56 protein-coding genes and 2 riboswitches (2 of these 58 running past the window's edge) are annotated in these 57,671 nt (G+C 36.5%); of the genes, 35 read left to right on the top strand and 21 right to left on the bottom strand.

Going from position 1 to position 57,671, the window contains the following annotated elements; all coding sequences use genetic code 11:
- The 8 genes from MOK21_RS12930 to MOK21_RS12895 all read left to right on the top strand — a co-directional run.
- Window positions 1–474, top strand: partial view of a helix-turn-helix domain-containing protein gene (locus tag MOK21_RS12930; protein ID WP_249074404.1) — the final stretch only. The gene continues 1,023 nt to the left of window position 1, outside the view; the window shows 474 of its 1,497 coding nt (coding positions 1,024–1,497); its start codon lies beyond the left edge, outside the window; the stop codon is at window positions 472–474.
- A 148-nt stretch (window positions 475–622) separates the two neighbouring features.
- A complete protein-coding gene (locus MOK21_RS12925; RefSeq protein WP_249074403.1) occupies window positions 623–1,813 on the top strand; it encodes a globin-coupled sensor protein in 1,191 nt (396 codons plus the stop codon).
- 22 nt (window positions 1,814–1,835) lie between these two features.
- Window positions 1,836–2,792 carry an HD domain-containing phosphohydrolase gene (locus MOK21_RS12920; protein ID WP_249074402.1) on the top strand — a complete coding sequence of 319 codons (957 nt, stop codon included), beginning with the start codon at window positions 1,836–1,838 and terminating at the stop codon, window positions 2,790–2,792.
- A gap of 440 nt (window positions 2,793–3,232) precedes the next feature.
- Window positions 3,233–3,427, top strand: a complete 195-nt coding sequence (locus tag MOK21_RS12915; protein ID WP_374110158.1) for a DUF6440 family protein — start codon at window positions 3,233–3,235, stop codon at window positions 3,425–3,427.
- Between the two features lie 340 nt (window positions 3,428–3,767).
- Window positions 3,768–4,070, top strand: coding sequence for a hypothetical protein (locus tag MOK21_RS12910; RefSeq protein ID WP_249074401.1), 303 nt, complete (start codon window positions 3,768–3,770; stop codon window positions 4,068–4,070).
- 293 nt (window positions 4,071–4,363) lie between these two features.
- Window positions 4,364–6,064 (top strand): methyl-accepting chemotaxis protein, encoded by a 1,701-nt coding sequence (locus tag MOK21_RS12905; protein WP_249074400.1) that lies wholly within the window; start codon window positions 4,364–4,366, stop codon window positions 6,062–6,064.
- A 152-nt stretch (window positions 6,065–6,216) separates the two neighbouring features.
- Complete coding sequence (locus MOK21_RS12900; RefSeq protein WP_249074399.1) at window positions 6,217–8,163, top strand: methyl-accepting chemotaxis protein; 1,947 nt, start codon at window positions 6,217–6,219, stop codon at window positions 8,161–8,163.
- A 324-nt stretch (window positions 8,164–8,487) separates the two neighbouring features.
- Window positions 8,488–9,186: a polysaccharide deacetylase family protein gene (locus tag MOK21_RS12895; RefSeq protein WP_249074398.1), complete on the top strand. Its 699-nt coding sequence runs from the start codon at window positions 8,488–8,490 to the stop codon at window positions 9,184–9,186.
- Between the two features lie 512 nt (window positions 9,187–9,698).
- On the opposite strand, the gene MOK21_RS12890 is transcribed toward MOK21_RS12895, so the two are convergent.
- Complete coding sequence (locus MOK21_RS12890; RefSeq protein ID WP_249074397.1) at window positions 9,699–10,550, bottom strand: alpha/beta fold hydrolase; 852 nt, start codon at window positions 10,548–10,550, stop codon at window positions 9,699–9,701.
- A gap of 254 nt (window positions 10,551–10,804) precedes the next feature.
- Between MOK21_RS12890 and MOK21_RS12885 the strand changes: the two genes are divergently transcribed.
- From MOK21_RS12885 to MOK21_RS12850, 8 genes are all read left to right on the top strand, one after another.
- Window positions 10,805–11,017: a helix-turn-helix transcriptional regulator gene (locus tag MOK21_RS12885; protein ID WP_249074396.1), complete on the top strand. Its 213-nt coding sequence runs from the start codon at window positions 10,805–10,807 to the stop codon at window positions 11,015–11,017.
- A gap of 1 nt (window position 11,018) precedes the next feature.
- A complete protein-coding gene (locus MOK21_RS12880) occupies window positions 11,019–11,417 on the top strand; it encodes a hypothetical protein (RefSeq protein ID WP_249074395.1) in 399 nt (132 codons plus the stop codon).
- 403 nt (window positions 11,418–11,820) lie between these two features.
- Window positions 11,821–12,005: riboswitch (Lysine riboswitch) on the top strand.
- 153 nt (window positions 12,006–12,158) lie between these two features.
- A complete protein-coding gene (locus MOK21_RS12875) occupies window positions 12,159–12,875 on the top strand; it encodes a cysteine hydrolase family protein (protein WP_249074394.1) in 717 nt (238 codons plus the stop codon).
- 13 nt (window positions 12,876–12,888) lie between these two features.
- Window positions 12,889–14,232: an APC family permease gene (locus MOK21_RS12870; RefSeq protein ID WP_249074393.1), complete on the top strand. Its 1,344-nt coding sequence runs from the start codon at window positions 12,889–12,891 to the stop codon at window positions 14,230–14,232.
- 397 nt (window positions 14,233–14,629) lie between these two features.
- Entirely contained in the window at window positions 14,630–15,058 is a 429-nt protein-coding gene (locus MOK21_RS12865; RefSeq protein ID WP_249074392.1) for a hypothetical protein, read from the top strand.
- A 206-nt stretch (window positions 15,059–15,264) separates the two neighbouring features.
- Window positions 15,265–15,624, top strand: coding sequence for a hypothetical protein (locus tag MOK21_RS12860; RefSeq protein WP_249074391.1), 360 nt, complete (start codon window positions 15,265–15,267; stop codon window positions 15,622–15,624).
- A 151-nt stretch (window positions 15,625–15,775) separates the two neighbouring features.
- Complete coding sequence (locus MOK21_RS12855) at window positions 15,776–16,711, top strand: IS30 family transposase (RefSeq protein ID WP_249074390.1); 936 nt, start codon at window positions 15,776–15,778, stop codon at window positions 16,709–16,711.
- Between the two features lie 41 nt (window positions 16,712–16,752).
- Window positions 16,753–17,229: a hypothetical protein gene (locus MOK21_RS12850; RefSeq protein ID WP_249074389.1), complete on the top strand. Its 477-nt coding sequence runs from the start codon at window positions 16,753–16,755 to the stop codon at window positions 17,227–17,229.
- Window positions 17,230–17,667: 438 nt separating this feature from the next.
- Here MOK21_RS12850 and MOK21_RS12845 read toward each other — a convergent pair whose 3' ends face one another.
- Window positions 17,668–18,258 carry a hypothetical protein gene (locus MOK21_RS12845; RefSeq protein WP_249074388.1) on the bottom strand — a complete coding sequence of 197 codons (591 nt, stop codon included), beginning with the start codon at window positions 18,256–18,258 and terminating at the stop codon, window positions 17,668–17,670.
- A gap of 542 nt (window positions 18,259–18,800) precedes the next feature.
- On the opposite strand from MOK21_RS12845, the gene MOK21_RS12840 reads away from it, so the two are divergent.
- The 8 genes from MOK21_RS12840 to MOK21_RS12805 all read left to right on the top strand — a co-directional run bounded on the left by MOK21_RS12840 (window position 18,801) and on the right by MOK21_RS12805 (window position 25,889).
- Window positions 18,801–19,514, top strand: a complete 714-nt coding sequence (locus tag MOK21_RS12840) for an MraY family glycosyltransferase (RefSeq protein ID WP_249074387.1) — start codon at window positions 18,801–18,803, stop codon at window positions 19,512–19,514.
- A 143-nt stretch (window positions 19,515–19,657) separates the two neighbouring features.
- Complete coding sequence (locus tag MOK21_RS12835; RefSeq protein ID WP_249074386.1) at window positions 19,658–20,158, top strand: DUF4275 family protein; 501 nt, start codon at window positions 19,658–19,660, stop codon at window positions 20,156–20,158.
- A gap of 94 nt (window positions 20,159–20,252) precedes the next feature.
- The gene (locus MOK21_RS12830; RefSeq protein WP_249074384.1) at window positions 20,253–20,594 is read left to right on the top strand and encodes a hypothetical protein; all 342 of its coding nucleotides are present in this window, start codon (window positions 20,253–20,255) and stop codon (window positions 20,592–20,594) included.
- 57 nt (window positions 20,595–20,651) lie between these two features.
- Window positions 20,652–21,470 carry a CPBP family intramembrane glutamic endopeptidase gene (locus MOK21_RS12825; RefSeq protein ID WP_249074383.1) on the top strand — a complete coding sequence of 273 codons (819 nt, stop codon included), beginning with the start codon at window positions 20,652–20,654 and terminating at the stop codon, window positions 21,468–21,470.
- A 464-nt stretch (window positions 21,471–21,934) separates the two neighbouring features.
- Window positions 21,935–22,111: a hypothetical protein gene (locus tag MOK21_RS12820; protein WP_249074382.1), complete on the top strand. Its 177-nt coding sequence runs from the start codon at window positions 21,935–21,937 to the stop codon at window positions 22,109–22,111.
- Between the two features lie 668 nt (window positions 22,112–22,779).
- Window positions 22,780–22,965, top strand: a complete 186-nt coding sequence (locus MOK21_RS12815) for a hypothetical protein (protein WP_249074381.1) — start codon at window positions 22,780–22,782, stop codon at window positions 22,963–22,965.
- A 34-nt stretch (window positions 22,966–22,999) separates the two neighbouring features.
- Window positions 23,000–23,197, top strand: a complete 198-nt coding sequence (locus tag MOK21_RS12810; protein WP_249074380.1) for a hypothetical protein — start codon at window positions 23,000–23,002, stop codon at window positions 23,195–23,197.
- A gap of 346 nt (window positions 23,198–23,543) precedes the next feature.
- The gene (locus tag MOK21_RS12805) at window positions 23,544–25,889 is read left to right on the top strand and encodes a putative sodium/potassium/calcium exchanger (RefSeq protein WP_249074379.1); all 2,346 of its coding nucleotides are present in this window, start codon (window positions 23,544–23,546) and stop codon (window positions 25,887–25,889) included.
- A 322-nt stretch (window positions 25,890–26,211) separates the two neighbouring features.
- On the opposite strand, the gene MOK21_RS12800 is transcribed toward MOK21_RS12805, so the two are convergent.
- The 8 genes from MOK21_RS12800 to MOK21_RS12765 all read right to left on the bottom strand — a co-directional run bounded on the left by MOK21_RS12800 (window position 26,212) and on the right by MOK21_RS12765 (window position 35,865).
- Entirely contained in the window at window positions 26,212–27,276 is a 1,065-nt protein-coding gene (locus MOK21_RS12800; protein ID WP_249074378.1) for a hypothetical protein, read from the bottom strand.
- 574 nt (window positions 27,277–27,850) lie between these two features.
- Window positions 27,851–29,188, bottom strand: coding sequence for an RNA polymerase factor sigma-54 (gene rpoN / locus MOK21_RS12795; protein ID WP_249074377.1), 1,338 nt, complete (start codon window positions 29,186–29,188; stop codon window positions 27,851–27,853).
- 224 nt (window positions 29,189–29,412) lie between these two features.
- Entirely contained in the window at window positions 29,413–30,933 is a 1,521-nt protein-coding gene (locus MOK21_RS12790; RefSeq protein ID WP_249074376.1) for a BCCT family transporter, read from the bottom strand.
- 43 nt (window positions 30,934–30,976) lie between these two features.
- Entirely contained in the window at window positions 30,977–32,047 is a 1,071-nt protein-coding gene (locus MOK21_RS12785; protein WP_249074375.1) for a tartrate dehydrogenase, read from the bottom strand.
- Window positions 32,048–32,072: 25 nt separating this feature from the next.
- Window positions 32,073–33,497, bottom strand: a complete 1,425-nt coding sequence (locus MOK21_RS12780; RefSeq protein WP_249074373.1) for an aldehyde dehydrogenase family protein — start codon at window positions 33,495–33,497, stop codon at window positions 32,073–32,075.
- 1 nt (window position 33,498) lies between these two features.
- Window positions 33,499–34,587 carry an aromatic ring-hydroxylating oxygenase subunit alpha gene (locus tag MOK21_RS12775; protein WP_249074371.1) on the bottom strand — a complete coding sequence of 363 codons (1,089 nt, stop codon included), beginning with the start codon at window positions 34,585–34,587 and terminating at the stop codon, window positions 33,499–33,501.
- Between the two features lie 42 nt (window positions 34,588–34,629).
- Window positions 34,630–34,857 (bottom strand): ferredoxin, encoded by a 228-nt coding sequence (locus MOK21_RS12770; protein WP_249074370.1) that lies wholly within the window; start codon window positions 34,855–34,857, stop codon window positions 34,630–34,632.
- Window positions 34,858–35,865, bottom strand: coding sequence for an NAD(P)/FAD-dependent oxidoreductase (locus tag MOK21_RS12765; RefSeq protein ID WP_249074449.1), 1,008 nt, complete (start codon window positions 35,863–35,865; stop codon window positions 34,858–34,860).
- A 264-nt stretch (window positions 35,866–36,129) separates the two neighbouring features.
- Here MOK21_RS12765 and MOK21_RS12760 point away from each other — a divergent pair, with 264 nt between their 5' ends.
- The 3 genes from MOK21_RS12760 (at window position 36,130) to MOK21_RS12750 (ending at window position 39,514) form a co-directional block, all read left to right on the top strand.
- Window positions 36,130–37,479 carry a sigma-54 interaction domain-containing protein gene (locus tag MOK21_RS12760; RefSeq protein ID WP_249074369.1) on the top strand — a complete coding sequence of 450 codons (1,350 nt, stop codon included), beginning with the start codon at window positions 36,130–36,132 and terminating at the stop codon, window positions 37,477–37,479.
- A gap of 141 nt (window positions 37,480–37,620) precedes the next feature.
- On the top strand, window positions 37,621–38,496 hold the full coding sequence (locus tag MOK21_RS12755; protein ID WP_249074368.1) for a DMT family transporter: 876 nt from the start codon (window positions 37,621–37,623) through the stop codon (window positions 38,494–38,496).
- 157 nt (window positions 38,497–38,653) lie between these two features.
- The gene (locus MOK21_RS12750; RefSeq protein ID WP_249074366.1) at window positions 38,654–39,514 is read left to right on the top strand and encodes an alpha/beta hydrolase; all 861 of its coding nucleotides are present in this window, start codon (window positions 38,654–38,656) and stop codon (window positions 39,512–39,514) included.
- 300 nt (window positions 39,515–39,814) lie between these two features.
- Here the strand turns inward: MOK21_RS12750 and MOK21_RS12745 are convergent, their stop codons facing one another.
- Window positions 39,815–40,258, bottom strand: a complete 444-nt coding sequence (locus tag MOK21_RS12745) for an aminoacyl-tRNA deacylase (protein ID WP_249074364.1) — start codon at window positions 40,256–40,258, stop codon at window positions 39,815–39,817.
- A gap of 434 nt (window positions 40,259–40,692) precedes the next feature.
- Between MOK21_RS12745 and MOK21_RS12740 the strand changes: the two genes are divergently transcribed.
- Window positions 40,693–41,052 (top strand): winged helix-turn-helix transcriptional regulator, encoded by a 360-nt coding sequence (locus MOK21_RS12740; protein WP_249074362.1) that lies wholly within the window; start codon window positions 40,693–40,695, stop codon window positions 41,050–41,052.
- 97 nt (window positions 41,053–41,149) lie between these two features.
- Entirely contained in the window at window positions 41,150–41,566 is a 417-nt protein-coding gene (locus tag MOK21_RS12735) for a pyridoxamine 5'-phosphate oxidase family protein (protein WP_249074360.1), read from the top strand.
- Window positions 41,567–41,862: 296 nt separating this feature from the next.
- On the opposite strand, the gene speG is transcribed toward MOK21_RS12735, so the two are convergent.
- Window positions 41,863–42,399 carry a spermidine N1-acetyltransferase gene (gene speG / locus MOK21_RS12730; RefSeq protein ID WP_249074358.1) on the bottom strand — a complete coding sequence of 179 codons (537 nt, stop codon included), beginning with the start codon at window positions 42,397–42,399 and terminating at the stop codon, window positions 41,863–41,865.
- 298 nt (window positions 42,400–42,697) lie between these two features.
- Window positions 42,698–42,794, top strand: a riboswitch (guanidine-I (ykkC/yxkD leader).
- 479 nt (window positions 42,795–43,273) lie between these two features.
- On the opposite strand from speG, the gene MOK21_RS12725 reads away from it, so the two are divergent.
- Window positions 43,274–43,615: a DMT family transporter gene (locus MOK21_RS12725; protein ID WP_249074356.1), complete on the top strand. Its 342-nt coding sequence runs from the start codon at window positions 43,274–43,276 to the stop codon at window positions 43,613–43,615.
- Window positions 43,615–43,929: a DMT family transporter gene (locus MOK21_RS12720; RefSeq protein ID WP_249074353.1), complete on the top strand. Its 315-nt coding sequence runs from the start codon at window positions 43,615–43,617 to the stop codon at window positions 43,927–43,929. The genes MOK21_RS12725 and MOK21_RS12720 overlap by 1 nt, the downstream gene beginning before the upstream one ends.
- Before the next feature lie 1,054 nt (window positions 43,930–44,983).
- On the opposite strand, the gene MOK21_RS12715 is transcribed toward MOK21_RS12720, so the two are convergent.
- From MOK21_RS12715 to MOK21_RS12700, 4 genes are all read right to left on the bottom strand, one after another.
- The gene (locus MOK21_RS12715) at window positions 44,984–45,859 is read right to left on the bottom strand and encodes a glycine betaine ABC transporter substrate-binding protein (RefSeq protein ID WP_249074351.1); all 876 of its coding nucleotides are present in this window, start codon (window positions 45,857–45,859) and stop codon (window positions 44,984–44,986) included.
- A 69-nt stretch (window positions 45,860–45,928) separates the two neighbouring features.
- A complete protein-coding gene (locus tag MOK21_RS12710) occupies window positions 45,929–46,783 on the bottom strand; it encodes an ABC transporter permease (protein WP_249074350.1) in 855 nt (284 codons plus the stop codon).
- The gene (locus MOK21_RS12705) at window positions 46,776–47,975 is read right to left on the bottom strand and encodes a quaternary amine ABC transporter ATP-binding protein (RefSeq protein WP_249074349.1); all 1,200 of its coding nucleotides are present in this window, start codon (window positions 47,973–47,975) and stop codon (window positions 46,776–46,778) included. Before MOK21_RS12705 ends, MOK21_RS12710 begins: the two co-directional genes overlap by 8 nt.
- 282 nt (window positions 47,976–48,257) lie before the next feature.
- A complete protein-coding gene (locus tag MOK21_RS12700; RefSeq protein ID WP_249074348.1) occupies window positions 48,258–48,893 on the bottom strand; it encodes a GntR family transcriptional regulator in 636 nt (211 codons plus the stop codon).
- Window positions 48,894–49,166: 273 nt separating this feature from the next.
- Between MOK21_RS12700 and MOK21_RS12695 the strand changes: the two genes are divergently transcribed.
- The 4 genes from MOK21_RS12695 to MOK21_RS12680 are packed head-to-tail and all read left to right on the top strand — an operon-like array spanning window position 49,167 to window position 52,685.
- Window positions 49,167–49,898 carry a GTP cyclohydrolase II gene (locus tag MOK21_RS12695; protein ID WP_249074347.1) on the top strand — a complete coding sequence of 244 codons (732 nt, stop codon included), beginning with the start codon at window positions 49,167–49,169 and terminating at the stop codon, window positions 49,896–49,898.
- A 14-nt stretch (window positions 49,899–49,912) separates the two neighbouring features.
- A complete protein-coding gene (gene ribD / locus MOK21_RS12690) occupies window positions 49,913–51,022 on the top strand; it encodes a bifunctional diaminohydroxyphosphoribosylaminopyrimidine deaminase/5-amino-6-(5-phosphoribosylamino)uracil reductase RibD (protein WP_249074346.1) in 1,110 nt (369 codons plus the stop codon).
- Window positions 51,019–52,104 carry an FAD-dependent monooxygenase gene (locus MOK21_RS12685; RefSeq protein WP_249074345.1) on the top strand — a complete coding sequence of 362 codons (1,086 nt, stop codon included), beginning with the start codon at window positions 51,019–51,021 and terminating at the stop codon, window positions 52,102–52,104. Before ribD ends, MOK21_RS12685 begins: the two co-directional genes overlap by 4 nt.
- Window positions 52,101–52,685, top strand: a complete 585-nt coding sequence (locus tag MOK21_RS12680) for a 5' nucleotidase, NT5C type (RefSeq protein WP_283164688.1) — start codon at window positions 52,101–52,103, stop codon at window positions 52,683–52,685. Before MOK21_RS12685 ends, MOK21_RS12680 begins: the two co-directional genes overlap by 4 nt.
- A gap of 393 nt (window positions 52,686–53,078) precedes the next feature.
- Here the strand turns inward: MOK21_RS12680 and MOK21_RS12675 are convergent, their stop codons facing one another.
- The 5 genes from MOK21_RS12675 to MOK21_RS12655 form a co-directional block, all read right to left on the bottom strand.
- Window positions 53,079–53,846, bottom strand: a complete 768-nt coding sequence (locus MOK21_RS12675; RefSeq protein WP_249074343.1) for an IclR family transcriptional regulator — start codon at window positions 53,844–53,846, stop codon at window positions 53,079–53,081.
- A gap of 87 nt (window positions 53,847–53,933) precedes the next feature.
- On the bottom strand, window positions 53,934–55,076 hold the full coding sequence (locus MOK21_RS12670) for a CaiB/BaiF CoA transferase family protein (protein WP_249074342.1): 1,143 nt from the start codon (window positions 55,074–55,076) through the stop codon (window positions 53,934–53,936).
- A gap of 20 nt (window positions 55,077–55,096) precedes the next feature.
- Window positions 55,097–55,903, bottom strand: a complete 807-nt coding sequence (locus tag MOK21_RS12665; RefSeq protein ID WP_249074341.1) for an enoyl-CoA hydratase/isomerase family protein — start codon at window positions 55,901–55,903, stop codon at window positions 55,097–55,099.
- A 47-nt stretch (window positions 55,904–55,950) separates the two neighbouring features.
- Window positions 55,951–57,027 carry an acyl-CoA dehydrogenase family protein gene (locus tag MOK21_RS12660; protein WP_249074340.1) on the bottom strand — a complete coding sequence of 359 codons (1,077 nt, stop codon included), beginning with the start codon at window positions 57,025–57,027 and terminating at the stop codon, window positions 55,951–55,953.
- Window positions 57,024–57,671, bottom strand: partial view of an acyl-CoA dehydrogenase family protein gene (locus MOK21_RS12655; protein ID WP_249074339.1) — the 3' portion only. The gene runs 507 nt beyond the window's last position; only the last 648 of its 1,155 coding nucleotides appear in the window; its start codon lies beyond the right edge, outside the window; its stop codon occupies window positions 57,024–57,026. The genes MOK21_RS12660 and MOK21_RS12655 overlap by 4 nt, the downstream gene beginning before the upstream one ends.

Raw genomic sequence — 57,671 nt, 5'->3', positions numbered from 1 at the left:
GAGGACCTTTATAAAAAGAGATTTGATAATCAAGGTACTATTCAAATAGAAATTATGAATCAATTTTATGATTATCTCTTAGAGAATGAAACTTATTATGAAGTATTTAAACATAGAGAACTTCTGATTGGGAGATATCATAGATTATTAAAACAATCAATTGATGTCATGAAAAGAAACACAATAAAAATAAAAATATACTCTGTCATAAAAGATGGTCCCAATTTATTTGATCAGATAAAACGTGCTTTTTTACATGTTGAAAGCTGTACAAAAGATGAAGAGGCAGAGTTGATCATTACTGATCGTCTATACTTAAGAATTACTAAAGAAAAAAAGGATATATTTGTATGGGGGGATATACCTACTAGAGAAGATTTTGATAGATTGAGCAAAAGGCTTCAAGAAATTTATTTTACGAAGGAACAAAAACCAGAACAATTACTTTTAAAAACTTTATTAAGTCAATCATAGGCATAGCATTGATTTTAATTAAAAAGATAAATATGAAGGGGGAATTTTTATTTTTTGGATTAAAAGGGATGCGGAGATCAGAAATTTTGCTACCCCAAATCCTAACATACAACTGAATGTTAGCAGTGGGAGCGACATACAGAATCAAATGAAAATGATTGATTTCTCTATTGAGGATTTACAAGTTATTAATAGATTACAACCAATTATTGAAGAGAATATAGATGATATTGTGAATCGTTTTTACAAGAATCTTGAAAATGAGGAATCACTGCTAAGACTAGTCCATCATAATAGTTCAGTTGAGGCGCTAAAAATAACATTGAAAGCACATATTCTAGAGATGTTTTGTGGCGTCATTGATGATCATTATTTTTTGAAAAGAAAGAAAATTGCGCGAATTCATATGGAAGTAGGATTGCAAACAAAATGGTATTTGAGTGCTTTTCAAGATTTATTTTCTTCCATTGTAAAAATTGTCGAAAGAGAATTTGATGACAGACATTATGCTTCTTATGTTCTAGCACTTTCAAAATTATTTAATTTAGAACAGCAAGTTGTCCTTGAATCATATGATCAAGAAACAGAGAAAATGAAAGAGCAATCGGAAAAACAAAAAGAAATAACAAGAGCACAAATGATCAACGCATCTGGAAATCTTGTGGCCATTTCAGAGCAAACGAATGCAGCTTACCAACAATTACATGCATATTGCGAGGAAATATTAGAAACGGTTAATACCAGAACTAGCTTGTCAGCTCATGCAAAAGAAAAAGCTGAAAATGGGAAAACTCAAATAAAAAAACAAAATAATAATATCGCAAAAATATATAAGGAAATCAATGTTATTTCTAGTGATGTACTAAAGTTATCAACAATCACAAATAGGATGCAAAGCATTATCGATATCGTCACGAAAATAACAGAGCAAACGAGCTTATTATCGTTGAATGCTTCAATTGAAGCAGCCAGAGCTGGAGGCCATGGAAAAGGTTTTGCTGTAGTTGCCAATGAAGTAAAAAAACTATCAGAGGTCACGAAGAATTCAGCCACAGATATTGCTCAACTAATTTTAACAACCGTAGCGAATGTTGAGAGGCTTACAGATTCTCTTAAAGACATTAAAACTTCTATTCAATATGGAAATCATTTAATGGAAGAAACAGATCGAGATTTTGAACTTATTTTGAATACGATGGGAGAGACTCAAGAAAATAATACGCAAAATCAACATGAACTTACTGCCTTCGTACGTATTGTCAATGAACTAAGAAAAGCTTTTGAAGAAGTTGCATTATCTGCTGATCAACTGGCAAATTTTGCTCATGATCTAAACTAAAGAAAAATGAAAGGTGTTAAAAATGCAGATTCCAGAAGAGTTAACATATTATTTGAAATTAGGTGATGCTGTAGCAATTGTTGATGAAAATCGTTTAATCATAGATGTGAATACGAAGTATGAAGAAATTACAGGTAGTAAAAGAGAGTCATTAATTGGTTTGTATGCAGAGTATTTAAATTCGAATATAGTCCCTATTAATAGGAACAGATCATTAAGTAATGGCGAACCATGGTCAGGGATCATTCCAAATTTATATAAATCAACAGAACGTAAATATTACAGTGTTACAATTACACCCATAAAAATAAATGAAGAGGTGTATTATATCGTAGTGATGCGAAGCGAAGAACAACCAGCTTTAGACCAAGATAACCTAAAGGAGTTGTACAAAGTAATAGCTTTATCGAGTGAAATACGTGATAGAGGAATTGCAGAACATCTTAAAGAAGTACAAAGTCTAACAGAAAGATTCTTGTTAGTTCTTAAAGAAGAGAAAAAGTACAATCTATCTGTGGGATATATTAGTAAAATTATTGACTGTAGTATACTACATGATATTGGAAAATCAGGTATTCCAGAATCGATATTGTATAAACCAGGGCCGCTTACATTTTATGAGAGAAAAATAATGGAGATGCATCCTCTTATTGGGGTTGATGTATTGCTGGATATTTCAAATGGGATGAATATTAGACTTGTAGATGATCTGGATATAGCAAGTAATATTATTAAGTTTCACCATGAAAAATGGGATGGTACAGGTTACCCACTAGGACTAAAGGGAGCACAAATACCACTAGAAGCTAGGGTTATAGCCATTGTAGACGTATATGATGCTTTAACTAGTAAAAGACCTTATAAAGAAGCTTGGCCGCAAGAGAAGGCAACAGCCTATTTAAAGAGCCAGAAAGGCATTCAATTTGATCCTTACTTGATCGATATATTTATTGATAAAGTTGTCAAAATAAATCAATAAAACCGAGTTTACACATTTGTTTAATGTGCATATTATTCCTATTTCTATTTTACTCCAATTAAAGGCGCTTGTAAGTAATATACCATCCAAAAAAAGAAGTTTGAAATCTATTTTTGAGAGAGAGATTTACATGAAAAAAATAGTAATCTTCATATTTTTAGTTTTACTCAATTTGAGTTATCAATATATTTTTATGCGATAAGTAGAGTGAAAAGATTTGATCCTTGGGTCCCTGTTAACGGCAATGATACAGGGAAAGAAGGTACTGAAAAGTTCGAACTCGCCTTTTTATGCAAAATAGCTACATTTAGGGTACATAAAACTTGTAGTACCAAAAATACATCGATTTTGCATAAATTGAATTCAGCTTAATGTTGAGGTGGTTGACATTAAATTACAACAATAGTGTGATTGTGGATATTAAGAAGGAGGTTTTTATCGTGAACAAATCGTTGTTTAGACATTTTAAAGGTGCTTTAAACGGGGCTTTGGAAGGAACAAAAATTATTACAGATCCTGAAACAGGCGTACAATACTTATTTGTGTACAGTGGTTATGCAGGGGGATTAACTCTATTAGTAGACAAGGATGGAAAGCCATTGATCGATAAGGATTTTGAGAATTCTCAAGAATAACAAGTATTGAAAGGCAAACGCAATATAGTTTGTTTGTGATGTCATCGGTTCTGTTGACTTTGGGTTATTCAAGTATTTATAAAAAGCGTATTTGGCTTTTATTCATTAACATAAATTTATACTTATTATTTAGACAAAAAATCATGAAAATAGACGGAAATTTCAGAAATTACAAAAATGTTTTGTTCGAGAAATTATCGAAGTTGGACGGAAAATAAGAATCCTTTTTACATCAAGTTAAGGCTGAGAAGTCCTTTTGGGGATGGTTTGAAGATGATGAACATACGATCAATTGTGTTCGAACTCAATGACTATTTATTGTAGAAGAAAGGTTGATAGGATGACGCATCAAGTAACTGCCAAAAGCAATAGTACTCTCTGTACAACAGGCGTTGATGAAATATTACAAAATGTAGCGCTCATAGTATCTACTTTCGTTATATCTTGCCCTATCTATAGAGAATTTGGTTTTCGACCTGAAACAATAGCACCCTTTCAGCTTGTCAAAAGACGAAATACCGCACGCCTTATTGAAAGCATCCAACGCTTCGAGCCACGAGCTGTTGTGGTAGATGTAGATTATCTTGGAGATTTGTATGTAGGGAAATTAGAACCTGTAGTCAAAGTAATTGTCAATGAATGACCCTAAACGATCTCGAATTCTTTGCATCAAGCTAGTAGATTATTTTGTGATCATTTGTGTTATTTAGAATAGCTGCACCTCCATTGTTAGATTGAATCTAACGATTTGGGTGCAGTTCATTTTTCTTATTCGTCTTATACATCATCGGGATAGAAGGAGCTAGTAGTATTTCTTTGTTTTCTGGAAAATAAGACAACTGTTATTTGGTATGACCTAAAAATAGGGTCGAAATGATGAAGAAGAAAAAGAGGAACGTTGGGTCCGGAAATGTGATAAAGAGGGGGAGAGAGAGTTTGCGTACATTTAAAATTAGTACAAAATTTAATTTGTTTTTAGTGGTAATCATTATAGGTTTAAGCATTATGATTGGCGTAACTTCCTATGTGAAAGTGAAGGATATGATGCGCAGTGATTTCGAGCAAAGTATCATACATATTTCAAAGGTCGGTTATAAGCTGCTTGAAGAACGGTTTAAGGGAGACTGGACAATAAAAGATGGAGAACTTTATAAAGGTAAAGCGAAAATAGTTGACCAAATGGACTTTGTTGATGAGGTAGGAGAGAGCATCGAAGGCGGTGTAACAATTTTTCAAGGAACAAAAGGGCTAATTACTAATTTACAGTACAATGGAGATCGCTTAGTTGGCAAGGACGCAGATCCTAAAGTTATTGAAGAGGTAATGAAGAAAGGCAACACATTTATTGGTGAAGCCGATGTTGTTGGGACAAAGTATTTAACACTTTACACACCCATAAAAGATGCAAATGGAGACATTATCGGGATGTGGTTTGTAGGTGAAACAATCGATAAGGTTCAACAAACTATTTTTGGATTTATCGGCGAGCTGTTTATGGTTATGTTTATCGGAGCCGCCATTGCTGTTTTGGGTAGTCTGCTTTTCACAAGAGCAATTGTAAGACCACTTCAGGAAATGAACCGTCAACTGCGAGATATTGCAGAAGGGGAGGGGGATCTAACAAAACAGCTACAAATTAATTCGAAGGATGAAGCTGGTGAGCTCGCACAATCCTTCAATAAAATGCTGGTGAGTTTAAAGATTTTAATGCAACAGATTGCCCAAACCTCTCATCAGGTTGATGTATCCTCCGATACTTTAACGTCTCAATCAGATCAATCTGCAGAAATGACGAGAGCGTTAGCCTCTACTCTACAAGATTTAGCACAAGGCTCTAGAACGACATTACATACAACAGCGGCGAGCTTAACGGCTATGCAGGAAATGGCGATTGGTATTCAGCAAGTGGCCGAAACTTCTTCCATCGTGTCATTTGCTGCGAATGAAATGGGACATGAGGTAGCACATGGAAATGATTCCTTGAATCGTGTTATGTCGCAAATGACAATTATTAATAATTCATCTGATCATGTAGAGAAACAGGTACGGATATTAGGTGAACAATCACAACAAATAGGCAATATTGTTGATGTGATAACGGGCATTGCTGATCAAACGAACTTACTTGCATTAAATGCTGCGATTGAAGCAGCACGTGCAGGGGAACAAGGAAAAGGCTTTGCTGTAGTAGCAGACGAGGTACGAAAATTAGCAGAACAATCGAAGCAATCCGCTGACCAAATTGCGGCCCTTATACTTTCGATTCAACACGACACTACCAATGTGATTACAGCTATTTCAAGTAATACGAAGGAAACTGCTGCAGGTATGGAAGTTGTTGATGTAACAAAAGAGGCATTCCAAAAGATTATGTCATCGATAGAAGGCGTAAGTGCGCAGCTTCAAGACATTTCAGCGTCGACTGAGCAAATGTCAGCAGGCATACAAGAAGTAACTGCTTCCACAGAGGAAATGGCGCGTATTGCTAATAGTGCAACGGAAAGTTCAGAGCATGTAACAGTCACTGCTGAGGAGCAATTAGCATTGATAGAGCATATGGCTTCTTCAGCGAAGGAAATGGCTCAGCAGTCAGACGAGCTTCAGGGCTTATTAAAGAAATTTCATTACGAAGACTAGTGGATGAAAACGGCCATTTTAGGCCAAGAGAAAACTTAACCCGTGAACAAATTGCGGCATTCATGTTTCGAACTCTTGGTCTATTGGCCTTGCCATGAAGTGACTGTCCAAAAGAAAGCTGGAAACTAGATAAATTAAGGAGGAAAACATCTATGCAACGAATTAGCCTAAGAAAGAAACTTATTTTTGCATTTTTAGTCATACTGTTCGTTCCTACTCTTTTAATTGGATATACCGCCTTTCAAAGTATAAAAAATGAAATTTTGAATGAGCAATACGCTAGTTCTACAGAAAGTATCCGTATACTTAATAACGATATTACAAATATGTTTGTTCCTAAAATATATGATATCGAATACCTTGCAACAAAGATATATCAGTCTTCGTTACTAGAAGACAGCAAAGAATTGAAAAATCTATTCCAGGAATATATCAATACGCATCCAGAGGTGGAACTGCTTTACATAGGTACAGCTGACGGAAGATTAATAGATGAACCTGCTCAAGAATATCCCAGTGATTTTGACCCTCGTATTCGCCCTTGGTATAAAGAGGCTATTGAAAATAAAGGGCATGCATCTATTACTACTCCATATATATCAATAGTCTCAAATCACTTGGTTGTCACAATCATGCAGCTTCTTCCGGATGAATCTGGGGTCATTGCCGTTGATTTAAATATATCTGCTCTAAGTGCTATTACACAAGAGGCACGGATTGGAGAAACTGGTTTTGCCTCCATCATAGATGATGAAAAGCTATATGTTTCTCAGCGGGATAAAGAAAGCGGCACTGAAGCAACAGAAGATTATATTCCTAAAATTTTTGAACAAAGTGAAGGTACCATTAAAGAGAGTGACCGCCATTTACAATTTGTCACAAATGAACTTACAGGATGGAAGGTCATTGGAACAGTATTTACTGCAGAGGCGACAAAAACTGCCACATCCACGTTTCATATCGCCTTAATCATCATCGTTGTTTCCATTATTTTGGGTATTATTTTTATAATCTTCATGATTAAATCTATTGTCGGTCCGCTTAAATTGCTGCAAAATAGCGCATTAAAAATTAGTGACGGAGATTTTACCGAGTTTATTGAAGTTCACTCTAAGGATGAAATTGGACAGCTTGGGGAAGCCTTTATTTCTATGAAGGTGAACTTAAAGAAATTAATCCGAAATGTCGATCAAAGTGCTGTGCATGTTCAAAAATCCGCACAAGATTTATCTGGTAATGCAGAGCAAAATATTGAGGCTTCCGAGCAGGTTACAGAAGCTATGCAGCAGGTAGCTATTAGTACGGAAAAACAAACAACTAGTATTGACCAAAATGCTCTTTCTATTGAGGAAATCGCTAAAAGAGTCGTTGACGTTGCTGATAGCTCTATGCAGGTTTCAGACCTATCTAGTAATGCTATTCAATTAGCAGAAGCGGGCGGTCAATCTGTAGAACAAACGGTGAACCAAATGCTTTCTATTCATGAATCTGTTACGCAATCAGATACAATGATCAAAACACTCTATGACCGAACAATAGAAATTGGCTCAATTTTAGAGATGATCAGTGCGATCTCGGACCAAACCAATTTACTTGCGCTAAATGCCGCGATTGAGGCAGCGCGTGCAGGAGAACAAGGGAAAGGCTTTGCAGTAGTGGCCGATGAGGTTCGAAAATTAGCAGAGCAATCTCAGCAATCAGCTATACAAATCTCCACGCTCATAACAGGTATTCAGCAAGATACCGCTAAATCTGTAGAAACAATGACGAAAGCATCAGTAGATGTTCAAAATGGTTTACAATTAACCGAGGATACGAGTAAAAAATTTAAGAGTATTATAGAAAGTCTTCGAAATATGGCACCAAAAATGGAGGGGATTTCTGCCTCTGCTCAAGAAATGTCTGCAGTGGTTGAAGAAGTGTCTGCCACTGCGATTGAGCTATCGGATCACGCGAAGTTAAATGCTGCTGCATCTGAGGAAGTCGCGGCTTCAACTGAACAAACATTATCCTCCATGCAGGACATGGCTTCTGCAGCCAAAGGTCTACTTGATCTGGCCGATGAACTACAGGGGTATGTTCTTCACTTTAAATATTAAATTTTTCTTTTGTATTCATATGAAACTTAAGCAGTGGGGCTTTCTTCATCCCACTGCTTCTTTCATTTTGCACTAACAGGGTAGGATAGTTTAATAAGGGAATTCTGAAATAGCCTTAATTTCAAAATGATTTTATTTAATACTGCTCAACAAAAAGTAGGTAGGGAGAACAGTATTCGGGAGAGCTTTCTAAATTGGATTTTTGACGAAGAAAAGAATACAGAATATTTTTGACTGTTACTGTTGCCTTTGATTTGGAAGGACTAACGCTTTTTGATAAAATGGTAAACGGTTTTAAAACTCCTGAATGGAAAGAGGATTGCTATGAAAAAGAAGTTGGTATTGATTGGGATAGGGATTCTCTTAATTTTCCTTCTACTACTAGGCACTTATAAATTAATGAATTCTAGGACGTATCAGTTATTTGGGGGCTTAACCAACCAAGTAGAGACGAATCGAAAAGTAGTTGCTTTAACCTTTGATGATGGACCGGCGGATAACACAAATCAGATATTGCCGCTATTAGAAGAGTACAATGCTAAAGCTACCTTTTTTCTTATAGGTGCAGAAATAGAAAAATTTCCAGAGGAAGCAAGAAGAATTGCAGAAGAAGGACATCAAATTGGGAATCATACCTATTCGCATAATCGGATGATTTTCAAAACACCCTCTTATTACAAAGATGAAATAGAAAAGACAGATCAATTGATTCGAAATACAGGTTACGAAGGTGAAATTGATGTTCGGCCACCTAATGGGAAAAAGCTGATAGGGTTGCCGTATTATCTAAATAAAAATAAAAGAGAAACGATAACTTGGAACCTTGAACCAGATACTTTTTACACAACGGTTTCTGACAAAGTAAAATATGTGACTGAGAATATTGAACCTGGTTCGATTATCTTACTGCATCCAATGTATGATAAAACGGGCAAAGCGCTCCAAACAATTGAAGGTATACTACAGGAACTTTCAAATAAGGGTTATAAATTTGTCACTGTTAATGAACTTCAAGATTTATAGTAAAAAAAGAGTTAATTTCCTATCTTCGTTGGATTAACTCTTTTTTTGTTACTGCCGTTTTCTGCTTTAAATGGATGCATCCTTCTCCCAGGAAATTTCTCTTCTTCATCCGGTTAGTTGTCTTTATGTTTTACAGAAACAATCTTTGAGAAAACAGCCTTTATTTTCAACAAGCCGGATTTTACAGGCATTTATCCCTCACCTACCAATCCATTTTGAAGGGACCCTTAGAAGTTAGAAACGATTATTTTATTAGGTAGCTTGTTAAAAATGAGTTCAGTACGGCACTGTACGCATATTTGTATTTGTGCGCCTGACTTGTATATTCAGAACCTTGAAGACAGACGAAGAGGTTAGCCAAGAGCAAGGGTGTCCATGACGACACGGAAGCTGAAGGAACTGGAGGCTTTTCTGTATATGTAATAAGTTCCTGTTCGGTTTATAGAGCATTCCTTACTCAATTGAATGAAGGGGATTCCCTAACTTTTATTTGGAAACGTTTAATTTATATATTATATATGCTTGAGTGTCTTGGTAGTCTCTTTAACAAAATCCATAAATACTTTCTCTTCTTCAACAAATGGATAGTGATTCGATTGTTCAAAGATAGTTAATTCAGACGTAGGAATAAGGTCAACAATTTCGTAACTAAATTCAACCGGACATTGCGCGTCATATTTCCCTCCAAATACATATGTATCTATATGAATTGTCGGTAGTTCTTTACGCAAATCTAATGACTTTACTGCAACTTTTCTAAAGTAATCTAGTGTGCGACCAACAGTACGTCCACTAGTCGGTATTGTCAGAGCATGTTTTAATTTTTCTTTGCTGGTAAATGACATAAGTGCCCATTCAAAATCTAGTTCTTTTCGTTTTTCCTGAGGCGTTTTGCTGTTATTTAAACTTTCCATAATTTCGATAATACGACTGAAATTTTTATTTTCAGGACAGTAAATGCTATTTGGATGACTTGCGTAAGCTTTACTTGCTGCACTGCAACCACAGATACATTTTGTTAGAGATTGTTGTTTTAATACAGCATATTGCAAGGCGAGCATGCCACCTGTTGAATGACCTGCAAAAGCCCATTTAGGAATATGTAAAGCTTCACGAATTGCTTCTAAATCTAAAATAATTTCTTCTAAATTCATTTGCTCATCTGCTTCAACTACAGCTGAATTACCTGCTCCCCGGACATTAATTAAAAAGACTTGGTAATACTCTGTGAACGGATTAGCAAACCAATTGCCTTTTTCATTAAAAGCCATGTAAAAATGTGTAATGGCAAGTGGCTCGCCGCTGCCCTTTACAAAATATTCGAAAGTTCCTCTTGGTGTTTCAATTAATTTTTGTTCCCACATCTTTAACACATCCTATTTATCAAAAGTTTGAATTTTCTAACAAATACTATTATACTCTTTTGGATTGCTCAATAGGAGAATTAATATTCCAAGAGCGTTGTTTGGTAGCCTTCCAAAAAAATGTTATTCAATAATATGGACCGATTGCTGCACAATATTGAGGAAACTCAAAATGTAATGTTGACATTACGTTTTAGATTTTTTAATATTATATTATGTAATGTATACATTACATTTTAGGAAGGATGTAATTCATGAAGCATGGGGTGCGAAATTCAGTCAAAGAATTTAGGAAAGAAAAAGGCTTAACACAGGACCAATTAGCTGAAGGTATCTCTGTTACAAGACAAACGATTATAGCGATTGAAAAACAACGATATGAACCATCTATTGGTACTGCTATTAAATTAGCAACTGTTTTAGAATGCCCACTTGAAAAATTATTTTGGATTGAAGGAGAAGAATAAAATGAATGTATCGTATCGAACAAACTTTATTTTGCGTATAGGGATTCCATTGTATTTGTTTATTAGCTATTTCTTCATTTCACATTCTAAGTTAACATTGATCATTGCTATTTTAGCAACAATTCACCTGATTACATTTGGTCTTGACGTTCATAGAAAAGGGAAATGGAATAAAATCAATCTTCAGCATGACCAACGTACGCGAGATAATGCCTTATTTGCAGGAAATCTCATATATTGGTTTACCATTCTCGTTTTACTTTTAGGCACGTTATTAATACAAAATTCTATGATTTCCATTACGTATCCGAAGTTGGTTGGGTATCTTATCTTAATTAGTTTGCTCTTAAAATGGATAATACGAGATTACTTAAATAATCGAGTAGAATCTGAGGATTAAGAATGAACAGAAGGTGGTTGTGCGGCTGCTGAGACCTTTTATTACTGTTTAATATATGAATAAAACTGAATATAATTTTAGAGGTGCCTTACTTATAGCTGGTAATATAAGTAAGGCATTTTTTGTGTATTAATAGACTACTTAATTAGAAGCTTGTTTTTCTGAGAAGTTTTTTACTATGTGTTAGATGATTTTTTCTATAGGACAAAATTTTAAAAAAATTGCATGGGGGTATACCTCCCTCTTCATTATTGTAAATAGTTATTGTTTAAAGTGTTTGATGGTCATTTTTTTGTGGTTGTGTGCAGTAAGTCTTATAAAATATAGTAGATTATAAAGTTGACATATAAAAAATGGAATAATATAATTATTTCAAATATTTAAATAAGCCTCACTTTTCTGATAGTGAGGTAGAGGCGCGGCAATTAACAGTACCTAATGGAGTCCGAGAAGATGAGGAAGTTAGATAGAAGGAAGTGTCGCCGAAGTATGTGATGAGTTCTCGCCATCATATACTGGGTCTGTAGCGAATAGTTGCAGGACTGTCTTCGTAAACATACGTGTTTATGAAGTTGTGCTATCTCTGTTTAGACAAACGGTGGGAAGTTTAAATGGTCGATTCATTTTAGTTTCTAGAAATGAGTAGGTCATTTTTGTGTTAGACAGATTCTTTTTGCACGAAGAGTCTGTTTTTTATTTGTCTTTACATTTTGGAATTTGAGGTATTTTGGAGGGGATATTATGGAGAATACATCAACATTATATTATGAATTTTTACCGACTGACGGTCAAAAAATAAACGTGAACCCAGATAAAACAGCATTACTAATAGTAGACATGCAACATCAGTTTATTAGCCGAGACGGATTAGACGCGCAGATTGCAAGAGAAAAGGGCATGTTTGATCAGTGGGAATACTTTTTTGATCGTATCGACAATTTAACGATCCCGAACAATAAAAAGCTTTTAGATTTTTTCCGTACTAATAAATTAGAAGTAACATTTGGTCGCATTGCTTGCCATCATAAAGATGGACGAGATCGTTCTCCTGTACAACGCCGGCCAGGATGGAACAATATTTTATTGCCAATCGGTGACCCAGGAGCGGAGATGGTGGATGAATTAAAGCCCCTTGATGACGAAATTGTTGTAAATAAAACGACAGATAGCGTATTAAGTGGTACGAATTATGAATTTTTACTGCGTAATATGGGCATTGAAACAGTAGTTTGTACAGGTGTTGTCACAGATCAATGTGTTGCTTCAACAGTTCGAAGCTTAGCTGACGCAGGCTTTGAAGTTATTTTAGTTGAAGATGCATGTACAGCTGCAACGCAACAGCTTCATGATGCTGAAATTATGATTATGAATCAAATTTATTGCCAAGTGATGAGTACAGATGAAGTAATTGAGTTAGTAACGGAAGAACTATCAAAACGCGAACCTACGAAAGTGTGAGAGGAAATGGTCTATGAGTCAAACACCAAATGATCATACACCACAGTTAAAGCGTGTTTTAACATTAAAAGATTTAGTCATTTATGGTATTGCTTTTATGACACCGATTGCGCCAGCTTATATTTATGGCTTTGCAGCAGAGTCTACAGGTGGGATGTTGCCATTAGCCTACTTGATTGCGATGGTTGCAATGATGTTTTCTGCATATAGTTACGGTCGAATGGCTGCTGTTTTTCCAAATGGGGGGTCAACATATACATATACCCAACGTGCCATCAATCCGCATTTAGGTTTTTTTGCAGGTTGGGCAATGTTTATGGATTATGTCTTAGTGCCACTCATTGTATTCATGGTAGGTGCTTCATATGCGAATGCATTAATGCCATCTGTTCCGTATTGGGTATGGGTGTTATTAATTGCAGGTATTATAACTACTGTCAATATTCTAGGTATTGGCATCGCAGCAAAAACAAATCAAATCCTCGTTATGTTTATGGGAATTGTAGTCGTTATTTTTGTGATTTTATGTGTAAAGGCAATTGTCGGTGGGGAAAGTGATACGTCGCTCTTTACTGTTGTTCCGTTTTTCAACGATGAAAAATTCGTTATGTCTGCAATTATTTCTGGTGCAGCAATGGCCTGCTTCTCATTTTTAGGGTTCGATTCGATTACAACACTTTCAGAAGAGGCAGTTAATCCAAAAGAGGATATTTGGAAGGCAGCTATTTTAGCTTGTTTAATCGGAGGACTTATTTTTATTGTGCAAGCTTACGTAGCTCAGCTCGTATGGCCTGATGTTACAAACTTTAGTTCAGCTGATACGGCTTTATTTGATGTAGCGGAAAAAGCAGGGGGTGCAATTCTTGCAACTCTTTATACGGTTGCGATTATTGTATCGACAGTGACAGCTGGTTTAACAGGACAAGCCAGTGCATCTCGTTTAATGTTTAGTATGGGGCGTGATGAGGTACTTTCGAAAAAGTATTTCACACATTTACATCCAAAATATCAAACACCGGTATACAATATTTTATTGTTGTGTCTGATTAGTGTTTTAGGAGCGCTGTTTTTATCAATAAATTTTGTGGCAGAATTAATGAACTTTGGAGGCCTGACAGGATTTATGTTTGTCAATTTGTCAGTGATTGTGTATTACTTCTTCCGTAAAAAAGAAATGAAAATAATTCGATACTTATTAATTCCAGGACTAGGATTTGGTATTTGTTTCTACTTATTTATTAATTTATCACCGATGACATTGAAGGTAGGCTTTATCTGGCTTGCAATTGGTTTTATCTATGTTTTCATTACGACGAAAGGCTTCAAAAAGAAACCACCAACTTTTACGAATTTATAAAATACCGAAAGAGCTTAGCGTAAATTTCTAAGATAAGTCAGTTATTTAACGTTGGTAATTTTTATCGATGTTAGGTAGCTGATTTATTTTAATACAGGAATTCCTTATAAATATTCAGGATAATATAGCTGGTACTGTATATCGAAGGATTTGAGGCGGATGAGATAGCCAAAAAATAATCCATAAGAAGTTAAAGATATAATAAAAACATTTGGGTTCGACAGGGCGTTAGCTGAAGTAAAAAATTGTTTGAAGATAATTCTTAGCTTGAATAGATAAATATGATGTCAATCGGGCGCATTATAATAAGGAATGCGTCTATTTGCATTTAAGGGCCATTTTATGGCAGAAGGATTTTATCTCCTTCTTAGAATGATATCGGGATGAGGGGATTGAATTGCGGAAGATTGTTAGTTTATGTTTACTATTGTTTTTGGTATCCTGCCAATCCGTACAAGTAAATGATAGTTCGCATATTACTGAAGAGGAAGTTGTTAGGGTGTTACAAGAGAATGGTGTTAAACTAGTGGGAGCTGAATCTTCAAGAGAAAACATCTTTGGTTCGAAATTAAAAGATGTGAATCCTGGTGCATATAAGTTAAGTGAAAAACAGCTTTTTATTTATGAATTTGCAACAGTAAACGACCGCGAGAAGGGTACAAAGGAGTTTGCTGAAAAGACTGCGACAATGAATTTGGTGTCTTTCAGTATGTTTAAAAAGAGAAATATACTGATTTTTTATTTACATGGACAAAATTTAAATTCAGAAAGTATACCATTTGAGAAAGAAATAAAAGGAGCACTCGACAGCATTAGTGAAGGATAAAAGGATAGAATGCTAACGTCTTTCTGTTAAAGGGCGCAATTCTTGAATTGAAATTGTGCCTTTTTCAGTAATAGGGTCATATTATTGAAAACAATAAGATATGTTCAAACGACGCTTTGGGTGCTTTTTTTATTCAACTAACCTCGCAGGATAGTTTAACAATTTATGTGGATTTTTATGGTAAAATATTTAGTGAGGTGGGGGATTTGCTCAAAGAAGAAAGAAAATTTATAAATAGTTTATCTATAAGAACTAAATTTGTTTCTTTAGGCGTAATCATAATTCTTTTGAGTATTTTTGTTGTGGATTTTTCCTTTAAATTTTTCTTGATATGTTATTTGCTTGGAGTATTTTTAATCTTTATCAGTGATCTCATTGGTATAGAGAAGTTTAATAAAAACGCAATAGGAGAGATAACTTCAAGTTTTGGATTTGTATTGATTATGTTAGGGGTATTTGCATCCCTAGGAATTAATCCCAACTTTCATTATGGCATGATAATAGGGCCTTTTTTTATGTTAATTGGAACAACACTAAAGAGTCTAGCGAAGAAAAAAGGTTCTTAAACTAAACCAGCTAATAGATTGTCAATAAAAATCTTTTAAATTGACGGATTGTAATATTAAGTGCAACACCCAGAAGTCAAAATAAAGGAAGCCCATAACGACCTCGTGTAGAATGTAGTTACCACACAAACATTCAAACGGAGGAATCATTATGAGCTATACCCATCTTACCATATCAGAACGTGTAAAAATAGAAACATACCTAGAACTTGATTATCCGATTCGTAAAATAGCGAAACTCTTAAATCGTCAACCTTCTACGATTTCCAGAGAAATAAAACGCCACGCCGGTAGTACGGCTGACGAAGCGCAGGTACGTTACCACCAAAATAAATCTAACTGTGGTGCAAAGTCAAAATGTACACCCGAAGTAAAAGAAGCTGTTCAAGAAAAGTTGTGGGATACTTGGTCGCCTGAACAAATTGTCGGCCGCTTGTATCAAGGACAGCTAAGTTTTAAAACCATCTATCGCTGGATTTACGAGGGTTTTTTAGAAGTGCCTATAACCGTTCTCCGTCAAAAAGGAAAGCGCCAAAAGCCCCGCGAAACAAGAGGAAGATTTAACATTGGTACCCCAATTTCTAAACGCCCAAAAGAAGTACGTAAACGTGAAACCTTTGGACATTGGGAGTTAGATACAGTTGTATCTGGACGTGAGAAAGCAAAAGGTTGTGTAGCAACATTTATTGAGCGAATGACACGATGGTATGTTGGCTTTTTGATACCAGATCGCTCAGCTCAATCAATGGAAAGAGCAGTACGTCTACTTCATACTAAATTACCAAAAGGCGCTATAAAAACAGCCCCAACAGACCGAGGTAAAGAATTTAGCTGCTATAAAGTGTTAGAAAAAGACTTGAAAAATGATGTTTATTTTGCAGATGCCTATTCTTCTTGGCAACGTGGAAGTAACGAAAATGGAAATGGATTACTTCGCGAGTCCTTCCCTAAGCAAACCAATTTCGAAAAAGTATCACCAGAAGAACTAACAGAATCATTAAACTATATCAATAACCGACCAAGAAAATGTCTTGGTTGGAAAACTGCAAACGAGGCTTTTAATGAGCAATTGTTGCACTTAATTTGACAAATCATCAAATAAAAACGTGACGGAAAGTGGTTGATTATATGAATGTGAATTCTATTGCATCACCTCAACAATCATCATTCTATTCCAAAAATATTAGTGTGAAATCGGAAGAGAAATCAGTATTTCCCCTTAGTGAAACGGTAGAGAATATGGAGCAAAAAGATTCTTCTGCTATTTACAAGGAACTTTCGAGTAGATATGATGTCAGAAATGCTACCTTTGAAGAAATCACCGAAATGTCCAAAGCGCTATATGGAGTAGGAAAAATATCTTTTAAGGAGCATGCTGCTTTAACATTTGATTTTGATAAAGCCACTAACTATTTAAAACGGCATGCACCGGGATATATTGCAGCAGATTTTGATATGTATGAAACGTTTGCTAATAGTGCTGGGCAAAGAGATTGGATAGCTGAGTTTGAGGCAAGAGCATCGAAAGATTTTAAGTATGGTAATTTAATTGGTTATCAAAGTAAGATGAAGGTTCTTAATATTTTGGAACGATTATCAAGATGAGAAAAAAGAGTAGCGAAAACTACTCTTTTAATTTTTTCTTGATATTTATTTGGCGTTGGTAAACATTTCATGATGGGATTTTTTCTTGTAAAATTAAAATAGATATCTAAAAGGGGTAGAATATGAGCGACTATTTCCGAATAAAGAAACGTCCACCATCAGATGAGCCAATAAAATACACTATAAACAGGGATTATCTCAATACATCAATAGGTGAATATGAGGAAAACTTGAAGAAATATAATGCCAAGATTGTGTCAGTACGATACATTCGGCTTCTCCAATCCGAAAAAAGCAATACAGGAAAGATGGGGGAAATAACCCAGCGGACCGAGAGTAGTTTGAAAAAGACATAGATTATGACAATGTGTAAGGATCGACTGCTCTTTTTTGTTTTAGATGTTTTCGTATAGATAGTTGCTCCTTTGAAAATATCGATTAAAATATGGAGATATGTGAAAGAAGCAGTAAGTAAATGAAAGAAAGCCAACTAGCAAGTCGAAATACAGATATAAAAGAAGTGACGGCATAAAATATCAAAGCAATACCGACAATCATCGACCCTTTATAGGTCTCTCTCAAATCACACGATTCTTTTTTCATCTCTTTGTAAAATTTTATCGTCATAAACATACCACCCATCAATAACACTGCGCAACCGATAGACGGAACGATCTCCAATCCTATGCTTTTACCCATTTCGATGGCAGCTACCGCTATAAAGTATATAAAAGCTACAAACAAATAAAGAGCTTTTTCCTTTCTCTCTAATTTTCTACTTTTCTTTTTCGCTACTTTATACCAATGCTTCAAATCTTCTTGTGACACATACTGCGCAACAATGGCTTCTACTTGTTTAGCACATTTCTGTTGAACTTTGATCATATAAAAACCTTCGTATTCTTCAGACGACCGTTTTAAAATATCTTTGATGCCTATTTCAAACGGAATGTTACTTTTCTCTAGTTGTTCGATAATTGCCAGAATAGCATCTTCTGAATGTCCAACTAATATTTTCTTTTTAAACAAACACGGCACCTCTTACGAATAAATTGAATTACGCTTAATTATACTATTTCATTCGCTCTCTCTTTTAATCCAAAATATACCACTACCTTTTGAATATCTGATTTTTTCGTTTAGTAACAATCTAACTGCACACCACGCTTTTTATATGGCTCCAATTCCTCTTTATAGAACAATTCACAAAGAAGCTAGAATCATAGTTTGCCACTTACCCCTAATCCTCTATGCAGTGTCTTAGCTTCGCTTGTTATACGAGATCTAAGTCCCAACCAGCCTCAATTATGTTTCTGCAAGTAGGGGGCGAACGGTTTAGTTGACGGGGCCAAGCCCCACGAGCAGTTACGTTCTACCCTGGCTACTGCTATAATAAAACCAAATAAAAAATGATCAACCAGAAATATCTGGCTGACCATATAATATGAACGGAGCAGGTTAGTTCAATAAGCATCGCAATTATATTTAGTTATTTTTCCATATGCTGTATAATTTTAGGTAGTGATATTTAACTTTTGGTATTTCTAATGCATTATTTCGGGAGGGAAAACATGTTATATTTAGCTTTATTAATTGGCATCGTTTTAATTGTTATTACGGATAAGCTTACGCAAGCTTTTAAATTATCAAGCATTTGGGGGCTGATTGGTCAAATTTGTGCATCACTTGTAATAATAATGGTCGGCAAACTTGAGGTTAGTGATATTAATCTAGGTAATCACTTTGAATTAGGATATTTGACGATTCCGTTTACTTTATTATTTCTTGTAGGTTTTACAAATGTAATGAATATAGAAAAAGCGCAAAATCTTTCAATATTGCTGTTGCCATTCGTTTCGTTAGTTTGTTTCTCAATGTCTGCTTTCATCATAGGAGATCCATTTGTTTCAATAACGGGAGTTTGTGCCAGTTTAACAATTATGTTTATTCTGCTATACGGCTATTATTCAGGTAAAGCATTTGTAGGAAGAACTCTTACTACGTCAATAGGCTTCGTAACAGCAGTACTTTCAATAGCCCTTATTAAAATATCTATTATAACAATCTATATTCCGATATTTACTTTAGCACTACCATTCACTTTATATTATTTTATTAAAGATAAATTTACGAGTGTACAATCAATTACAGTTAGCACTTTCATAGCTATTTTTTTTGGTGTATTAATATTCATAGTTCCTTTTCATATAATGTGGTATCTCGTTGTTGGGTTATCGATTATTTTAATTATCACGCAATTTTCACGTAAATATCGCTTTATTTAGAAACATAAGTTCTTTTTCAACTAACGAGGTACGTTACTTGAAGATCATAGAGTTGCGTAGGCAGCTCTTTTTTCTTTATTGAACTAACGGTGCAGTTATGTTGAAAAGAAAAAGGATACTATAATTCGTTATTGGAGGAAAAGATGATTAGAGATAAAATTGATAAAATCTTAGACTGTTTACCAGAGGAAGAATTAGAAAATGTTTATTGGTCCATAGTTTTTATCCAAGATGATTATATATATAAACAAAACTTACGTGAAAAAGGTGTAGTCATAGAATTAGTTAATGAAGCAGAGGAAATTATTGATTTATGGGATAAGACATTCGCACAAAACATTAGTGAAGTATTAAAAAAAGAAATATCTTATGACCAGTTTAAATGGCATATTTTCAGTTATGAGAAGCAAGAATGCTTGAAAAAAGAAGTTGCTAGAAAAGCGTTTGATTCTTTATCTAAAGAACAATTTTATGTAATGTATCAAGGTTCATCAATAATATTCCTTTATACAAATGCTAATGAAGTGATATCAAGGGATTTTGATACTCAACAAGATATATATATTTTTGATAAAAACTTTACTTGGACATATGTTCATACACATGAATCAATATGTGGTCCATATCTTTATAAGATAAATTGAAATTAAGATTCACTATTGCTAACGGTGCAGGATATTTGAAAATCAAAAATGAAATGATACTTAAAATAAGTCTTAAACAAAGAGAGGAATAATTATGAACTATAATAAGAAACTGAACCAATTTACGTTGGTAGACATTATTGAAAGGAAGAAACATTTTACAAATACAAATACCATTTTTGATAAAACTGAGTTTCAATATACCAATGAGGGTGCACTCTTAGCATATAATGAAATGCTGGCGGATGTTAAACATATGGATGAGAACGGATTTATAAGTAAGTACCTAAGAATTATAAAACAACTTAAAGTAAAGTTCGAAGACGAAGAATTTAAAGACGAAAAAGAAATTGAAAAAATGTCCGGATACAATAACGCAATAGTATCCATTTTGGAGTGTATAAACCCAATTTTTTCATATGATTTAAATGATTAAAACAACCTTAATTGAATAAGATTGTGAAGTATTACACTAATGTGAGGTGAAGAAATCGTGACACACAAAAAAATCACAGTACAATTTACGATGCTGACATTTTACATAGCCTATCTTGTGTCAGGTGTTTTGATTGCCCTGGGGCAATTTGGATATTCGGTTCACAATTGGGTTCACTCGTTACAGCAACTCGGGATGAATATCCCTTTTGCAATCTATATTTTGTCGCCCGCTATTGCTTCATATATCGTTCTGAAGAAAAATAGCAAAATAGTAGGTTTCAAGGAATGGTTGAGAACTGTTTTTTATGCCAAAAATAGCATATCGCTCTATTTGTTCGTTGTTACAGGACTTGCACTGTATTTTGTGATACATATTGCAGTTTCTGGCCACATGGAAATGGTGCTTCCATTTTATGCGTTCTTCCTTTCCCTGCCTGGTAATCTTATTATCGGTGGCTTAGAGGAAGCTGGCTGGATGTACATATTGCAGCCTGAGCTTGACAAAAAATACGGTTTTGTTTTGTCTTCTTTTTTAGTTGGAATCATTTGGATTTTATGGCATATCCCTCTCTTCTTCATTCCGGGGACGAATCACGGAGAGGGACTCATTAACTTTTGGATGTTTGCAGTTCAACTCATTGCGTTTCGGTTTTTCAACGGGGCAATCTACAAAATATCAGGAAAAGGCCATGTGTTTATGTGCGTATTATTCCACACCATGTTCAATGCGGCATCCCCCATCTTCGGCACTATGACTATGACTTGGGTAGGAACAATTGCCGCAAATGCTGTAATTGTTCTTGTTTCAATTGTAACCGTTGTGATATACGACAAAAAGAACAGCCCAACAGTATCTAACATGGGCGCAAATTAACCTATATTTCCCCTCTCTGAAAGAAATGTGATTAACATCAATGTGTAAGATTGTGAAATGTTGTACTTAAAGTAACAGAGTGCTTTACTTGAAGATCATTGAGTTGCATATGCAGCTCTTTTTTTCTTATTGAATTAATGGATCAGTTTAGTTGAAAAATAGATTGGAGGTCGAACAGATATGAGACGAGAGGGAATTGTTAAATGGTTTAAATGCAGGTAGTTATATGCTTCTGTTTTTGGATAGAAATTTTGGGTAGGAATTAGTATTCTAGAGGTGGGAATACAATCCAATCTTGGCTAGAAAATCGAAAGAGGTAAACATTTATCTTGTTCAACTAACGAAGTACGTTAATTAGAAGGCTTACCCGATCACATTTGAGGCTAACCTGATCATTTTCGGAGCGGACCCGATCACATTTGAGGCTAACCCGATCATATTCGGAATATAAGGGGAGGATATTGGTGGAAATAATTTTTATGTTTATCGCAGGATTTATTGTTTTTATTTTAGCTGTAATTGCAATTATTAAAGGAGTAACGCATAGAATAAAAAGTCCAACTGATGATTTAAAAGAAGAAATGTCAAATCTTAAAAAGAGAGTGAAAATGAAAAGAAAGCCTAATTATCTTTTCAATTAAAGGAACTTTAAGAATGGGACTGTGCTTATGATTAATGCAAGTCCTTTTATTATGCCTTCAAAATTGCTCCTACAGCTTGATACATGACTAGACAACGCTCATCAATGCTCACAGACTCGTTAATTGCTTATAAGAGGTGTCATTCATTCCGTCGCTTCAAGTTCTATCCATCAATCCAGAGGTTCTATCCACGACTTTGGAGGTTCTATCCGTCGTTTCAGTGTTTCTATCCGTCGCTTCAAGTACTATCCATCAATCCAGAGATTCTATCCACGACATTGAAGGTTCTATCCGTCACTTCGGAGGTTCTATCCACGACTTTGGAGGTTCTATCCGTCGTTTCAGTGTTTCTATCCGTCGCTTCAAGTTCTATCCATCAATCCAGAGGTTCTATCCACGACTTTGGAGGTTTTATCCGTCGTTTCAGTGTTTCTATCCGTCGTTTCAAGTTCTATCCATCAATCTAGGGGTTCTATCCACGACATTGAAGGTTCTATCCACCAATCCAGAGGTTCTATCCATCATTACAAAGTCTTATAACCGTAAATTCTTTTGTCGTGAATTCCTATTTGTCCACCAAATCACATCTCACAATGTTATAATAATTAAAATATAGACGGAATATTCAATCGATTGAGGGTGCAGAGCTGAAGAAGGAGAATGATTTAATGAGACGATTCTTTTGGTCATTTATTTCAGCAATCAGTGGGTTTCTTGTAGGTATGGCTATTTTTGACATGATTTACAGAAGTTTATCAAGCGTTTCCATTTTCATTTTAGTGATAGGCATTATTATGATGCTGATTAGTATTTGGGGATATAAAAAATATGTTGGGAAAAGGTTTACTGTTTAAACATAATTGCTTCTAGCTACTGTGAGGTGATCTGATGAACAAGGTTTTGGCGATGTCGATTTTGGGAATGGGTTTAGCCGGTGCCGTTTTAATTGTCTCGGTCGCTCTGTTGTTCAAATCCCCAGCTGAAAACGTGGTACAGATGGTTGCTGCTGCCTCAACAGTAGCTTATGCGGTGTTCGCTGTCGCGGCTCTAGTATTGCGAAAGCGCTTTGAGGACAAAGGAGAGTGATATTTCCATATTTGGTTTGAATATTTTAAGTACGCCTTATAATTTGGCAACAAGTGCTAAAAGTTATGGCAGTTAGCTAAAACGGGTCAATATACAATTAGTATTATTAATAAAGTCGGAATTTAGGAGTAGGCAAATTTGTCTACTCTTTTTTATTTAGAATGATTTAAACAGGAGATTGGAAGATAGACTCCTCATCACAACTCGAACCCTTTTGGCATTGAACAAAACCTAGCACCGAAATTTGGATTTCAATATATGTTAAAAAAACCACGAAAGTTGGGTTAGGGTATGTATGAGTAAAATAGTAAAATTTATATATACCTAAAAGAAAGGAGGATTATAAATGTATGAAAAAATAATGAAAAAGTTTAGGTATTTTATAACGATCGTTTTTGTAGTTTTTTCCTCAACTTTTGTGAGTTATCGATCTGCTTATGCTTTAGAGGATTCATCAAACAAAAATACAGCGGGAAATGAATCCAGCGAAGGTTCCCAAAACGAAAATACAGTCGGAGATGAATCCAGCGAAGGTTCCCAAAACGAAAATACAGCAGTAGGTGAATCCAGCGAAGATTTATCAAACGAAAATACAACCGGAAGTGAATCCAGTGAAGGTTCCCAAAACGAAAATACAGCAGGAGATGAATCCAGCGAAGGTTTCCAAAACGAAAATACAGCAGGAGATGAATCCAGCGAAGGTTTCCAAAACGAAAATACAGCCAGAGATGAATTAAGCGATGCTTCCCAAAACGAAAATACAGCTGAAGGCGAATCCAGAGATGCTTTCCAAAACGAAAATACAGCAGGAGATGAATCAAGTGAAGGTTCCCAAAACGAAAATACAACCGAAACTGAATTAAGGGAGGCTTCCCAAAATGAAAAAACAACTGAAGATGAATCCAGCGAAGTTTCTGAAAACGAAAATACAGCCGAATACGATTTCGATGACTTCGACATATACGAAGCTCTCCAAAATAAAACTTTGGACGAAATTGACTTATACATCAGAGATTTAGACTTATACAAAGTTCTCCAAAACAAAACTACGACCGAAGAAATAGATGCATTCTTTAGCGATATCAATAGAGCTAGAAACGAGGTAATATATGATTGGCTTTATGGTGTGAGTGGTTATAATAGGGAGACCTTTGATAGTCTTATGAGTGGCTTCTATGGAGATAAAAATTATTGGACGGTTGATAGAGCTGAAAAAGATTGGAAATATGAAATATCTGAAGCGGTTGCAGCAAGACGTCTTATAAATGTTGGCTATCTCAGTAATCTGGCGGAGTTGTATTCTGGAACTGACATTCATATTGTTTATAGTAATACCCATCCTATGATATATAGCATTCCATTCGATTTGGACAATCTAAACAATTTGATACTCCCAATGGATTTGGACAATCTAGACAGTTTGAACAGACCAATCACTTTGTATTCTCGATATGTTTCGTATAGTCAAAATCTAAGTGAAAACTATAGTATAAATGACGGTATATATTTCCCTGTAAACCATTTTCTTGTAACGAGCGACGGAAAGGTATACCTAAATGGTCTGCTATATAGAGAGTACAACAAAATAATTGATAACGGAGGGGTAATTGGTGATGTACTACCTGAAGGCGAAAATACATCCGGAGGTGAACCAAGCGAAGGATCATCAAATGAAAGTACATCGGAAGGTGAACTAAGCGAAGGTTCATCCAACGAAAATACATCGGAAGGTGAACCAAGCGAAGGTTCATTAAACGAAAATACATCTGGAGGAGAAACAAGCGGAGGTTCATCCAACGAAAATACAACAGAAGGTGAACCAAGCGAAGGTTCATCCAACGAAAATACAACAGAAGGTGAACCAAGCGAAGGTTCATCCAATGAAAATACAACAGAAGGTGAACCAAGCGAAGGTTCATCCAATGAAAATACAACAGAAGGTGAACCAAGCGAAGGTTCATCCAATGAAAATACAACAGAAGGTGAACCAAGCGAAGGTTCATCCAATGAAAATACAACAGAAGGTGAACCAAGCGAAGGTTCATCCAACGAAAATACAACAGAAGGTGAACCAAGCGAAGGTTCATCCAACGAAAATTCAACAGAAGGTGAACCAAGCGGAGGTTCATTCAACGAAAATACAACAGAAGGTGAACCAAGCGGAGGTTCATCCAACGAAAATACAACAGAAGGTGAACCAAGCGGAGGTTCATCCAACGAAAATACAACAGAAGGTGAACCAAGCGAAGGTTCATCCAACGAAAATACAGCCGGAGACGAAACAAGTGAAGATTCATTAAACGAAAATACAGCTGGTGACGAACCAAGCGAAGATCCATCGAACGAAAAAACAGCTGGTGACAAATCAAGCGAAGACCCATCGAATGAAAAAACAGCTGGTGACGAACCGAGCGAAGAACCATCGAACGAAAAAACAGCTAGTGACGAAGCAAACGAAGATTCATCCAACAAAAATAGGGCTGGTGACAAATCAAGCGAAAATCCATCGAATGAAAATACAGCTGGTGACGAACCAAGCGAAGATTTATCCAACGATACTATACCTAGAATAAGATTTGAGGACGAACATAGCGGCCGTCGAAGATTTGAAAAAAATGATGATTTTGTGACGGTAGAAGATGAAGATCAACATGTATCAAGCTATCTCGAATTCTCTGTATCAGGCAAATAGATTAGTGTGATCATCTGAATGTTTATGAGGGAATTACTATTTAAGTTTATTGTCTAAAGAGAATAATTTCACTTTAATCGAAATAATGGTCAGATATTTCCGAATTGATGAAAATGAAGTTTTATTCGTAAAATTTAAAAGGCAAGCAGTCCTAGGTGATTTCGTCAACCATAGGATTGCTTGTCTTCTTTTATTGTAAAACTAAAAGCAGACGCTTTCAAAAGTTCATTAGTTGTGTAAAATAATGTGGACATGTGCAATATATTTGTACATTGTCAATATTATTTCCTTTATTTAACGAGAAATTCTTTAATATATTTAATTACTCTGTAATTAGTATCGCCGCTGGGGTGTTAAGCGAGCCAGCTGTAGAAGTATAGACTAAATGTGTAACACTAGTTCCTTTAGGTACAGGAACTGTAGCAATCAGAACACCTTGGGTATTGGAAGACAATGTAGGAACACCAAAAGTTGTACCGTTGTTCCAACGCACAGCACCGCCGTATGAACCTCCACGACCTGTCAAATATACCTTTAATGTCTTATCGGCTTGAGTTGGATTATTGAATGTGATATTTGCCTTGTAAATAACACCATAATGCCCCTTATTAGTCGCTACAGCATCGCTAGGCATGTAGCTAGTGTCTTTAGTCATTAAGTTGTCATTATCTCCATTATTTATAGAGAAACTTTTATTGCCGTCTCCGACAGTATACAGAGCAGCAGAGCCACCTGAAGTACCAAAGCCGTCGATATTGGAAAAGTTCCAAGAACCACGCGGATGAGTCCCAACTGGTGACACAACTGGATTTTGATTACTACGAAGATTGGCAGTAGTACTTTTAGCAGCTACTGTTCTGACTTTATAAGACATTGCAGAACTAGACGATAAAGTAAACTCAATAATTCCACCCACCAAATAACCATTTGGTACTTGCCATTCTTTAAGTAATCCAACTTTCCCCGCTGCAATGGAACTATCAACCGGAGAACTAGGAGTTAATGTATTTCCGAGTAAAGCTTTTGCGGCACATTTCCCATGAGCTACAAAGCCGGTAATAGTAGCGATACAGTCTTTAACACCAGAGACTTGATAAGTACTGCCACTTGAACCATTACCAATGGTAACACCGAACTTGATAGTCGCACCTGTGTTATTTAGATGCCAAACAAACATCCGATAAGTTACACTCTTTAATCCAGATGCAGTATCTGCCCAAAGCGTTGCATAACCATTAGTAAATGGAACAGAGCTACTAATAGTTTCTGGATTATCAGACAAGAAAAAACGTTGATTATTACTTGCTTTACCGTATAACTTTAAAGATGGTACCACATTTGGGATTGTCACCGCAGTTAAATCAGATTGAGAACATGAAACAGCCATTTTTATTTCCTCCTAAAAAGTTATTTGAGATGTGAGACTAGTGGATGTCGTTGATTAAGGTTATCCACGATTTCTCGCTCTCATATAGTTAAAGTGTTAAAGAGGGGGAATAAAACAACCTTCATTTTATTTTTTTATGCAATCGTTTACTCGAATGATGAAATAGAAACTTTAACAGAATTGGAATCTGCGCTCCTATCATTATAGAAGACGCAGTAAATTCTAAATATGGAAAGGAAGAATGGTATCCTTATTTAGACTGTATAAAAAAATTGTTGTTTTTAAATGGACTGACAAAATTAGTTTTATGTCAGTCCATTTTTTTATATTTTTTTGAAAAAGAACAGGTGGTAGTAACGCATAAATCCTTTTGTTAATAATAGAAAAATGCTAACCCTAGTAATTTCTATATGAGCTTTATCGAATTAAAGAGTGCGTATATATTACTATCATGGCTCTAATTTAGTTTGTGGCACAGATGCGAAAAAACGATTCGTGCGATTACTTGGAAAGACGGCAAAATAAAGGCGATAGGTGGTAATATGGATAGACATGTTAGATCATAGAGAGGATTTTAAATCTGTGCCCTATTAAATGAACTCAAAATATTCATTTCTTCTCGATATTTTGCTACGGTCCTTCTAGAAATTTTTTTGCCTTCATCGCACAAAATTTGAGTAATCTGTTGATCAGAAATGGGCTTTTCTTTTTTTTCAGCATCGATAAGTTTCTTTATTTGCTGTTTTATATGTATAACAGAATCTATCTCACCAGATTCGTTAACAATTCCTTTCGTAAATAAAGAGCGTAGAGCATATATCCCTTGAGGTGTTTGAATGTATTTACCTCGTATTGTTCGACTAATCGTAGTTTCATGTACGTTTAATTTTTGCGCAACATCCTTTAAAAGCATAGGCTTTAAAGCTATTAAGCCATTATGAAAGAAGTCGCTCTGGATATCTAATAATATTTGTACTAGCTCATAAATCGTTTTGTTACGCAGTTCAATCCCTTGTATCAAATTAAGTGCATCTTGCAAGGTCTGCTTATAATACAGTGCATAATCTGCATTATCTTTTAAAATTTTTGCGTAATATTCATTAATGGAAAGGGAAGGTAAATGCCCTTGATTTAGCTTGATAATCCATTCGCCTTCAAATTTCATAACCTCGACATCTGGTATGATATATGTCGCTATTTCCGCTTTATCAGTCGATATAATAGGCTTTAAATTTTTTATATAGTCAACTATCTCTTTCATTTCCTGTAAAGGTACTTTATATTTTTTGCTTAATTGTTTAAGAGAGTTCGATGATAAAAGCTTTAAATCATTGGCAATGATTTTTGGCGCCAGTTCTGGTGCTGACGGATCGTTAGTTATTTGGATAAATAAATATTCTTGATAGTTACGTGCTCCAACTCCTATAGGCTCAAAACTCTTTAACATACTTAGAATGCTTTCTACATGCTCACAAGTCGTTTGGAATTGTATAGCTACAGCCTCTATATCAATATCCAAAAACAATCTCTCATCTAAAGAGTAAATAAGGAATTTCAATATTTTCAAATCACTCTGGCTTATTCCTTTATGTAATGGTATTTGTTCCAATAACATCTCTATATAACTTTCCTTTTGCTGAAGGCGTGCTTCAACAAAATCAAAATCTATGTGGTTGGTTTGATATTTATTTTTAAGGCCAGCATCGGGAGATATAAAAGCAAGTTTCATTATATCTTCATAGTCCAATTTTACTTTTGCATCTTCAACGACTAACAAAGGATTTTCATTGCCTTTTTCATAAATATATTGCTCTAATGCACTATGTGAAAATTTAAGAATTTCTAGATGATGAATCAAATGAGGGCTTAATGTTTGGATAATTTGCTGTGATTGATGTGTTCCTAATTGCATTTTAGATGCCTCCTTTTGCTTTAATTGAAAGTTATATTTAGGAATTAATTTTGAGGAGTTTTCCTCGCAAACTTAGAAAAATCAAGTATATTACGATAAAAAATACTGTTAATCCTACATATAAATTTACTAAGGAGAATTAATAGCAAAAGACGAAAAACTATCGCCTTTGCTATTATTCTAATAAGCACGAAAAAGGTAGTGGAAATACGATTTACTAGATGTCATTCCAATTTATTAGAAGAAGTGTCCTCTTTATTTTCTCTTAAAGATTTAACAAGTGCTGCAATCATTAATGCCGTTACGAATATTAATGGGAAGCCTGTGATAATGGATAACGTTTGTAGTGCTTTTAAACCATCTCCATACATTAAGATAATAGAAATACTCGTTAATAAAATCCCCCAGAATACGCGATACCAGCGAGCAGGTTCTTCACCTACTTTTAAGTTTTTCGATGCTACGTCAGATAGTGTAAAGGCAGCAGAGTTTACGGTTGTAGCTAGGAATATTGCAGCTACTAGTAAGTAAAGAATCATAACAATAAATCCTAGCGGCATCGATGTTAATGCCGTTATGATCGCGGCTTCTGTACCTTGAGTTTGTAAATTGTCGAGAATAGGAGCTACTCCCTTTAGCTCATAGAAGAAAGCTGTGTTACCAAATATAACGAATGACAACCAACATCCTAAAGTACCACCAATTAGCTGACCAAGGATTAGTTGCCGAATTGTACGCCCCTGAGAAACACGAGCAGCAAACATACCAGTGAATGGTGCATAGGAGAACCACCAACCCCAGTAGAACAATGTCCAAGCTTCACTAAATCCAGAGTTACCTACAGGATCTGTATAAAGGCTCATTCTGAAGAAGTTGTTTAGTAAAACACCTACGCTTTCAGAGAAATTTGCAATAATAAATGCTGTTGGACCAAAAATAAAGATGAAAATTAATAGTGCCACATATAAGTATAAGTTCCAGTCACTTAATAATTTCAATCCTTTATGTAATCCAAAATACAAACAGATACTGAAGAAAATAGTTAACGCAATAATAATCCATAAGTTAAGGGTTGTTGTTTTTTCCAAACCGAAGATATAGTGTAAACCTTCTGCCAATAAAGGAGTTCCTAATGCTAATGAAGTGCCAATACCACCAATAAGTCCAAACATGAAACTAACATCAATAATTTTCCCCAGTAAACCATCAGCACGATCACCGATAATTGCACGACAAGTACTACTTAATCGGAAGTTTTTTTCTTTACGAACATATACTGCATATGAAATTGGAATAGAAGGTAAGCAGTATATGGCCCATGCAGAGAAGCCCCAGTGGAACATCCCATAAGTTTGTGCAAAGCCAGCTGCTTCTAGCCCCATCGGCTCCATGCCGAACGGTGGGGACGAATAATAAAATGCCCATTCAATAACTCCCCAGTACATAATTCCGGAACCAATACCAGCAGTGAAAATCAATGCTAACCAGCTAAATGTCGAGAGTTGGGGGCGCTCATTTCCCATTTTTATTTTTCCATATTTACTAAAAGCAAGATAAAGCAAAAAAAAGAAAATAATTAAACATGCCCAGAGATAAAGCGAGCCTAGATTACCTGTTAAAAAACTCAAAATCGAGTTTAAAAATGAAGTACCTGCTTCTTTCGCAATTAAAATTCCAGCAATTAAGACAGTTATCAGTGAAAGGGCTATCCCTAGTATTTGACGATCAATTGTTTGAAAACGCATACATATCCCCCCAGGATAGGGTAGCTGACATAGTCAGCTACTCTTAATACAAGCTTTTGAAATGTCGGATAACGGCATCACCAACTTCATTCGTCGAAGATGCTCCATTTAAATCTTTTGTTAAAAATTTGCCTTCTTGCAAAGTTAATTCGATTGCTTGAATGATATTCTCACTATGTTCAGGGTAACCTAGGTGTTCTACCATCTGAGCTGCCGACCATATTGTAGCAAGTGGATTTGCTTTTTGTTGATGCGCTATATCTGGTGCTGAACCGTGAACAGGTTCAAACATTGATGGAAATTTTCCTTCAGGGTTAATATTCGCACCTGTTGCTAGTCCAATTCCTCCAGCGATAGCCGCGCCAACATCTGTCAAAATATCTCCAAACAAATTAGTAGTAACAACGATTTCGAAGCGTTTTGGATTTGTCAGCATCAGCATTGCTGCTGCGTCTACTAAGTATGAGTGTGTTGCTACATCAGGGTACTCTTCGGAAAGCTCATCGAAGACAGCGTCCCAGAATACCATAGAATGATTAAGTGCGTTAGCCTTACTAATACTTGTTAACGATTTTTTCTCTTTTCGAGCTAACTCAAAAGCATAGCGCATAATTCTTTCCGTTCCTCTTCTTGAGAAAATGGAATTTTGAATGACGACTTCTTCCGGCTTACCTTTGTATAAATGATTGCCGATTCCTGAATATTCACCTTCGCTATTTTCGCGAACGAAAGTCATTTGAATATCTTTTTGTTCAGCTCCAATAAGGCGTTTTGGAGCTCCATTGAGAAGACGAATTGGACGTAAATTTACATATTGATCGAAGCTTTGGCGAATGATTAACAATAAATCCCAGAGGGAAATGTGGTCAGGTACTCCTGGATAACCAACAGCACCTAAATATATTGCATCGAATTTTGATAGCTGCTCAATCCCATCGTCAGCCATCATTTTTCCATGCTTCAAATAATACTCGCATCCCCATGGAAAGTAAGAAAAATTAAACTCTATTGTTTTATCAATCTCAGAAAGTACGCGAAGTAGCTTCACACCCTCAGCGATTACTTCAGGACCAATCCCATCTCCAGGTATAACAGCAATGTCAAATTTGTTCATAGATAAACTAACCCTTCTTTCACAATTAAGATTGGTTCCAGATGATCAACTTCATCTCAGTCATTTCTTCGATTGCATATTTTAAGCCTTCACGACCTGTACCACTATTTTTAATACCGCCATAAGGCATGTGATCTACACGGAATGTTGGCACATCATTGATAATAACGCCACCCACCTCTAAGTTGTCCGCAGCTAATAATGCATTTGGCACATTATTTGTGTAAATACCCGCTTGTAAGCCGAATTCTGAATTATTTACGGCGCCAATGGCATCATTTATTTCTTTAAATGTGTTCACTACCACTATAGGAGCGAACACTTCATTACAAGATACTTTTAAGAAATCTTTAGCATCCAAAATAATTGTTGGCTTTAAAACGCCATTTTCCTCATGACCTCCAGTGATAATTTGTGCGCCGTTTTCTTCTGCTTCGCGAATCCAATCTAGCGAGCGTTGTAAATCCCCTGGTGATACAAGGGCAGAAATATCAGTATCTTCAGCTAGTGGATCACCGAGCTTTAATTGATTAGTAGCATTGATAAATAGCTCAACAAAAGTGCTAGCTACGTCCTCATGAACAAAAATACGTTGAGTAGAAATACAAACTTGTCCCTGGTTGGAAAATGCCCCCATAACACAACGATCAATAATGGATGAAACATCTACATCTTTATCAATAATTAGCGCTGAGTTTGAGCCTAACTCTAATGTAGTGCGCTTGAATCCAGCTTTTTGAGAAATTTGGTAGCCGATCTTGGGACTTCCTGTAAATGTAATCATTTTAATCTCATCATGTGCTAATAATAAATCGCCGATTACACTACCTGGCCCAGTTACTACGTTTAATACGCCATCTGGTAGACCAGCTTCTTTGAATAAACCTGCAATATATAACGCAGATAATGGGGTTTGAGAAGCAGGTTTTAAAACGATTGAATTGCCTGCAGCGATAGCAGGACCCACTTTATGAGCGACTAGATTGAAAGGGAAATTAAACGGTGTGATAGCACCTATTACTCCTAGCGGCTCTCGTTTTGTATAACCAAATCGATTTTCTCCGCTTTGTGCAGCATCTAATGGAATCACTTCACCATAAATGCGTTTTGCTTCCTCTGCGGCAAATTGGTATGTTTCAATCGTTCTGGCAATTTCAGCACGTGCATATTTTAAAGGTTTGGCAAGCTCCAGTGCGATAATTTGCGCTGCCTCTTCTTTGCGTTCCTCTAATAGCTTCGAAACTTTTTCTAATATTCCGAATCTTTTACGGGCAGTGAATTTTGAAAAACTTTTGAAGCTTTGTGAAGCATGTGATATAGCTGCATTCACTTGTGATTCATTGGCAATGGCAATTTCAGCAATTAAATCTTTAGAGTAAGGAGTGTAGAGAGAAGAATAATTTTCCGTCTCTACTTCTTTACCAGCGATGAATAAATTATATTTTTTCATATTATTTACCTAAAGCCTCCATTACTAAATGATGGAATTGAACAATTGCTAATTCAGATGGCGAATAATGTCCTTTCGTAAATGCCTGTGACTTAAAGCCGATTTGCTCCAGTTCAACTAGTTCGATATCCTCTACGCGAACCTGCTCTGCGAAAGACATTAAATCACGTTCTTCTTGTGAAATCTTTTCTAAGCTATCCTCTCGGAAATAGTAGGTGTAAACAATCGTTGTATTTTCATGATCGATTGGTACTAGCTCTATCGAAGCGATGTTTCCTGGACCTGGATAAACCGTTAACATTAAGTTTGGATACAACCAGTAAAATTCACCTCCACGTAATTCAGCCGAATCTAAGTCAACATCACCCATTTGTTTGTCTGGTTGAACGATTGATGTTTGGAACGAATAATTTTCACACGTAAAGATTTGGTAAGCATCCATATCTAATGTAGCGATAAAGCTTGGGTGAGCAACGTGGCAATGATCACACTCTAAATAGTTGTCATTGAACGCTTTCCAATTCGCTTTTAAGTGACGTGTTTTACGATAAGTGAACGTTAAATCTGATAAGAAACCTAGCTTTTCTAAACGCTCATGTAAATCCCCATATGTTTCAATTAATGGCTTCGCTTCTTCATCAAAATTGATGAAAATAAGTGAGCTCATTGTTTCAAGACGAATAGTACGTAAGCATGCATCTTTTACGCACTCGTCTTCACTTGGGAAGTTTGGAGCGCGGTTCAGTGAGCCATCCGTTTTGAATGACCAGCCATGATACATACATGTGAAAATTTTACGTTTCCCAGAATCCTGTTTTTCTAATTTTGTTGCACGATGAGGACATACGTTATAGAATGCGCGTAATTCACTATCGAAGCCACGAGTAATAATAATTGGTTCCCCTAATACATCGGCAGTAAAGAATTGTCCATTTTCTTGAACTTGATTCAAATGCCCAACTAGATGCCAAGTTTTATTGAAAATATGTTTTTTCTCCTCTTCCAAAATTGCTGGGCTTGTGTACATCTCATAAGGCATAATACGAGAATAAACTTTGTTTGATAAGTCTTGAACTTTGTTGTAAGCCATTTAAAATTCCCCCTCAGAAAATTAATATTATAATATATATCACTAGTCAAATGGACTATCAGATACCAAGATTGAACCGGATGGACAGCCTTCAACTGCATCCTCTAAATCATCTAAAAAATCGTCTGGTACAGCCGTGCACCCTTTATTATCATCTAAAGTACAGAATGCGTAGCCATCTGCTGTGTAATTAAATAGGTCTGGAGCGTTAGGATTACAAGAGCCACATGCGATACAAGTGGTACGATTTACTTTAGTGTATTGTGCCATTTAAAAACCTTCTTTCGCACCCATGATGGATGTGCTGTGTTGTGGTTGTACTGTTGCTTCAGGATTGATGGAAACCTTTGCATTACTTATAGCGATTGGTGCTTCACCAAAACCTGTTGCGATTAGCTTTACTTTTCCATCGTATGTACAAATATCTCCAACTGCATAAATGCCTTCGATATTTGTCTGCATTTTTGAATTGACTACGATAGATTGTTCTTTTATTTCTAATCCCCAGTTAGCGATTGGTCCTAGAGAAGAGATAAAGCCAAAGTTGACTAATACGTCGTCAATATCATTCAATACTTTTTGTTCATCAGCTTTTGCATGCTTTAAAACTACTTGTTCAACTTTGGAATCTCCTACAAAGCGATCTGGTCGATAGGGAGTAACAATTTCAACTTTAGATTGCAGTAGTTGTGACACACTATGCTCATGTGCTCTAAATTTATCTCGACGGTGTATTAGGTAAACTTTATTCGCAATAGGCTCAAGCATTAACGCCCAATCTACTGCAGAGTCTCCACCACCTAAAATTGCTACATTTTTGGATTGGAATTGATCCATATTTTGAACAAAATAATGAACATTCGCGTCTTTAAAATGTTCTTCGTTTGGAACACCAGCTAGTTTCGGTGTAAATGAACCATTTCCAGCTGAAATGATAATTGTCTTTGAATAATGCTTTTGAATAGTTGTTTCAATTTCAAAATATCCATTGTCTAATTTTGTAATAGTAACAACTGACTCCCCTAAGCTTTTTAACACAGGGAATTGCTCCATCTGTTCTATTAAATTATCAATTAGCTCCTGCGCGCGAATTTTTGGAAACCCCGCAATATCATAGATATATTTTTCGGGATATAATGTTGAAAGCTGACCTCCTAGAATAGGGAGGCTATCAATTATATTTACAGACATTTCTCTCATACCAGCATAAAATGCCGTGAAAATGCCAACAGGTCCTCCCCCGATAATAGTTGTGTCATAGTATTTTTCCTCAGAAATTGTTGACACGGTTGAATCATCCTCCTTTTATGAAATAAATAAGGCATCAGTGACTCTTTACGAAATTGAAATCGAACTATATTATTTATTAAAGTTAATAGCGCCTATACATATCTACTAGCAGGAAGCGTGCCAATCTCTAAAAATGTTGAAATTTAAAGAGTTTAATTTTTAGAATATTAAAAAAACCATTGCATTGATTCATTTTTGGTTCATAAATAGAGGGTTTTGATTCACTTTTGGTTCAAAATAAGGGGGGAAAGCATGGAATTAACATTAGATTTTCTAGTTGAATTATTAGATTACGCATCTGATGAGATCTATGTACTTGATAAGGATTTAAAAATAATATTCGTTAATAAAGCTTGTGAGCGGCATTATGGCTTGAGGAAAGATGAAGTGCTTGGTAAACATAATGATGAATTTTTAGAAAGAGGCTTTTGGAAGCCATCTATCATCCCTAGTGTGCTAGAAAACGAAGATATGATTACGTTAAAGCAACGTACTTTTATAGGAAAAGAGCTACTTACACGAGCATATAAAATTAGGGATGATCATGGGGAGCTGCGTTATATTCTTTGTACAGCTACTGATATTCATGCATTAGAACGCAGACAATATGAAGAAAAAATTCAACGAAAAGAAGATGTGTTGCAAATAAAAACACCGACATTAGTATTTAAAAGCAAAAAGATACAATCCATTTTAGATTTCTGTAAAAAGATTGCTAAAACAGATACAACAATTCTTATTCATGGTGAGTCTGGAACAGGTAAGGGAGTTTTCGCCAAATATATACATGCGATTAGTACAAGGGCTAACCAAGCATTTGTCAGCATCAACTGTGCCTCTTTGCCAGTAGATTTAGTAGAATCAGAGTTATTTGGCTATGAAAGTGGAGCTTTCACTGGGGCAAAATCGAAAGGTAAGGAAGGTCTATTTTCAATAGCAAATGGAGGCACAATTTTCCTTGATGAGATTGGAGAACTGCATTTATCGACTCAGGCAAAACTATTGCAGGCCATTCAGGAAAAAACGTTTATGCCTATCGGATCTACTAAAGAAAAGACAGTAGATGTTCGAATCATAACGGCTACAAATAGAGATTTATGGAGGATGGTTGAGGCGGGCACATTTAGGGAGGACTTATTTTATCGATTAAACGTCATTGATATCGAAATGCCTCCTTTAAGAGAAAGAAAAGAGGATGTGCTGCCTTTAATTTACTCCTATTTACACAAGTTCAATGAAAAATTCCAAATGAGTAAGACCATTTCAGATCGTTGTATCAGCGTGCTAACACAGTATGAGTGGCCAGGAAATGTGAGGCAGCTAGAGAATTTAATGGAGCGATTAGTACTCACAAGTGATTATGTGATTGATGTTACAGATTTACCAGATGTTATTATGGACAACATTGATGGGAAGTTAGATTTGAATGAGGATGAGGAAATGTGGACGTTAGATAATCGAATTGAAATAGTAACGAAGCAGATTGTAGAAGAGGCCTATCAATTGAAGAGAACAACTCGTGAAGTTGCGAAATATTTAGGTATTAGCCAATCACGTGCAACGAGATTAATTCAAAAATATAAAATAAATGAAAATCTATAAAATGAGATTTCTGTTTAAAAAATAAGTATTCGTAAATGAGGAGAGCTATGAATGATTTCATGCTCACCTTGTTTACGAATTTTTTTGGTATGAAAACTGCTTATGAAAAAGGTAATAGGATAAAGAAAGTAGGAATGTTGTATGACTCACAAACAAGCAACTATTATTTTATTTGTCGTTTCTATTGCCTGGGGATCCTCATATATTTTTATGAAGATGATGGATAGCTATGATTCACTATATTCAATCATTATTTTTCGATTTGGCATAGCATTCATTCTAATTTTCCTTGTATTTTTCAAAAAGATGCTATCGGTCGATTTGAAAACGTTGGGATATAGTGCGATATCTGGTACTTTAATATTCGCTACATATTTAGCATTAATGTACGGTATAAAAACAACTTCAGCTTCTACAGCAGGTTTTTTAGCGAGTACTTCTGTCATATTCGTTCCGTTATTTATAGCGATTAAAACTAGAAGATTACCAGCTAAAAAAATTATCATTGGTGTCGTGTTTGTCATGACAGGCATGTTATTTTTGTCTTTAGGTGATGGATTAGTACTCACGACAGGTTCGATATTTTGTATAGTAACGGCGATTGTCTATGCGTGTCATATTCTTTTGACGAATGTGTTTATACGTAAAGTAGATGCATTTTTATTAGGAGCCTATCAATTGGCCTATACAAGTATTTATGGTGTTATTTTTAGCTTTTTTACGAATACGTTTTTTGTTCCAAATAAATTTATAGAATGGGTACCAATACTAGGTCTTGCTATCTTTTGTTCTGCGTTTGCATTCGTGATGCAAACGATTGCCCAACAATATACATCTCCAGAAAGTACTGCCTTTTTATTTGCATTAGAGCCGATATTTGCAACTATTTTTGCCATTATCTTTTTAAATGAAATGTTTACGGCGTTAGAGTTTTTTGGAGCGGCCTTGATATTGGTTGGGGTAGGTATTGTTAACTTACAGCCAAGAAAACCTAACATCAATTATGTTGAGACATAGTTGTATCCGGATTTTTCTAACATGCTAATGGTTAACTGGTCAGCACTGTATATGTGGTCAAGATGCAACAGGATAATAACGAGAATTAGTTAAAGGACATAAACAGGGGGAAAGCGAATAGTATTTATAGCAGAGGTTACATAGGTGGAGGTCTGTGATGAAAAATTTTTCTGTTACCTTAAAAGAGGGGCAAATATTGAATTATAAGGTTTATGGTAGTAATGATAATAGTAGAGCTGTCATTTATTTTCATGGTTTTGGTTCATCAGCTTCTGGATTATACATAAATGAAACTGATTTAGATATTAAAAATGTATACATTATAGCTGTAAATCGACCTGGTTATGGAAATACTAGTCTGAAAAACTATAATATGACTGGCTTTTCTAAAGATATTAAAACGCTACTAGAAAAACTCAACTTAGATAAAGTAGATATAGTTGGTTGGTCAGCGGGAGGATTGTATGCACAAGTTTTTGCCTCAATGTATCCTGAGTATGTTAAGTCTTTAACCCTCGTAGGCAGCGCTATTCCGTTGAAAGGGGAAATAACGAAGAATGCTTTACCACTCAATTGGAGGTTCATCAGTTTTTTAAATAGTTATTTTCCTTTTATGATAAAATATCATTTTAAACAGTTAAGCAAAAAGATCAATCAATCTTTGCAAACAGTCGTCAAAGACTCTATTGATAAAATGCCAGAGGCGGATCAGGAAGTCGCCAATCAAAAGTATTATCAAGAGGCCATAGTTAAAGGGACTATAGACGCTTATCAAAATAAAGGGGTAGCAGTATTTAAAGACGCACTAGCAATGACTGAAAAAATCTCCATTAGCTATGATATGAAGTCTTATAAAGTATATATTTGGCATGGAGACAAGGATCCTATTTGGCCTTTGCAGACTGCCAATGTGCTAAATAAGTTATATACAGGTTGTTCGTTTAAAATAATAAAAAATCAAGGGCACTTACTCTACCTTAGCCATTTTGATGAAATATTAAACGAAATCAATAAATGACCAGGACTCATTTTAAAATTCAATTTATCCTTTAAAATTTAGAATTTGTTGCTATAGAGATAGCTAGATGATTAGACAATCAAGCATTTGATAGGTTTTAGGAATTGATACTGGAGCATTTAGTGGTGATGCCAATTGCACTATTGTAAGGCTAATCCGTTCTGCAATAGAGGAGGGTCATAAAAGATGCGGTGAGTTCCCTATAAAAATACTTAAAGTTGGTATTTGAGCAGAACTAGAAAAATTCAAGAAGTAGTTGGCGTATCAAGAGAAAAAAGAGATTTTCCCTCTTTTTTCTTATTAAAATGTAACTATTACGTGGTTTAACTCATTTAGTGCTTGAGGTTCAATTTTTAAGGTAAATGTTGATTGACCAGAGCCTCCATAAATAAAGTCATACTTAAAAAGTTGTTTATCTATCGCATAAGGTATAGGAAGTCCCACCATTGGGACATTTCCGACTTCAAATCCTGTTACCTTTTTAACTTCTTTTTGAGACGCCATTTTTACTTTAGTACAATTTAGAATGTCAGCTATTTTATCGAAATCTACTTTACCTACGTTTCCTGATATAACCAAGGCAAAGAAACCTTTATCTGTTTTTAGTATCAATGTTGGTGCTGTTTGTCCGACTTCTATCCCAAAATACTCTGAACCATCTTGTGCAGAATGAATATTTTTTTCGTGATGAATTACTTCATAGGTATATTTACTCTTCTCTAAAATCCTTTTTAATACCTTCAAAAAAACACCCCCATGTATATTGTTGTGAACTATTAAATTACCTGCTTCCTACCGCATCGCTATGCTCAAACAGAAATAATATGCGAATCAGCAAAAGGAAAATGTTCGCCCGCTACCCTATGCTCTTGTATATAAAGTAGCATTTTCCTCATGTGCTAGGCTTGAGCCAATACCAAACTACTTCCCACCTCATACCCCATTGGTAAATCAGCATAAGCAGCTGCTTCAATAGGAATACGCATATTAATATTGTAAAAAGATAACTCCATTGAGTATAGAAAAAAGTTATTTCAAAAAATGCTAAAAAGTCAACAAAAGTTGATTTGGAAATCTATATAGGAGCTGTTTATACTAATTACCGAATGTTTTAAAGAATATGAAAGAGATACTTTTCACTTTGTTAAGGAAGAAAAAAATGCTGGAGGCGAACATAGATGAAAATGAGAAATCAATATACGTGTCCGTTAGAATTTACCCATGATATAACAAAAGGAAAATGGAAGCCTATAATTCTATGGCAACTTGCCAAAGGACCTACTTCACTTTCGCAGCTTGTTAGAGATATTCAAGGAATTACTCAAAAAGTGTTATTAGAGCATCTAAGCGATTTAATAGAATTCAACATTGTGGAAAAAACATCCTTTGAAGGATATCCATTAAAAGTAGAGTATCGTTTAAGCGAAAGAGGCAAAAAACTCTACGAAGCAGTAGAAATTATGCAAAATGTCGGTATTCAATTAATGCAAGAGCATGGAATGGAAGATTTCTTAAAACGGAAGGGATTCATTGAATAAAAAAGATACTTACGAAAAAGTGGGTACTGTTCGATGGTTTTAAAGCTCCGTATACTGTTTCTAGACAGTATTGGATTAGAAAGGAGTATATACGTAAATGAACAATTTACAGAATTCAGTTAATAGGCTGCTAGAACAGCAAAATACAGCATTTGTAGGTTCCATCGATCAAGAAGGTTTTCCTCAGGTGAAGGCTATGCTTGCACCACGCGTAAGGGAGGGATTCCATACTTTTTATTTTACAACGAATACATCCTCTATGCGGGTAGCGCAATTTCGTCATGAACAAAGAGCAAGTGTTTACTTTTGCGATCAACTGCGTTTTGAAGGAGTTATGTTTAAGGGGACTATGGAAGTGTTAGAAGATCCGGTAGCTAAGCAGTTAATCTGGCAAGATGGCGACACTCTTTATTATCCTCTTGGTGTAACGGATCCTGATTACTGTGTTTTAAAATTTACCAGCTTGTCTGGAAGGTATTATAACAATTTTTCTTCCAAAAGCTTTGAAGTGTAATGAAGAGAATTATGTTTAACAGAATCAACTGGAAAGCAAGATGATTTAGAAAATTTGCTCATGGTAATAAAGTTGAGAAAAAAATATGTATTAAAGGATAAAAAAACGGGCCCCGCCATTCCTACGCGAGTAGCTCACGTAAAACGTAAGCCTTCGAAATGACCAAGCCCTTCTAATTATTTAAATTGTAGACTACTTCGCTAAATTTAGTCAAAGGTATATGTTGCAAATTTGCAAACGGGTGATAACAATAGTAAGTAGCACTAAAGCCCAGGTACTCGTATGAGCGCCTGGTTTTATTTCAAAAGATTTTCTGAAGATACTTCACTGTGGAATTCATATTGAAAAATGCACATACGAAGAGCGTCTCTATAAGCACCTTCAGTGAAAAACTCTTCTCTAAGTTCGCCTTCTACGTTAAATCCAGCTTTTTTATAGATATGAATAGCTTTTTCGTTTTGTTTATCGACTATTAAATATACCTTGTGTAAATTTAATATATTGAAAGCATACTTCATAGCAAGTCTAGTAACATAGTATGCGTAACCTTTCCCTTGACAGTTAGGATCAATTATAATTTGGAATTCTGCGTTACGATGGATTAAGTCAATCTCTACTAGTTCAACTAGCCCGATAATATTATTTTCATCTTCCGCAATAAAGCGTCTTTCACTTTGTTTATGAATATGTTTATTAAATAAATCTTGTAGTTCAACAAAAGATTCATACGGTTCTTCAAACCAGTAAGACATTATCTTAGAATCATTGTTTAGCTTATGAACATATTTTAAATCTTCTTTTTCTAATGGCCTTAATTTAATTCTATTTTGCATTTTATTCTCTCCCCTAAATACGTTTCTATAGAAAATACTAAACTGTATAGTTACTATATAGTCAAGTAATTACAAAAAGGTGATAAAAATAGCCATTTATGTGTAGCTCCTGTTTGTCCAATCAAGTAGTTTATTCCTGGCCCAAAGCGGCATAACCATCACAGATGGCATTTTGATCGATGGTAAACAAGTATTTTGATAAATATCTAAGCGAGAAGAATGCATTTCTAATCACAAAAGATTGAGGGGAGAGTAGAAAATGACTGAATAGTTTGCTATACTAGTAGCACAATCAGATAGGATAGTTTTCTAGGGTTCCGTAGCAAATGCTAGTCTGGTCCGAGAGAAAACCGCAAATTGATTTTGTGACACGGAAGGATAAAAGCCTGGGAGATACTGTTTACAGCAGTGTTTCTTAGGCTTTTTTATTTGGCTACGGAGGGAAGGGGAGAAAAGTTCAATTCAATAAGAGTGAAGTGCCCGGGAAATTATCGAACTGATCAGGTATGTCGAAGAAATGATCAGGTAGGCCATGAAACTGATCGGGTATGCCGAAGAAATGATCGGGTAGGCCATGAAATTGATCGGGTATACCGAAAAAGTGATCAGGTAGGCCATGAAACTGATCGGGTATGTCGAAGAAGTGATCAGGTAGGCCATGAAACTGATTGGGTATACCGAAGAAGTGATCAGGTAGACCCCGAAACTGATCGGGTATGTGAAGAAATGATCAGGTAGACCCCGAAACTGATCGGGTATGCTGAAGAAGTGATCGGGTAGGCCATGAAACTGATCGGGTATGTGGAAGAAGTGATCAGGTAGGACAGAAAATCGCTCAATATCCGTGTTTAACAATAAAATGGAGGAAATCACAATGAACAAACAATGGTTAAGTGTCGTAATTGCTGCTTTTTTTGAAGTTGGTTGGGTTATTGGTTTAAAGCATGCAGGAAGTGTATTGGAATGGATGGGTACGGCTATTGCTATTTTTGTTAGCTTTTATTTACTAATTAGGGCTGGAGAAAGCTTACCGGTCGGCACTGTCTATGCAGTATTCGTAGGTTTGGGGACAGCGGGTACTGTATGTGCTGATAGCTTATTGTTTGGAGAGCCATGGAAATTAGCCAAAATTTTATGTATCGTCGTTTTACTTGCAGGGGTCGTCGGTTTAAAGCTTGTGACGGGAAATTCTGAAGAGAAAGGGGTAGATGCATAATGGCATGGGTTGCATTATTAGTAGCGGGGCTATGTGAGATGATGGGTGTTTTTATGATTAGTAAATATAATGAAGCTAAAAGTATGAAAAATTTAATGTTATTGATTTTCGCATTTACCTTGAGCTTTGCTGGCCTTGCATTTGCCATGGAAACATTACCAATGGGTACAGCATATGCAATTTGGACAGGAATTGGAGCGGCTGGTGGTGCATTACTCGGTATGATGTTTTTCAAAGAATCAAAGGACTGGAGACGAGTTGTTTGTATAGTCCTTGTTTTAGGGGCCGCGATATTTTTGAAATTATTATCTTAATGAATAGTCATCTGGCATCGGTCGAATCGTTGCTAGATGACTATATTTGATTTTCATTAAGCTTAAAATGGTGGAAGTTTGTTTGATAATTTCCCATCAACTATAGGGTTAGAAGATGAATAAAATTGGCGTAGTAGATCATATTTTAAAATAGCCATTAGAAAAGGGGAATTTGTGTAAATAACCAAATTTGTATCAATAAGAGAATTGAGAGGTGATGAAATGCTATTATTAAAAAACCCATATTTAAGACTGTTTATCTTTTCATGTATAGCAATTATAGCAATTTCTATATTCAATATTTCATATCTTAATAGAGTCTTGGAGGTTGTTTTTGTATCTTTTCTAATGACTATAATTTCTGATCTTGCTTTTCAAAATAAAAAATTCCGAGACTATTCATTAGTACAGAAAATAGCACTTTTCGGAATAAGTGTAGGCATGTTTATTTTAGTTTTCGTTAGTTTAAAGTTACCATAACGGATATAAATACCCGCGAAGAGAGGGTGAATACCCGCGAAGTGAGAGAGAATACCCGCGGAAGAGGGTGAACCCATGAAGTCAGGGCAAATACCCGCGGAGAGAGGGCAAATACCCGCGGAGAGAGGGTAAATACCCGCGAAGTGAGAGAGAATACCTGCGGAAGAGGGTGACCCGCGAAGTGAGGGTAAATACCCGCGAAGCAAGAGAGAATACCCGCGGAATGAAGGTAAATACCCGCGAAGAGAGGGAGAATAGCGGAAGAGGGTGAACCCATGAAGTCAGGGCAAATACCCGCGGAGAGAGGGCAAATACCCGCGAAGAGAGGGTGAATACCCGCGAAGAGAGGGTAAATACCCGCGAAGAGAGGGTAAATACCCGCGAAGAGAGGGAGAATACCCGCGGAAGAGGGTGAACCCATGAAGTCAGGGCAAATACCCGCGAAGCAAGAGAGAATACCCGCGGAATGAAGGTAAATACCCGCGAAGAGAGGGAGAATACCCGCGAAGCAAAGGTATTTACCCACATAAAAAGACAGACAACCGTTGTAGGTTGTCTGTCAATGCTTAAAAATTTATTTTTTTACATCCTTCGTCCATTCAGCAACTTTGTCTTCATTATCTTTAACCCAATCTTTAGCAGCTTGTTTTGGATCTTTGCCATTCATTATTTCTAGCATAACGTTTTCTAAGTCTTCTGATGTCCAGTGGAAGTTATCTAGTACAGAATATACATCTGGTTGATCTTCTTTTAAACCTTTACGAGCAAAAGTGTTAATCGTTTCTTCGCCACCGTAAATACCTTTTGGATCTTCTAAATATTTAAGATCATATTTAGCGAATTTCCAGTGAGGCGACCAGCCAGTTACGACGATGTCTTCTTTATTTTTAATCGCTTTAGCAAGAGAAGTTGTCATAGCACCAGATGAAGATGTTAATAGATTCCAATCTGCTAAATTATCATATTCATCTTTAGCTGTTTCAGTAGCAGCTGTAATCCCAGCACCAGGTTCGATCCCCGTAATTGTTTTATCTGCTTGGTTTTTTAAATCCTCGATCGAATTAACGTCCATGTAGCTTGGTACTACTAGGCCTATTTTGGCACCTGAAAGGTTTTCGCCTAGCTCATCTAGATCATCTTTATATTTTTTGTATTGTGGGGCATGTGTATTGGGTAACCATGCAGCGACCATACCATCTGCTTCCCCTTTTGAAACAGCCTCCCACATAATTGCATTATCAAGCGGTGTTAATGTTACATTGTAGCCTAAATCTTCTAGCACCTGACCTACTACATTCGTTGAGGCAATTTCTGTATCCCATTCAACGTAGGCTAGATTGACGTCCTTTGAGTTACCACTGCTCTTACTTGAATCATCACCACTACATGCAGCTAGCAACAAGCCAAGCCCTAAAGCCATGCCTAATTTAGTTAATGTTTTCAGTTTCATCAAATCTTCCTTTCGTAAATTAATAGTTTTGTATCAAACGACAAAACGTAAATCTAATTACCTCTAGCTTTAGACGGTTTTCTTCTTATTAAGACTTTGCGTTAAGCGGTCTATCACAATGGCGAAAATAACTAGACCTAAACCTGCAACAAAGCCATTCCCAACCTGTGTACGTTGTAGTGCTGTTAATACTTCGCGACCTAGTCCAGGTGCACCAATCATAGAGGCAGTTACAACCATTGACAGTGATAGCATAACAGTTTGGTTAATCCCTGCCATTATCGTTGATTTGGCAAGAGGGATTTCAACTTTAAATAGTTTTTGTCTCGAGGTACTACCATATGAATCCGCTGCTTCCACTAATTCTTTTGGTACTTGGCGAATTCCTAGGTTCGTCATACGAACAGTTGGTGGTAAGGCAAAGATAACGGATGCAAATACACCAGGTACGATTCCAATACCAAAGAAAGCAACTGCAGGAATCAAGTACACGAAACCAGGCATTGTTTGCATGAAATCGAGTATCGGCTTAATCACATTTTCTGCTACCGTTGATTTGGACATTAGAATGCCAAGTGGAATACCTAAAACGATTGAGATGATACTTGAAAACAGCACGAGCGTTGTTGTTTCCATAAGATGTGTCCAAAGACCTTGGTTGTAAATAAATAACAAGCCAATTAATGAAAACGCAGCAAGGCCGAATTTCTTGCCAGTAACAAAAAAGGCAAAAATAACAACAAGTAAAATCAGGATAATTGGGGGAATGCTTATTAATAAATCAGTGACTTGATTCATGAGTAATTTTCCGTTTTTTTGAATTAAGTTAAAAAACACTGAAAAATTACTCGTCAACCAGTCCATAACGGATTCTACCCATGGTCCCAATGGTATAACTGGGATATCGTCTAAAAAATTATTCATGTACAACTGCCTCCTCATCGCTAGTTGAAAGTGCTTCGATGACAACGCCCCGGATGAGAACACCAAGTAAGCGTTCATCTTTTACAACTGCAATTGGAGTAGGAGAATTATGAATCATGCCTAAAATATCCTGTAAAAGCATATCTGGTGGAACGGTCAACATATCTGATTGAACGATTGAATGTACCGTTTGTTCTTGTCTTTTAGCTGCAGCCCGTGCGTCGTCAGCGGTAATATAGCCTTTTAAATGTCGATTTTTATCAACGGCCATTAGTAAACTAACCGTCTCTTCGCGCATTCTTTTTAGTGCAACGGTCGGTCCATCTACATCTACATTGACATATATAGGTCGAACCATAGCATTTTCGGCCGTTAATACTTTAGAGCGATCGACGTCTTCAACGAAAGTTTTAACGTAATCATTTGCAGGGTTTGTTAAAATTTCTTCCCCAGTACCAATTTGAATGATTGAGCCATCTTTCATAATGGCGATACGATCACCAATACGTAATGCTTCATTTAAATCGTGGGTGATAAATAAAATTGTTTTTTTCAAAGTGCTTTGCAAATCGAGTAATTCATCTTGCATTTCTTTACGAATTAATGGGTCGAGTGCAGAAAAAGCCTCATCCATTAGTAATATTTCAGGGTCATTGGCAAGTGCCCGTGCTAATCCAACACGCTGCTGCATACCACCTGATAATTGACTCGGATATTGGTCCTTATAAGCAAGTAAGCCTGCATTTTCGAGAGCCTGCTCTGCTTTTGCTTGACGTTCTTCTTTTGAGATGCCTCGAATTTCAAGGCCATATTCAGTGTTTTGAAGAAGTGTACGATGGGGGAATAAACCGAAGTTTTGAAAGACCATACTCATTTTGTTTCTTCTTACATTACGTAAACTATCTTTACCCATTTTAGAAATATTTTCTCCATCAATATAAATATTTCCGCTTGTAGGCTCGATTAGTCGGTTTAAAAGTCTAATAAGTGTTGATTTCCCACTTCCTGACAATCCCATAATGACGAAAATTTCACCTTCATTTACGGTAAAACTTGCATCGTATACACCAACAGTTGCACCTGTTTCTTTTAAGATATCAGTCTTGCTTTTTTGTTGCTTGACGAGTTCTAATGCTTGGGGAATATGTTTTCCGAAAACTTTAGAAACATGTTCCACTTTTATTTTTTCCAATAGAACCACTCCTTTCGTAGATCAATTCGCCTTGGCGTAATTGATATTGCTTCACTTACGCACTGATAGATTGCCACAAGACATGGCGATCTTAGGCTCCAGTTCCTCTTTTCAGTAGGTGTTTGGACACCCACTGAATGAAGATAAATACTATTTGAGGATAATGATACCCAAATATGAACAAGTAACAACTTTACACTAACAAAGAGTTGTTACTTCTGTCAAATCGACAAATGAGAAAAAATCCGCTTAAACGCTGTTATATCAGCGCTTAAGCGGATTTTAATTTGGGTATAAAAAGCTCTGAACTCGAGCAAAACTTTCATCATTTCCGATAAAGTAAATGATATCACCTTCTTCTAAGGATACATAAGGACCAGGTGATAGTAATAATTCATTTTTACGACGAATTCCGACAATTGTGCTAGATGTATTTTGCCAAAAATTTAATTCCTGTACTGTTTGGTGAATACAAGGGCTTTCAGCTGTCATCTCTAATTGATAGGGGATAAATGGATTGACAGATCGGAAATGCTCAGTTCGACTAATCAGTTGTTTCGTCTTGTCCTGTAGGTTTATTAATTCTTGGTGCTGCTTCTGGATGCTAGTCATAAGCTCGTGCTGAAGTTCATGGACAGATTGAACATCATGGAATTGCCTTACAAAATGCGCCGCCTTTTCATAGGAGATAATAATAACGCCACTGCCCTTGGAGGCTTCCACGATTTCTAAATCTTGCAAAACGGCAATCGCTCTTCTTGCGGTTTCCGCAGAGACATTGTATTGGCTAGCTAGAGATGATCTGGCATAAATTTTATCGCCAATTCGATATTTTCTTTCCACGATTTTTGAGGCCAGATCGACAGCTATTTGCTGGTATTTTGGCTGCTTCACCTGCACATTTTTTTCTAATTGCATTCTTAACTTCCTTTCGTCATGACAGTTACCACAGCTTATTATAGACTAGCCTGCACAGAAAAAATAGCATCTCCATAAGCTATTAGTATATGATAAAAACGTCATGAAGCAGATTTTGTTTCTTATTCATTATTTTTAATAGAATTAGGTGCTGTTGTTTGACAGTAGTTAGTTATTAATATAAACTAAGTTACATTATGTAAGTTATGTGAAAATAAAAGTACTCAGTTAGTGGATATGGCTAACTGTTAACAATAGAAGGTTGGAGAAATTATGACAATTACAACTAAAGTTTTGGATATAGTGCAAGACAAAATGACAATCGTGAAACAAACGGAAACTGAAAGTGTTTGCCTAGTCGGTCCAGTGAAATTACCGGTAAAACAGGGCGATTTTTCAGCAACATTTCAATGGTATAACTGGCTAAAAGTAGATGCCAATCTGTCAAAAGAAGAAATTATTGATGGTTTAGCATCTGCAAATTTAGCTTTTACACAACAATCATCAGTGCTGGTATATGGAGACTTTGAACATGCAGAGGATGCTCTAATTCGCATGCATAGTATCTGTCATACAGGTGATATTTTTGGCAGCCAGCGTTGTGACTGCGGTTACCAATTACATGAATCAATGAAAATGATTGTAGAACATGGTTGCGGTGCCATTTTCTATTTAGCCGATCATGAAGGTCGTGGGATCGGGCTATTCTCGAAATCTCTTGCTTATTTATTACAAGAAGAGGGGTTAGATACGGTTGAAGCAAACCATGCTCTTGGCTTCCCAGACGATAGCCGTTCTTATGAAGACGCCATAACAGTGTTAACTGCGCTTCGTTCAAAACCAGTTACGCTGATTACTAATAATCCGAAGAAACTTGCCGCATTACAGGCACATGGCTTAGCAGCAGAAGGACATGTCCCATTATGGGGAGGATTAACGGAGACAAACCGTTTCTATTTAGACACGAAAGTAGAGAAATCTGGACATTTGCGCGAAGAGAAGTGAGTGGAGGAACAAAGATGACAAAAGATGAAAAATATATGCAGCTAGCTCTTGATCTTGCCGCTAGTGCAAAAGGAAATACGAACCCGAATCCACTTGTAGGGGCTGTACTCGTGAAAGACGGGGTAATTGTTGGAACAGGTTTACACAGAAAAGCAGGTGAACCACATGCAGAGGTGCATGCATTCCGAATGGCAGGAGAGCATGCTAAAGGTGCGACACTCTATGTGACGCTTGAGCCATGTTCACATTATGGAAAAACACCTCCTTGTGCAAACTTAGTGAAGGAATCAGCAGTTAGTCGTGTTGTAGTAGCGATGCAAGATCCAAATCCTGCTGTTGCTGGGCGCGGTATTCAATTGTTACGAGATGCAGGTATTGAGGTAGAGGTGGGTGTTTTGGAAGCGCAAGCTCGCCGTTTAAATGAACGTTTTATTCATAATATGCTGACAAAACGACCATTTGTTTTGGCAAAATATGCGATGACTTTAGACGGAAAAATAGCTGCTCATACAGGACATTCCAAGTGGGTAACAGGTGAAGCAGCTCGTGAGGATGTACACCGTATTCGACATGAAGTGGATGGTATTTTAGTTGGTGTGGGTACTGTTTTAGCTGACAATCCATCTTTAACGACAAGATTAAAAGAACAGTACGGGAAAAATCCTGTGCGCATTATTATGGATAGTTCACTTCGTACACCAGCTCATGCCAATGTTTTGTGTGTAGAAGAAGCAAAAACAATTATTGTATGTAGTGAGAATGCCGATCCCAAAAAAATAACGGCATTTGAGGAAAAAGGCGTAACAGTATTGCCAGTTCGACATAATTCCGAGGGGCTTGTTATTGATGATATGCTTGAAAAATTATATCAATATGGCATTACGGATATTTTAGTAGAGGGTGGCAGTACCATCAACGCTTCATTTTTACAGCAAGGTGCTATTAACAAATATATGATTTACATAGCGCCGAAGATTCTTGGCGGTCGTTTATCATTAACACCTATCGCTGGTCAAAATCCAGCCTCCATGGATGAAGCATTGGATGTGGAATTTGCTTCGTTTGAGCAGGTTGGGCAAGATTTACGTATTATTGCTTATCCAAAGATTGGTGAAGAAAAGTGAATTATCAAGCAGATGTTTGTATCGTAGGAGCTGGGCCGGGTGGAGCATTGCTTTCGCACTTACTAGCGAAAAAGGGTCTTTCCGTAATACTACTGGAACAAAACGCAGCACTAGGGCAGGCATTCCGCGGTGAACATTTAAATGAGGAGGGTGAGGCTGTTTTAAAGAGTCATCAGCTTTTTGAAGCAGTCGAGGAGCTCGGCTTATTACGTATGGAAAAGCTTGAATATTACGTAGAAGGTAGGGCATTTAAAACCATTCTTCCTGATGAAGCTGTAGGGCATTTGGGAATTCATGTGCCGCAAGCAAATCTATTAAAGGGAATTTTACAAGAAACGCAGCATTTTCCGCACTTTTCTTGTTTCCTGAATACGAAGGTAAAGAAGCTCATAGTTGATTCTTTGGGCAGATATACAGGTGTCATTGCTTCGAAAAATGGGGAGACAATTGAAATTAGTAGTCAGTTAATTATCGGTGCTGATGGTCGTTACTCAACGATTCGTAAAGAAGCGAATATTGAGATTCAAAAGCATAAACACGGCTTTGACTTACTTTGGGCAAAAATTCCTGCCCCCGATGGATGGGAGCCATCTATTAAAATGGCATTAATAGAGGATATGCAGCTATCATTGTTTACGCAGGTAGGCGGCTTTATTCAAATTGGATGGAATATTCATCAGGGAAGTTTTCCACAGCTGAGAAAACAAACCTTTACACCGTTTATCAATCAGCTTTCAGAGGCATTTCCAGAGTTAGCAGAGACAGTGAAGACACATATCACATCTTGGCATGACTTTGTTTTACTGGATGTCTTTAGTAGTCACTGTTACAGTTGGGGAACAAAGGGCCTTGTCTTGTTAGGAGATGCTGTTCATACGATGACACCAACTGGAGCATTTGGACTCAATAGTGCACTCAAGGATGCAGAGTGTCTAGCATCACTCTTAAATAAAGATACGCTTGCTCATTTTAACGTACAAGATTTTCAACAAATGCGCGAGCAGGCCATTGACGAAGTATTAGCGAAGCAAATTGAAAAAGAGCAAACATTTGCGGTGAACTTCATAAACATGGCTTCTTGAAGGGAAGAAAGAACAAGATGAAATTTGGTTTTGATATAGATGATACACTCATTGATTTACGAGCACACGCCTTTGAGCTCTATAATAAAAAACTTGGTCAAAATGTTACGCAAGAAGTATTTAAAACTTTGCAAAGGGTTGAAATTCACGAACCTTTTGGTTTAACAGATGCTGAAGGAGCGGCGATGTGGAATCGGTTATTAGCGGAAATTTATTTTACAGATTGTCCTGCTTTTGAGGGAGCATTAGAGGTGCTCCACACTTTAGCACAGCAGGGACATGACATTTATTATATTACTTCACGTCCTAAACAGTATTGTGAGCAAACACAAGCATGGATGAAAGCACAAGGATTTCCTATCACAGAAGGTCACTTTTTCTGTGGAATGCAGGATACAGAAAAAGTAGCAATCATCAAAGAGCTAGCTTTAGATGTTTATGTGGATGATAAACCAGCTGTATTAGAAACACTGCAAGATGTGAATACAAAAGTGATTTTAAAAAATCAATCGTATAACAAGCATGTTGAACTGCCACGCTTAACTCATTGGGATGATTTCGTAAGATTGGTAAATAATTAACTCCTCATCATAGCGTGTAGTTGATTTCCGTTCCGACTGGGCGCTTTCCTGGGGGCGTCCGATGAGCCGCTTCACTCGCGTTGCTCGCTCCAGGGTCTCATCTGTGACGCTGATCCCCAAGGAGTCGCCCAGTCTCCACTCCAATCAACTAATAAGGTCAGATTTTTAATAAAAATCAGCCACAAATTTAGATGATGAGCGTTTTCATGAAGTTATCAGCGATTCCAGGTAAATTATTAGCGGATTTCAAGATGTTATCAGCGATTTCAGACAATTTATCAGCGGTTCCATGATTTTATCAGCGATTCCAGGCAAAAATAATTAAAGCAAAAAACCCGAATGGAAAGCACTTCAATTGAAGTGAATCCATTCGGGTTTATTTTTTTGTTTTTATCAATACAATTGCTTCTCGATTTCTAATGCAACGCCTTGAATAGTGTCAATTAATAAATTTTCATCATAGTCACTATAGCGTACTTCTGGTATAACAAGTGACACGGACGCAATTATTTGGTTGGATGCATTTAAAATCGGTGCAGATACAGAGCATGCTCCACGCACACGTTCACTATTACTTTTCGCAAACCGTTGTAAACGGATCTGCTTTAATTCCGTTAACAGCTGCTCTTTTGAAAGTATAGTATTATCAGTGATACATTCAAGACTTATATTCTCTACATATTCTTCAACATTCGGCATAAATGCGAGCAATATTTTAGATGATGCACCTGCATAAAGGGGAGAGGTGTCACCTACAAACATTTTCGTTGACAGCGGATATGTTGAATCGTAGTTTACAATACATCGTCTTTCCAAGCCATCAATAATATTCATGGAAACACTTTCGCCGATTTCTTCGTTTAACTTTTTTAAAATAGGCTCTGCGACAATAAGTAGACTTGATTCTTCTTTTACTAAATTACCTAAATACAGAAGTGAATGACCTAATTGATAGCGCTTAGTACGTTCATCTTTGTGAAGAAAGCCTTCGTACACAAAGGTAGAGACGAAACGCTGTAAACTCGAAATGCTGATCCCTGTTTTTTTGCTTAACTCTGTTAGGGAAAGGTTTGGTTCATCTTTTGAGAAAGCTTTTAATACTTTAATAGCTTTGTGCAGCGATGACATTGTATAGTTTTTTTCGAAAATCTCCTGATTCATCCCGTCACCTACGTAATAAAATTTTCTTCGACAACCGCCGGAGGATTTATCTTCTGAAATATATTTTATCTATATTATAGCGTAATTTTATTGTTGTAGAGTGGACTTTTGAAAATCATTTGTATGTTCTCCAAGTATCGGAGGAGCTTGTTTATATTGAATATTTAAATCAGAGAACTTTAACGGGTTTTTGATGAATCTGATTGTCCCGTATTGTTCGTGCTCTATTTCACCAATCATGTCGCGGGCCTTAAATTGCGGTTGTTCTAGTGCTTCCGCAATCGTGTTCACACGTCCGCCTGGAATTTTGTATTGTTGCAATAAGGTAATCCATTCATCCCGTGTTTTTGTCATGGTCATGTCAGTGATCATCAGAACTAGCTCCGCTTCGTGTTGCTTGCGCATTGTATTTGTGACAAAGCGCGGATCATCGGCCCATTCTGCACGATTCAACATCGTGCAAAACTTTTTAAATTGACCATCTGTCCCAACGCAAATCATTAAGGGGCCATCCGCACAGTTAAATACTTGATAGGGCGCAACATTATTATGACGATTGCCAAGACGTTCTGAGATAAAGCCTGTATTGATATAAGCGCTTGCTACATTTGCTAAGCTGCTCATCTGAATGTCTAATAAAGCTAAGTCAATAAATTGCCCTGTATTGGTTTGATCGCGCATTCGTAAGGCGGCTAAAATACTAATGACGACATAATTAGATGTTAAAATATCTGCAATAGGGACACCGACTTTTGTCGCTTCTCCTTCAGGTGAGCCTGTGACATGCATTAAACCACTCATTGCTTGAATAACTGGATCGAAGCCTGGTTCTTGTGCAAGAGGACCTGTTTGACCGAATCCTGTAACAGCGCAATGGATAATTCTAGGATTCACTTTTCTTAATTCCTCATAGCTGAGTCCCATTCGCTCCATGTCCCCCGTTTTAAAATTTTCGAGTACGACATCGGCATCTTTGACAAGTTCTTTAAATTTTTCTCTGCCATCTATTGTCTTTAAATCTAATGTGATCGATTTTTTATTGCGATTGGCACATAAATAATACGTACTCTGACCATTTACAAATGGCCCCCAATCACGCATACTATCAGAGCCATTTGGATGTTCTATGCGTATGACTTCTGCTCCTAAATCTGCCAACATCATGGAGCCGGCAGGGGCAGCATAAACACGCGATAAATCTAACACTCGAATATTTGCAAGAGGTTGCATCGTTCTTCCTCCTTCACACGTCATTTATAAACAGGCTTACGTTTTTCTACAACTGCGTTGACACCCTCTTTAAAATCATCTAGCTCTGTTACAATAGCCATTTGTGATGAAATGTAATCAAGGGCAGAACGTAAATCCATTCGTTGACTTTGATAAACAGCACGTTTAATGAATTGCAATGTTGTCGTTGGGCGACTTGCTAATTCCTTTGCATAATTCAATGTGTATTCTTCAAGCTCATGGTCTTCAACAACAAATGTCACAACACCTTTGTCTTTTGCTTCGTCAGCAGTTAATACACGAGCTGTCCAGAACATGTCCAATGCTTGATCGATACCGATTAATTTTGGTAAATAATATGCTCCACCGTCGCCCGGCACAATTGCAACGTTGATGTAGCTTTCAGAAATCTTTGTAGATTTTGCAGCAATCCGTATATCGCACATTAAGGCCATATCAAGTCCTGCACCCATGGCAAACCCGTGTACCTGTGCGATAACGGGTTTATCGATTTCTTCAAGAAGTAGGGGGATACGCTGAATCTTTTTCCAAAGTGAATTTTTTCGCGCTAAACCTGTAGAAGAAATATCGTCCTCGCTTTGGAAAAATCCTTCACCAGCTTGCATCGCCTTAATGTCTCCACCAGCACAAAATGATTTTCCATTCCCTTTTACGATGACGACACGAATATCCTCTGAATCACGAACATTTTCAAGCGCTTCAATCCATTTTGAGATCATTCCTTCACTAAAAGCATTGTACGCCTCAGGTCTATTTAATGTTATTGTGGCAACGTGGTCTTGCACATCAAAAAGTAAATCAGTCATTGTTAACACTCCTTATTAGTAGTTTGTTACAAATGGTTATTAAGTTCTTATCCTTCTACTTTAAGAAGGGGAGAGTTAGAGCTAAACGAAGTTAAATATTCCCATAGACTATCTCCGCTATTTTCTAGTAGTTGAGTTGCGACCAAATTAGTCCAATACGAGGTGCTCGTTCCTTCATCGCGCCATGACCAAAGTCTGCGTGTAAATTGATGTAAACTATGCTCGTGTGTCGTACCAATTGCAGCATGTACTTGATGCGAAATGGTTGTTACTGCTTGAATAACTTCTTCGAAACGAATGCGAGCGTAAGCAACCTCACTGTTTTGATTGTTCATCTGAAGGGCTTCGGTTACATTATTAAATGCTGCTAGGGCAATCGCCGTTTCACCTGCTAACTGCACTATATGCTGCTGAACGAGCTGGAAGCGATGAATCGGTCGACCAAATTGCTCACGTTCTTTCGTATATTGAACTGTTAAATCATTTATTTTATCGATGGCACCAGTCATCAGAGCTAATTGAAACGCTGAATGGAGTGTTGTTATAGCGTGAACGTCGTCAGAAGATAACACAGGAGAAACTTGTGAAACCTTAGCATGCTGGAATATCACAGTATCACGCGGCTCGCCTGCTAAATTCGACCCTAGCTTTATTTCTGCTTGGCTTAAATCTATTTCTACTAGATGAGTACCCTCTGTACTATTTGCAAGTGTTACTAAATGTTTTGTATGACGTGCCCAAGGAATTTGTATGGCCTCTCCCGTTAATTTGCCATTTTCTAAAGAAAAAGCTTGGTTAGGGCAGAGCATATACGTAGCCAAATCTTCAATGACTTGTAAATTAGTAAACTCCAATAAATAATTTGCAAATGTTGTTTCTGTAAATGGGATTGGTGCAGCATATTTACCAGTTAAGCGAACAATATTCAATAAATCCTCTATGTCACCACCAGCACCGCCATTTTTTTCTGTAATGGCTACATCAGTCATCCCGTTTTCTTTCAATAACTCCCATAATTCTGGTGCCCAATGTCCTTGTTCAACTGTATCGACTAACTCTTTATCGACTTTTTCTTTTAACATGCGCTCTACAACGTCAACGATCATATCTTTCATTTCACTCATTGAGCGACAACCCCTTTCGCTACAACGCCATACAGTACTTCTGACGTTCCTCCTCGAATAGTAAAACCTGGTGCATGTAAAATGGATTCAGCCATAAAGCGATCGATTTTACGATGCGCATCAAGTGTTGGATAAGTTTGGATGATTAAGCGTGTGATTTCAGGAATACTTTGCTCAAATTTCGTACCGAGTGCTTTCACAAGTGCAGCAGGAATAGATACGTCATCACCATTACCGGATTCTAAAAGCTGGGCAACTCCAATGGACAAATTACGTAGACCCCAAAGACGAGCTACTATTTTAGACGCTTGCTGTAACCCTTCTAAATTGTTTTGGCGCTTTAACTCCTGAATAAGCTCATCGATTAATGGGAATGTACTCAATATTCGTTCTGGACCACTACGCTCAAAGGCAAGCTCTGCTAAGCCTTGAGCCCAGCCATTACCGATCTCTCCAACAACCATACTGTCAGGGACAAAAACATTGTCAAAGAACACTTCATTGTAATGATGTTCGCCGGTTAAAAATTTGATTGGAACAATAGTGATACCTTCCGCATGTAAATCAACAATCAACTGACTGAGCCCTGCATGCTTACTTTTTCCATCAAAAGGACTTGTACGGACTAAAGTCACCATATAATG

This window comes from Lysinibacillus sp. BPa_S21 (assembly GCF_023337795.1).
GTDB lineage: Bacteria > Bacillota > Bacilli > Bacillales_A > Planococcaceae > Lysinibacillus.
Note: the sequence above shows the minus strand (reverse complement) of the source record. Positions and strands in the feature narration are given on the sequence as shown.

Coding starts and splice junctions, on each gene's coding strand:
- MOK21_RS12700 (WP_249074348.1), bottom strand. CDS start 48,893: ATGCAATTAGAAAAAAATGTGCAGGTGAAGCAGCCAAAATACCAGCAA.
- MOK21_RS12895 (WP_249074398.1), top strand. CDS start 8,488: ATGAAAAAGAAGTTGGTATTGATTGGGATAGGGATTCTCTTAATTTTC.
- MOK21_RS12675 (WP_249074343.1), bottom strand. CDS start 53,846: ATGAATCAGGAGATTTTCGAAAAAAACTATACAATGTCATCGCTGCAC.
- ribD (WP_249074346.1), top strand. CDS start 49,913: ATGACAAAAGATGAAAAATATATGCAGCTAGCTCTTGATCTTGCCGCT.
- MOK21_RS12850 (WP_249074389.1), top strand. CDS start 16,753: ATGAATGTGAATTCTATTGCATCACCTCAACAATCATCATTCTATTCC.
- rpoN (WP_249074377.1), bottom strand. CDS start 29,188: ATGCAATTAGGAACACATCAATCACAGCAAATTATCCAAACATTAAGC.
- MOK21_RS12660 (WP_249074340.1), bottom strand. CDS start 57,027: ATGAGTGAAATGAAAGATATGATCGTTGACGTTGTAGAGCGCATGTTA.
- MOK21_RS12695 (WP_249074347.1), top strand. CDS start 49,167: ATGACAATTACAACTAAAGTTTTGGATATAGTGCAAGACAAAATGACA.
- MOK21_RS12920 (WP_249074402.1), top strand. CDS start 1,836: ATGCAGATTCCAGAAGAGTTAACATATTATTTGAAATTAGGTGATGCT.
- MOK21_RS12780 (WP_249074373.1), bottom strand. CDS start 33,497: ATGAAAAAATATAATTTATTCATCGCTGGTAAAGAAGTAGAGACGGAA.
- MOK21_RS12710 (WP_249074350.1), bottom strand. CDS start 46,783: ATGAATAATTTTTTAGACGATATCCCAGTTATACCATTGGGACCATGG.
- MOK21_RS12805 (WP_249074379.1), top strand. CDS start 23,544: ATGTATGAAAAAATAATGAAAAAGTTTAGGTATTTTATAACGATCGTT.
- MOK21_RS12815 (WP_249074381.1), top strand. CDS start 22,780: ATGAGACGATTCTTTTGGTCATTTATTTCAGCAATCAGTGGGTTTCTT.
- MOK21_RS12875 (WP_249074394.1), top strand. CDS start 12,159: ATGGAGAATACATCAACATTATATTATGAATTTTTACCGACTGACGGT.
- MOK21_RS12910 (WP_249074401.1), top strand. CDS start 3,768: ATGACGCATCAAGTAACTGCCAAAAGCAATAGTACTCTCTGTACAACA.
- MOK21_RS12715 (WP_249074351.1), bottom strand. CDS start 45,859: ATGAAACTGAAAACATTAACTAAATTAGGCATGGCTTTAGGGCTTGGC.
- MOK21_RS12670 (WP_249074342.1), bottom strand. CDS start 55,076: ATGCAACCTCTTGCAAATATTCGAGTGTTAGATTTATCGCGTGTTTAT.
- MOK21_RS12755 (WP_249074368.1), top strand. CDS start 37,621: ATGACTCACAAACAAGCAACTATTATTTTATTTGTCGTTTCTATTGCC.
- MOK21_RS12925 (WP_249074403.1), top strand. CDS start 623: ATGAAAATGATTGATTTCTCTATTGAGGATTTACAAGTTATTAATAGA.
- MOK21_RS12790 (WP_249074376.1), bottom strand. CDS start 30,933: ATGCGTTTTCAAACAATTGATCGTCAAATACTAGGGATAGCCCTTTCA.
- MOK21_RS12720 (WP_249074353.1), top strand. CDS start 43,615: ATGGCATGGGTTGCATTATTAGTAGCGGGGCTATGTGAGATGATGGGT.
- MOK21_RS12770 (WP_249074370.1), bottom strand. CDS start 34,857: ATGGCACAATACACTAAAGTAAATCGTACCACTTGTATCGCATGTGGC.
- MOK21_RS12880 (WP_249074395.1), top strand. CDS start 11,019: ATGAATGTATCGTATCGAACAAACTTTATTTTGCGTATAGGGATTCCA.
- MOK21_RS12885 (WP_249074396.1), top strand. CDS start 10,805: ATGAAGCATGGGGTGCGAAATTCAGTCAAAGAATTTAGGAAAGAAAAA.
- MOK21_RS12750 (WP_249074366.1), top strand. CDS start 38,654: ATGAAAAATTTTTCTGTTACCTTAAAAGAGGGGCAAATATTGAATTAT.
- MOK21_RS12855 (WP_249074390.1), top strand. CDS start 15,776: ATGAGCTATACCCATCTTACCATATCAGAACGTGTAAAAATAGAAACA.
- MOK21_RS12785 (WP_249074375.1), bottom strand. CDS start 32,047: ATGAACAAATTTGACATTGCTGTTATACCTGGAGATGGGATTGGTCCT.
- MOK21_RS12775 (WP_249074371.1), bottom strand. CDS start 34,587: ATGGCTTACAACAAAGTTCAAGACTTATCAAACAAAGTTTATTCTCGT.
- MOK21_RS12840 (WP_249074387.1), top strand. CDS start 18,801: ATGTTATATTTAGCTTTATTAATTGGCATCGTTTTAATTGTTATTACG.
- MOK21_RS12870 (WP_249074393.1), top strand. CDS start 12,889: ATGAGTCAAACACCAAATGATCATACACCACAGTTAAAGCGTGTTTTA.
- MOK21_RS12735 (WP_249074360.1), top strand. CDS start 41,150: ATGAACAATTTACAGAATTCAGTTAATAGGCTGCTAGAACAGCAAAAT.
- MOK21_RS12810 (WP_249074380.1), top strand. CDS start 23,000: ATGAACAAGGTTTTGGCGATGTCGATTTTGGGAATGGGTTTAGCCGGT.
- MOK21_RS12725 (WP_249074356.1), top strand. CDS start 43,274: ATGAACAAACAATGGTTAAGTGTCGTAATTGCTGCTTTTTTTGAAGTT.
- MOK21_RS12890 (WP_249074397.1), bottom strand. CDS start 10,550: ATGTGGGAACAAAAATTAATTGAAACACCAAGAGGAACTTTCGAATAT.
- MOK21_RS12800 (WP_249074378.1), bottom strand. CDS start 27,276: ATGGCTGTTTCATGTTCTCAATCTGATTTAACTGCGGTGACAATCCCA.
- MOK21_RS12740 (WP_249074362.1), top strand. CDS start 40,693: ATGAAAATGAGAAATCAATATACGTGTCCGTTAGAATTTACCCATGAT.
- MOK21_RS12900 (WP_249074399.1), top strand. CDS start 6,217: ATGCAACGAATTAGCCTAAGAAAGAAACTTATTTTTGCATTTTTAGTC.
- MOK21_RS12760 (WP_249074369.1), top strand. CDS start 36,130: ATGGAATTAACATTAGATTTTCTAGTTGAATTATTAGATTACGCATCT.
- MOK21_RS12665 (WP_249074341.1), bottom strand. CDS start 55,903: ATGACTGATTTACTTTTTGATGTGCAAGACCACGTTGCCACAATAACA.
- speG (WP_249074358.1), bottom strand. CDS start 42,399: ATGCAAAATAGAATTAAATTAAGGCCATTAGAAAAAGAAGATTTAAAA.
- MOK21_RS12830 (WP_249074384.1), top strand. CDS start 20,253: ATGAACTATAATAAGAAACTGAACCAATTTACGTTGGTAGACATTATT.
- MOK21_RS12835 (WP_249074386.1), top strand. CDS start 19,658: ATGATTAGAGATAAAATTGATAAAATCTTAGACTGTTTACCAGAGGAA.